Below are 53,313 nucleotides of genomic sequence, written 5' to 3' on the forward strand. Positions count from 1 at the left end.
GCCAAAAGACGACAGACCTGTTTATTGCAGAGAATGTTTCCAAAATCACAAACAAAGTTAAAAATCGTTTTGAGTAATTTTCAAAACTCCTTTATTTTCTAATACAAAGATTTAGAGTCTTCATATTTTGTTATTTTTTAATGGTTGACATTCCTCCTCGAGATAAAATATCGATTGGTACTCCGGTTCAGATAATTCTCAAAAAAGATCAGAGAACAGGAAGTTTAACTAATGGAACAGTAAAGCGAATTCTGACTTCGAGCAATTATCATCCGCATGGGATCAAGGTTGAATTAAGTGATGGGAAGATAGGCCGAGTTCAGAAAATTATATAATTAAAAAATGACGAGAGCGAAACGAATTCTAGGTGCTAATCAAGGCAGAAAAGCAGTCTCTCGTCTTGTATGGCTACGGCATCATTTGATATACGCATTTTATGAACATGTGAGAAAATTATCTTTTTTTAAAATATTATAATTTAGTTTGTTCTATTCTATTTATGGATAAAAAAAAGACATTTGATCCTGATAAACTTGTTTTAACAAAACCTGAGATTTTAGAATTTTGTGATAGGGTGTTAAAAAAGTGGGAGGAGAATCCCGTAAAGAATGGAAATACTATTCTTGCAATGAATGCTGTGAAAACTAGTGTTATTTGGACAGATGATGAATCTCTTAAAGCAATATGGGGTGAAATTTTGGCATGGACATTTGAACTTCTTTATGAGAATGCAATGTCTCAGGATGATTTAGAATGGACAAATGTGATGAAAAAATTAAAGAATAAAAAATGATGATATCTTATGAAATATTATGAGTGCAAATACTATCAAAAAAGCAAAAAAACTAGTTGAAAATGGAGGTGTTGTAAAAATTGAGGATGATTTGTTTCAGATAAAATCCTCCTCAGATCCTGACAAATCCTATTTTGTTACATCTGATACATGTGAGTGTCCTGGATTCAAAAATTTCTATAAATTTCATCATGGAAAGGGACTAAAGGCTAACTGCTCTCATTTGGAAGCCTTAAGAATTTTCAAAAAGGAATCCTGAATTATTTTAGATTTTTTGAATCAATCTTTCCTACAAATGCCTTATTCCCTGAAATAATTATGGGGCGCATAATCAATCCTGGGTATTTCACCATTACTTTAATTAATTGAGAATCTGTTTTTTGACTATTCTCCAAATCTAATTCTTTGAACATTTTGTCTCGCTTTCTAAGAAATTCCGATGGTGTTTTTCCTGACATCTTGATGATTTTTTTTAATTCTGCTTCTGATAGTGGATCTTTGAAAAAGTCTCTTTTCTCAATATCTATCTTCATTCTTTGAATCTCAGATATTGCTTTTTTACAGGTAATGCATGTGGGCTTGTGAAATACTTTCAAATCATTCTTTGTATTTGCTTTGGATTAAAAATTGTTTATGGAAATTAATAATATGAGTCGTGGATGTAACACCAACTCCATCTTTTTTCTGGTAATTCTACTATGATGGGATGTTTAGTTTTTTTGAAATGTTCTTCTGCATGTTTTCCAGTTGATGACCTGTCACATCCAACATAGCCACAGTTAAGGCACATTCTCAACGATTTCCACCGGTTTCCTTTTTTTTCACATTCCTCACAACCTTGAGTTTTTGGAGATGCAGTCTTTGTTATTTGCTCAAAATGTTTGCATTGTTGTTTTTTATGAAACACCTTCAATAATTCTTCAGTAAATTTCAGGTTTGGTACAAATATTCTTGTGCCATCATCTGCCATTATAGTTGTCTTTGACAAACCTAGGTGAACAATAACTCCTTTTTGATCCTTGATTTCAATCATGTCTCCAATATCCATTTCACGATTCAGATAATTACTAAGGCCTGCTGAAATATTTTTGAGATGGTTTTGTAAGGCTATTAACAAAAGCCAGAATGTTCCTCCTACAGCTATGATTGTTTCTATTGCTAATGAAAATACATTAAATGATGTTCCAAGGTATAAGATTTCTATTGCAACTATGCCTATTGAAAGAAGTCCTGTTAGTTTATGAATCCCTTTTAATCCCGAAAAGAATTTTTTTAAAATATATGTGACTCCAAAAAAAATACCTGTAGAAATTACTATGGATATTATGGCGTAGAATACTTTCTCATCAAATTCAATCATATAATATCATCATCTCTTTACTAGATTTTTGCTACACTTAGGTATTTTCTCCATTTTCTGTAATTATGGTGACTTCTTGGATCAAAACGTGAAATGTTAAGTTGGGAATTACTTATGGATTTCATGAAAATTAACTCAAAGATAATTGATTGTTTAGAAAAAGAATAGTGCTGTCATGCACAGCAAATAGATTTTTTGAACTCTTCGGAATTTCTCTCAAAGTTACACTCTTTGCATACTTGCCAACTTCTTTTCTTGAGAATGGTAAATGATGATTCATAACTAACTGAATACATTTTTCCGCCACATGTTGGACAAGATAATGGAATATCTATTTTCATTAAATTTTATTGTGTAATTTTGAATATAAGGTCCGCGTAGAAATTATCAATCGTTCATTGATTTTCTGAATTCTCTTCTGTAGTTTGATCCTCTTCTGAATTCTCTTCTAATTTTTCTTCAATTTTTTCTTGATTAAACTCTTCTAGAATTTCTTTTGGTATGGATATTTTGTCAAGATATGCTTGTCTTGCATCCTCGTATGTTCCTCCATTTGCAAGAATTTCATCTCTTATTTTCTGAGCTTCCTCAAAATTATTCTTTGTAAAGTTGAGTTGGCTAATTACTAAATCTTGGATCTCTGGATCTAAACTATTGATGTAATCATGATATTGAATTCCTCCATATATGCCTGCACCTGGTTTAAACTCATCAATTGCTTGATTTCTTAGATTATTTGCAATCAATCTTTGCTGCTCTATGAAAATTTTATCTTCTGAAGGTTTTTGGGCAATTTTCTGCTCAAAGATTAACTCATCTAACAGTTTGTGATAATACTTGAACAGTGTCTGGCCAATTGGGTTTTTGACAAAGTCACTTTCATTGGAACTTAGGTACTTTCTTGCTTCATCTGTGGATAATTTTTCTTGTAATGCTGATACCTGAGATACTTCTCCTTTGACTTGAAATTCTGTAGTTGAAAATCCTGTCATTCCGTACCATGAACCGATGACATCGACAATGTATGTGCCTGGGATTCTTTCAAAGTCTTTAATTTCTCCTTTAAAGACTCCCCATGGATCAGTGAATGCTTTTGTAGTGTAAGATCCTGCCTTGATGAAAACCTCTGCGCCTCTAATTGGTTTGTATGCCTGGTCAACAACTTTGCCTGTAATAATTACAGAATCTCCTGAATAAATCGCTCCTTTTTCTACGCTTACATCAATTACTAATTCCCATAACTCTGCATGAGATGTAGAAATAATTGAAAATAACATTAAAAATGAAAATAACCCAATTGCTCCAAGGCTAGTTTTATACACGTTACATTATTTGGATTTTCCTTGTTAAGACAAAGTATGAATAAAAATTAGCCATTTTTTAATTTTATTTGAGTAATTTTGCCTCTTTTTTGGACTAAATTTTTGATTTCCAGCTACCTCTTAAACTACTAGATTCATCATTCTACAATCATGGACTTGGTAAAATTCAGAAATGATGTAAATCAAATGACTGAAAAATTATCAATGGGTCTCAAAGAAAAGGATGTCTACAAACTAAACAATGTTTGCAAACAATTAATTGAAATGTATAAAAAAAATTTGGTAAAAATCAATCATTCTATTTTGGAATTAATCTGTGCGAATAATCTTATTTCTAGAGGGTACTTAGTTAAAGTTGAAAAAGATGTTTCAGATATTTTGGTGTGTGATATTTATGCTAAAAAAGGAGATGGTGATACAATCATTGAAATTGAAACTGGATTTACCCCTCCTGATCATGCAATGGATACCGTAGATTATTTTGCTGCAAGAATAATTAGTAAAATTGCGCGGTATAGTCAACATTGCTCAAAATTTTCATTGGCCACTCCAGCAGTTGGTATATTGCCTATTTCAAAGATATTCATGTTGCCTCCAAATGCACGAAATGAACAAGACGTAAAAAAAGTGCAAGAATTATGTGATCGGTATTACAAAAATCCCCCAATAACATATGCTGAGATTCTAAATGCTCATCTTCATTCCATTTATCTGATAAATATAGACAAAGGTTTTGCAAAAGAAATTGATCCACAGGCATATGTGGAGTTGACTGAAAATCTTCTTAGGCGAAGCGAAGTAGAGTATTAGCCTATAGAAAAAATTCAAATTCATCTATATTTTATGATTTATAGGATGATTTGTGCTGCATGCGAGACAAGAAAGCATTTTGAATGTATTGATTGTATGAATAATCATAAAACACATCTGTGCAGTTGTGATTGCCATGATGAAAATACTGAACCCCATCCGGTGGGAAGTTCACACTAATCTTAATTTTTAAATTTTCTTTCAATCTCTTGAGCCATTATTTCTAATTGACTGGTATCTCCCAATTTTCTATATGTTAATTTTTCAATAGTTTTGATAATGCTTATTGCAGCTCTGTATTGTGGAATTTCAGGCTCATTTAGTTCCCCATACATGCCAATTCCGTGAATTTGATTTTTTTTTGCAAATCCTAAAATCAATCCATTAAAGCCTGTGATTATTGATTTTTGAGGAGTTGTGCTAACATCTAGAGTTTCCATCTGTTTTGTTAACTCCATTGATGTTGTAGTGATGTATGTTTTTGGAATGTTGTTTAGTGGTCTGTTTGTATGGAATCCTCCTAACGTGTAAATGAATTTTGCAGAATATTTTTTTGCAATATCCATTACATCTTGACATAGTGCATTTAATTCACTATTACTTTGTGGTTGTCCTTTTCCTCCCCCAAATACGATTAAATCCTCTGTGTATTTGTATTCCCAACTTTCATCAGGAAGATCAATGTATCCTCCATTGTCAACTACATAAGTTGGATATGGTGTTTTTGCAGTTCTGAATGTTTTTGTTCGTAATGAATCATTGATGAAATTCACTACTATGCTTCCAACATTACCCATGTCTTGCATTGCAGCTATTATAATTGGTTTCTCAATATTTGGTTCCTCGTTTTGAATAAAATCCACATTGTCATTGAAATTTAATGAATTTTAAAGATATATTATAATTTAATTTCAACAAATATGGTGTTTTGTGACTTTATCTAAAATAGAATAAACTGTTCCAAAAATCTGTGAGTTATTTTTAATTTTGTTTGTAATGCAATGATAAAATCCTAAAAATTATGAAATTTCTAAATTTAATGTTTCATCTGATTTGTGTTGTCTAATTTGTCTTTTTGATAACGATGCTCTATTTATTGAGCCTGGCCATTCAATGATTTTTTCCATATAGGTAAACATGTATCATATTTTAACTCTTTTAGATCATGACCTCTTTTTTCAATGATCGAGAAAAATATCAAGATTCATAAGGCAAAAAAACTTTCTATCGACAAATTATGGAAACATCCATGGAAAACATTGGAACCTTAGAGTATGTTCTTGACAAATATTCTAAAATCTGGTGTTGGAAAATTACTGGTGATCGTGCTGTAAACATGATTTCGAGGCTAGTTCCTGAAGCATGGTATGGTGAAAATGTTAATGAGGTAATCATTACTGATAACACCGAAAACGTAAAACAACTAAAACTCATTATGGATAGATATCCCCTAGAAATTCTGTCAAAAACAATTTGGCAACGAAAAATTGTAAAAACTTATGCTCCAAAACCTGCTTTACCTCCAATTAAACATAAACTCAAGAAAGCAAAAGCTGGAGAGCAATTTCGTGGAAAACTTTTAAATTTTCAAAAAGAAGGTTTAGATTTCTTACTGAAATCATCTGGCAATGCATTATTAGCTGATGAGATGGGATTGGGTAAAACCGTTCAAACTTTATCGTATGTCTCCACTGAAAAACAAACTTTTCCTGTACTCGTTGTTGCTCCTTTGGTAACATTGAACAATTGGGAAAGGGAAATTGAAAAATTTTTAAAGAGAAAAAGTAGAAATGGTAGGATTTTAGAATCTGAATCACCTAGTGTTACAATTATTCGAACTGGTAAATCTCAAGAATTACCTGTCACTGATATTTACATCATTAACTATGAATTACTTTTAAAAAGATCAGAGGATTTGATGAAGGTTGGTCTGCGTACGATAGTTTGTGATGAAGTCCATAATCTAAGGTCAAAAACTACTCAAAAATATAAAGCAGTAAAAAAACTTGCTGCACTACCGTCAATATTGTATAGGATTGGTTTGTCTGGTACCCCAATTTACAATAGAGGTTCTGAAATATGGCCGATCATTGATATAATCAAACCTGGGCTTCTTGGAAGCTTTAAAGAATTTTGTGAATACTTTTGCTATGTAAATGAAAAAGGAAAAGCAATTGTTTTGGAAAATAAACGTGCATCACTTAGAAATGAATTACAAAAACATGTGATGCTAAGACGGAAAAAATCTGATGTGCTAAAAGAGCTAAAAGATAAAGTTCGTTACAAGGAAGTAATTGCAGCTGATACCGATTACTATCTTGAGGAACTTGATAAAATCTGGAAAAAACTTGAGGAAGAACAAAAAGTTGCAGAAAATGAATTTTCTAAATCTGCTTCATATCATAGGGCAATTCAAAGTGAAAGACAGATTGCAGGTCTTGCAAAACTACCACATGTGATTAATTTCGTTAAAAATATCATGGAGATTGAAGAGAGTGTCGTTGTATTTTGTCATCACAAAGTAATTCATAAACTTCTAAATGAGAGTCTCGAGGAATTTTCCCCTGTCACAATAATTGGTGGACAATCCGATTCTTTTAGACAGGATCAAATTGATAAATTCCAAAAAGGCGAATCTAAACTCATGATTGCAGGTATACGTGCTGGAAATGTGGGAATTAATTTGACTAGAGCAAAATATGTAATTTTTGCAGAGCTCGATTGGAGCCCTGCAATTCATAGACAAGCAGAAGATAGACTTCATAGAATTGGTCAAAAAAATACTGTCTTTGCATATTATTTGATAGGTGCAGGGACTCTTGATGATCATGTGGCAAATATCTTGGTAGATAAGAGCTATGAGATTGATGAAATTATGGATGAGTCATCTGACAATTATGAAAATAAAGATAAAGCAGAATTAATCTTGGCGCAAATTCAAGATAAAATCAATTCAAAATAGTCATACTTTTAATTTACTTTTTAATTTTGATAGTTTTTCATCGATTCTATTTTTTTCAGATTGCTCTAATTTAGAATTCTGTGTAATGACTAAAATCTCATCTATTAAGCTAGTTATCTCTAACTCTGGAGTAAGACCTGAAAATTTTGTCTTTTCAAATCCCTTTTTTTCTGTTTCATCAATCTCTTCAATTCCTTCAGGTAGTATTTCGTAAATTTTTACTATTTTTTCTTCTTGTCTTTGAGGGGACATCAAAACAAATTGATTTTTCCTTAATTTTTCTAAATTCTCTAATATCTCCTCTTCTGATATTCTGAGAATATCTACAATTTGTTTTTGGGTACATGATTTAATCTGAAGTAGACGCAAAATTTTTGCCCATGTTGGAATTTCACTCCAAAGAATTTCTTTTGCCAAGTTCGTAATTGAAAATGATCCATCATTATTTAGAGAAATAAATTTTCTATCTTTGAGTGATGCCAACGAATCTAAAATTTTTCCAACTCCTAATCTCTTTAATTCTGAATTCTCAAGGTTGTTCTCATTAAATGTTCCATTAACAGTCATAGCTAAATCTAAAATTTCCAAATCAATGGTACCAAGTTTTCTCATGATATTTCATCTCCATCTGAATTAATCATCATTACCTATTTTTGTCTTGAAGAATATATGTGGATGACAGAAATTTGTTTTGTGGTTAGATACGAACTTCCAAGATTGCCTTATGAATATGATGAACTAGAGCCATTTATTGATGAAGAAACAATGAAAATACATCATCAAAAACATCATCAAGCATACGTTGATGGTTTAAACAAATCCCTTGCAGAAATTGGGGGTTCATCACACCCAAAGTATATTTCATCAATTCTGTCTGAGATTACATCCATTCCTGAATCTGGTAGAAGATCAATTAATTTTTTTGGTGGTGGATTTGAAAATCATAGACTTTTTTGGGAAACAATGACTCCTAATGCTGAAGAAAAACCTAGTGGAAAAATAGAGGGGGCAATTGATGTGTATTTTGATAGTTTTGAGAACTTTAAAAAAATATTTTCAGAAAAGGCTCTTTCAATTCAGGGAAGTGGTTGGTGTTGGTTAGTCTTTAATCAGACTTATAATAAAATTGAAATCATAACAACTCAAAATCAAGATAGTCCTTGGGTTGTTCAAAAAACACCTTTGTTGGGATTGGATGTTTGGGAGCATGCATATTATTTGAAATATCAAAATAAAAGAGCTGATTATGTAAATGCATGGTGGAATGTGGTTAATTGGGATTATGTTGGAAATAGATTTTCTGAACTTCCTGTGTGATTTGGACAAATTCTTTTAAAGCAAAAATCTATTTCTTATTCATGAACAAGAGTCTAAGATACATTGCACTTCTAGCAATTTTACCCTTGTTTACAGCAGGTTTGGCAACAGATAGTCTATCAGATGCCTTTGCTTTGAAAAGTAAAGGAACTGGAACCTCTCAATATGGTTCCAGTACTGGCATCTGTGGATTAGACCTATGCTCTAAATATCCAGGTGGCAAAGCTGCTTGGGAAGCAGATCAAGGTAGTAAAACCACTCCTGTAACTCCAGTTGAAAAACCAAAAATGGAAAAACCAGTGATGGAAAAAGATCTTTCTATGATGAAAGACAACATGATGGAAAAGAAAACTGAAGATAACTTGGGTTCTGAACTTAGATTATCGAGAACAAATGTTCCAGCAACAATTCCTTTGCATCAAGGATACTATGACGGTGGAGATGTTTACTATATCATCACTGATTCAAGTGATCCAACACATGCCGAGATAATTACTGAAAAACAAGGTTGGCAAGTTGAACTTGCTCCTTTGTTAAAGAATGCTCCAAAAGATGCCCTTTCTAAAGTATACTTGTTTACCAACGGCATTGAAGGTGATGGTGTACACGGATACCAAGGTCAAGTGTTTACTAGTACTCCTGCGCAAGCAGATGTGTACAGTGCATTAACTTCTCATGTCCATGTAATGTGGAACGAAGGTGCATCCCCAAGAGTATTGGATTCAGAAACAATGATTATGAAAGCAGCTGAGAACGATGAAATCACATTAACTCCAATTAATGTGGTTTTGAATATGCCTCAAATTGTTTGGCCTGAAGGTCAGATGCTGGTTAAGGAAGACAAAACTTTGACTGATGATACTCCTTATGGTGGCGGACAAGTTCTTGATATCAATACAGAAGAGATGAATGTGACTTTCATAGCTCATCGTGGATGGGGCCCAGATGGTAGAACTATCTATTATATTGTAACAGATGCTACTCCAAGTGATCCCGCCGGAATGATGGGTGTTGTAAGTTCACCAACATCAGCTAGTTTGATTGCAAATTCAGCAGCAGTAGATTTGTATCAATTCAAAAATGGTTTGACAGGTACTGGTCCATTAGGATTTCAGCCTGGAATTGCAGCAGGAGCCCCTGGTGATGCAAATTATTCTCCAATGTGGAGAATCTTTATGATTGGATGGGAGGATGATGCAAATGCACAACTATTGGAAACCATTGATGATATGAACGCATACAAAGAAGCTGGTTTGATCCATATTGGTATTGCACGTCCAATGGATAGTGATCACATAGTTAACTGTCCATTTATTGACCCATTCCAATAAGATCTTTTTTTATTTTTTAAATTCTTTACATTTGTTAATTATTGATGATATTTTTTAACAACATTACAGAGAATCAACTACTGGATTTATCTTTTATTATGACAATAATGAATTATGAGTATTTCTGGAATGTATATGCTAAACACCTCCCAATTTGAAGAAAAAAAAATTCAAGCCGCACTTGAAATGCTATATGTTGATAGAAAAAATGAATTCCGTGAATTATCTCATGTCCTATTAAATGAAAAAGCTCTCAAATCTATGCCCAATTGGAAAGAGTTTGTTTTGAATTTTTCTTTGGATGTGGAAAGTGCTTTTGAATCATGGTCTGGCAAAAGCTCCTTGTCTGTTAGTTCTCCACAAAAAGCTCTAACTTTGTTAAGACAATTGGGTCATGATAAAACATCCATGAATCAACTTACACATTTGCTAAATATCTCATACAATCTATCACTTGAATTCAAAGAAATCTACCGTCGTTTGAAATAATTTTATTTCTTAAACGAAGTTAGGTTTTACGTTTTTTCAAAAATTATTTTTTTGTGAGTGCAGTTTGAACAAACTAGTTCTGATATATGTTTCAGTATGATTTCTTTTATGGTATTCACTGTGCTAATTGCCAGCAAAATAAGAGAGGAGATAAATTCTGATTTAGATAATTTGACAAATAATGTCAAAGACTAAAAACGGTTTAACATTATATGGAAAGAACTACAATTATCGGTACTGTGTCTGAAAAAGAATTAGATATTTCTGAATATGAACAAAAATGTAGGGATATTTTAGACGATGATGAAATTCGTTATGCTGCACTTTTAGATGAATTTGGCACATTGTTGGCAGGTGGTCATAAACCTGGTATGACTATAAAACTTAATGAAGAACAATTGCAATCTGTTTCAAAAGAACTTGCTTCTAGAGTGGCAAAAAGAAAAAAATTTAATGATGAATTAGGATATGTAAAATATTCTGCATCTCGTAGAGAACATGTTGTAATAATGAGTTTCCCAGTTTATGATAAAGTAATAATGTTAGTTGCAGAATCTAATGTCAATATTGACCGATTGGCTTTTCGAGTTATTTCTAAACTCGGAAGACAATGGGGAGAATTTGTCGGAGAATAATCTCTCATTTTATTAAGACATTATCTTATATAGTGTGATGTTATGAATATACAAAATGGTTAGTTGTGTTGTGGTGGATGACGATCCTGAAACAGTAAGCAGTTTTTGTGAGTTGTTGGATATGATTGGTCTTGATGTTTTGATTACTGGTAGTAATGGTCAGGATGCTGTTGATATGTATGAAAAACATCGCCCTGATTTGATTTTCATTAATTTGATAATGCCTAAATTTGATGGTTTTTATGGGATCAAAAATATTTTGAAAAATAACCCTGATGCAAAAATTGTTGTTGTTACAGGTGATCTGCTTGCAGGCGAATCCTATCTTATGAATACGTTAAAGGTCACTGCAGTTATCTACAAGCCATTTGATATAACAATCATTAAACGAATGTTAACAAGTTTATTTTTTACTTATTGAATATTTCAGACCTCTGTTTTTAGTCTCAAAAAATAGTTTTACTTTGGATTGTTATGAATAATCATTTTATCCCTTGCTTGCCTTCCAAGGTGTTTCATAGGTTCTTCCTCCTACATTATCAATTGTTTTCTCCCAGACTTGAGGTTCTGGATTTGTTTCATAGAAATAGATTTTTCTCATATTCTGTATTTCTAATAAAATCATAAAACAAATTGTTTGTAATGCCCTACAAACAAACAAGATATAGAAAAATTCTGAAAAACTATGCTCATATTAAGCAGATCATATCTTTAATGTAGTTTAACATGAAAATTAATTGTGGTGACGATAAGATGGTAGATGGAGAAGCAAAGCATACTTGTATTATTATTGATGATATGAAAAGTCATCAATTTTTATTAACTCAAATGCTTGAAATATGTGGTCTTGAAGTGATTGGGGTTGGAGAAAATGGTAAAGTTGCCATTGAAATTTTTCAAGATAAAAAACCTGATATTGTTTTTTTAGATATGAGAATGCCAAAATATGATGGATTTTTTGCAATCGATGGAATAAATAAAATAAATGATTCTGCAAAAATTATTGCGGTAACTGCTGATACCACTTCTGACACTTTTGGGAAATTAAATAATTTGCATATTCCTGTTCTTTCAAAACCTTACACCATTGAAACACTTCAGAAAATTGTGGATAAAGAATTACTACATTAAAAATCCAAAACCCTTTCTTATCTTTAGTTTGGTTTCTTTACTTATCTAATACACAAGAATTTGAATTTGAATCAAAAATAGTTCCTGCACCACATTTTGAATTTACGTTGTTAGGATCTATTCCTGTATCTAATACACAAGAATTTGAATTTGAATCAAAAACTGTACCTAGTCCACATTTTGAGTCACTTTCAGTGGATGGTTGAATTATTTCTTTAGATTGTGCCTCTTTTGAAGGAATTACCTCTGAATCATATCTGTCAAATGTCTTATCAAAATATCCTGAACTATACGCTCCTCCAATGATTATCAAAATTAATACTGGAATGCCTATAATAATTGGCATTTTCATACTTTTTCCTTTTAATTGGCTCCTTGAACTAGCTATTTTTTGTTGCTGAATGTTATTCACTCCAACTTCAAACAATGATGAACCGCAAAGCATGCAAAAGTTTGCTCCTAGTGGAGTTTTTTTCCCACATTTCCAGCAATGTATTGTTTCTTTATTTTCAAATCCCTCTTCATCCTTTTCTTTATCTTCTATAGGATCCCCTGATTGTTGCTTATTGAGATATTTTTCTTTCATACGTTGTAAATAATTCTGATCTGTGACCCAGATGGTTTTATTTTCGATATATGCTTGTTTAATGTGTTCTAGTCTGTAAGCATCGCCTACTCCAAGTTTTAGTAGGGAATTTACCTCATCGACTATATCTATTGGATCCATAAAGTATCTGTTTTGAGGCTATTCAAAATTGTTTCTTTCTATACTGTCAAATCATTACATTACACATAAAATGTAAATTGAACTGAAAAATCTCTCTTAATTATGGATTTCATGCTGGAAGAAGAATTAATCGATTTGATGACTTTTTGTCTTCAAAACCCTAACTCTTCTGAAATTCCTGAAAAACATAAAAGAATCACAGAAATTGGTAATGAACTTTTTGCTGATGGTGGTATTGATGCATTGGAGAATTTCTTTTTTGTATTGAAAAATAGGATTACAGAAGAAATAGAAAAAGATCCATCCCCAATGCGTTCCTTATGGAATGGCCTTACTGATGAATGGCAGTATTGAATTTCTTTATTGAGAAATTTATCCTCTGCCGATTCTGAAAATGGTTGTACTGCATGCTGGGCATGTACCCTTTATTGCAGGTTTTCCATTTTTCATGGTGTATGGTTTAGCGCCACCGATTTCACGTTTATCTCGGCACTTTACACAATATCCTATTGTCATAATTGCATTAGGCTCAAGGTTATATTAGCAAGAACTAGTTGAACTTTTTTTACTAAGAGGCAAACCTCAGATCTTAATTTTTCTGTTGCAAAACAATATTTTTCGTATCGGGGAATTTTTGATCAAATTAGGAATAAATCATTCGAATTTTTTATATACTAAGAATTTTGGCAGGATTATTTTTCTTAAAATTCTAACTTACATTGATATTTAATTTTGAATATTCTGTTAATGCGCTATGATTAACTAATCCCTCCCAAACAAAAATCTCTGCAATGAATTCGCCTGAATCTTTAGGTGTCCATGATAGTGATGGATTGAGTTTTTGATCTGGAGTTAATTGTCCACTGATCCAACCTACAGATACTACCAATCCTTTTTCATTTATTATTTGAACAAGATACACAAAATTTTGAGATTTTGATTGATTATTTGTAATGTCTGCTGAGATCTGAATTTGTTGATTTACATTTACATTATCCATAATAGGTTGACCAAATGCATTTTCTAATCTTGGTTCATCCATTGTTGCTCTTTCTAATTCACTTAACGCAAATGCCGAAGTGAAACTGACAATAATGGATGCAATGACAAATATGCTAACTATTCTTATTATCACGCGTTTTTGCTCAATTTTTAGTTAATAAAGCGTTTCTACATCGATTTGATCGATTAGTGTGAAATTCTTTAGAACTTTTCTAGATTCTTGATGATCGTACTTTTACTTGTAATGATTTTTCCTGGATTCAGAATTTTTTCTGGATCAAAATAATGTTTGATCTCTTTGAATATTTTGTAATTTTCTTCTCCATATTGCTTTTTTACATATTCTGAGCGTGCAAGACCATCTCCGTGCTCGGCAGTTATTGTTCCTCCTAGTTGGATAATTTTATCAAAATACTCCTTTGCTATTTTTTTAATAATGGTGATTTCTCTATTATTTGAAATTAGTCTAATGTGGATATTTCCATTACCTGCATGTCCATAAGCTATAGTTTTTGTATTGTATTTTTTATTTATCTTATTTAGAATTTTAAAAATTTCTGATAGGCTCTCTAAAGGAACTGCTGCATCTTCAATAATGTGTGGAATTCTTTGCTCTTTTTTGATCGATTTTAAACTATAATGTAACGATGAATCTCTATATCTCCACCATCTATTAATTTCCAAATCTTTCTTTAATTTTTTAACAATTTTACCTGAAACAATGGATTTTAGTTTTATTTCATTTAAATTGATATTCTCATCATATTCTACAAAAAGTAGACATTTAGATTTTGGAGAAAATTTAAAATTAATTTGCTTCAAAGTTGTTTTATCAACAAATTCTATTGCTGATGGTCTGGTTTTGTTTATTTTTATACAATTCATAGATGCGTCCATGATTGAATTGTATTCGATTATGAGTAGAACTCTTTTTTTTGGATTATTTTTTAATCGTAATTTGATTGATAGAACAATTCCTAATGTACCTTCAGAACCAATAATTATTTTATGAGCATCAATAATTGATTTTATTTTATCAATTCTATAACCTGATGAATTTTTTGACACATTTGGAAATTTCTTAACATTAATTTTTTTTGAAAATTCTAGGATTTTTTTTGAAACTTTTTTATTATTTGGAAGTGTTATTTTATTCCCATTTCCATCAATGAAAGTTATCTCTATCACATTATCAATCACACTCCCATATTTTAAACTCCTGCTTCCACTGGAATTATTTCCAATCATTCCTCCAACTAAACAAAAAGATCCAATTGATGGATTTGGTGGAAAGAATTTACCGTGTTCTTCTAATTTCTTATCTAGATATCCTTTAGTTACTCCTGGACCTACTATGGCGCTATTTTTTGTAATTTTCAATGAATTGAAATTTTTCAAATCAAGTATAATTCCTGTATTTAATGCACTTCCAACAAGCCCAGTGCCTGCCCCCCTTACAGTAACCGATGATTTGTATTTTTTTGCAATAAGGACTGTTTTGATAATGTCTTTTTCATTTTTTGGAACTACTATTACCTTTGGGCTGATTTGATACGAGCTAGAATCTACAGAATAAAAATTTCTAAATTCTTTTTGGGAATATATGTCTCCCAATATTGTTGATTCTAATGATTTTATTATTGATTTTTTCATAGATTGAATCTAAATTATGATTCTATAGTAATCCCATCTTTCAGGATCAAATAATGTTACAAATTCTGCTTGTTCTTTGTCTACTCTTGCTCTTATTACATCTCTTAATGCAAAACTTGATAGAAATTTGTATTTCATAGAATGTGCTTGCATTATGAACATGTGCCTCATCTCACTTCCTCCTTTAAGCCCCCAATACCCCATCTTTAACGCAAGAGGTTCTAAAAATATTGTATTTCTTAAACCATAGTTCTCATCTCTTATTTCCTCACGTAATTGATATTTTTCAAGTGGTCCTCCTTTTGAAAAACCTATGATCTCACCTTTTTTGTCATTTAATCTAAGAGTGTTGATAATTATTTCAGGATCTTTGACAGAATTTTCAAAATTATCTTTTTGAAATTGTAGTGGCTTTGGCAATTGTAAAAATATGTCATATAATGTTTCAATAAATTTTGGATCATTTCTTGTAGACATTGCTTCTATAGTTGGAACTAGTTTGACATTTTCATATGAGCAATCTGCTTGAATTCTAATTTCTTGTTGTCTTAATTTCATGAATGCCAGTACTGTGTCAAAAAAATTTTTTCTCATTTCTTTAGGAATGATTTTCAGGATTGCCTTTGCCATCTCTGTTTCTTTATTTAGTAATTCTTCAAAATATGCTACTGCACTTCTCACTATTAATGATGGCCTCCAAGCAAGTGCATGTGCATTCATTTTTGCCATTTCCATTGCTTTTGAAAAGTTCCCTAATGCATACCCGCTTATTCTATCAACTACTGAGAGATACCATCCAATTTTCATTACATGTTCTTGATATGGGAGATTGTTTCGAGTCAACTCTGAATTTTCAAAGCATAATTTAATCTGCTCTTCGGCATTCTTTTTTAATTTCCCGCTCCAAGGATATGTTGTCCTTAAAATCAAGACTTTGATTATTTCTAAATCAATTTTTGCAGTTTCAATTAATTGTTGGAGTTTTTTATCCATTGAAATAAATTTTAAAACACTTTCTTCGTGAGGCTTATCTACGCTTTTTTGCGGATCGAAATCATGAAACAATGCTGCAACATATAGATATTTTATATCTTCGTCTGAGAATTTTACTTTTTCTTGTATGGATGCTAAAAGTGAAAAATAGGTTACCTCTAATTCGTGGTTAATATTGTGATATCCATAATAATCTGTTCCAAGCCCTTGGCTTTCAAAGAGGTCAATTGTATAATCTAGCATCTCAACATAACAGTCGCCTTCTATTCCTTTTTGGACCATCAGATTGAGAATTTCATTTCTCATCGAATGTGGGTTTGCAAATTGTTGCAATACTCAAAGAAACCGATTCCTGTTTTTAAATATGATCTATGATTCAAAAAATAATGTCTAATTTTTCAACTTTTTGTGTTTTCTGATTGTATGGATTTTTACATATTCAATAATTTCCTGAAATTTCACGAAACACTCAATAGAATTATGAGTCAATTAATTTCAAATGTCTGTAAATCCTGAATTGCTTGAAACTCTCATGTCTCAAAATGAAAAAAACCTTCTAAACTTTAGTCTAAAATTAAATGATCTTACATTTCCAATAATTGATGTCTCTATAATCAATTCGCCCATCCCAGTAAATGAACCAACTACGCGTGGTGGAGTATATTTTTCTGATACATTTGCGTACAAAATGAAAGGTGTTGTGGAGGATCTATCTATTATTCCTTTACTGACAAAAAAGATGCTTGGACCAAACACTGAATTTGGGGAATTACAAATAACTACAAAAATAGATGATGGGGGAAACTCTGTAATTCTTGAAATCTTCACAAATCTTACAAACAGTGTTCAAACTCCAAATTCAATTGAACTTAGCATGATAATTGTTAAACTAAATTCTGTTTAATCTACTTTAAGATATTTATCATATTTTTCTCTACTATCTTTATCTGAAAGCACTTCGTATGCTTTGTTTAATTTGACCATCTCATCTTCTGAATCTTCTTTTGTTTTATCTGGATGAATTTTCTTAGCAAGCTCTCTGAATTTTTCTTTAATTTCTTCTTTTGTTGCGTCATTTGAAATCCCTAATATTTCATAATAGTTTGGAAGTTCATTATTTAATGCAGCATCTCGAAATTCTCTATCTTCTTTGGTGTTCTTCCTTGTTCCCAATTCTTCGTAATCCTCTCCCCAATCTGAATGATATTTTTCATATGTTTTTTCATTTTTTGATTCATGTTCTTCTTTATCATAAGATGTTTTTCTACGAAGTATGATGTCTCTTGCTAAAAACAGAAAGATTCCAATTACCACAATAGAAAAACCTGAAAAAAGAATAATTTTTTCATCATCAGTTACCACAAGTTCCATGTCTAGATTTTTTGATTGAGCATACACTGTCTGTGATGCACCTAGAATGATTAATGAAATAAGAAAAATACTGAATCGCTTCATTATCCTAAGCCAATCTAAAATCTTCTTTTGTAGTATTTAGAACTACATGTGTGATTGTATTTTCCACGTTTGTAATGGATGCAAGACCCTTTACAAACTTGCTTAATTCATTTCTCTCCTTGAATTTTGCTACTACTATGGTATCAGTTGAGCCTGTGATATCGTAAACCCCACACACATTTTCAAATTTTGATATCTCTTCTTCAACCCCAACAATTTTATCATTTTTTGCAATTATCTCTATAATCGCAGTTAATGAATATCCAATTTTCTCATGATCAATAATTGCGGTATAGCCTTTGATAATCTTCTCTTTTTCTAATTTTTTTATCCTTGATAATACCGTTACCGTTGACATTCCAAGTTTGAGTGCTAATTGTCTAGCTGATTGTCTTGCGTCCATCATTAAATTTTTGAGAATTCTTTCATCCGTATCATCTAGATTCATAATATACTATGGTGAAAAATTTATTTAAATTTTGATTCAATATTTGAAAATTTGTTCAGTTTTGTTCGTCTAGTTTAGCTAAAGTCCCTCTCAAATTTAATAGAATTAACGTTTAATGTAATTTGTGAGCCAAATACAGGATCTTGTAAAAAAAGGTCAAACATTACTAGATGATGGAAAATTCGATGAAGCATTAAGTTGTTTTGAGCAAGCCCTTCTTTTGAATCAAAATGATCCTGATCTTTGGAATTACAAAGGAGTAGTCCTTCGTAGCTTAGGAAGATACGAGGAATCTATGGAATGTTTTAACAAATCTCTTCAAATTGATCCTCGAGATAAGCATGCATCATAATATAGTGCAGACGAATTATTCATCTACTTTATATTTATGAATTTTAACCGAATTTTGCCGTTACAAGGTTTGTAGGCATAACCGAGTTGTTCAATCACATACGGAAAGAAAAACCTTCATCCAAAATATGTTAACTAAAATAAAATTTGCCCTTTGATGTAGTTTGAGGAAATTCTATTCACTTTTACTTAATCTATATTATAAACAAAATATTATCAGGCATTATGAGTAATGAAATAGATATGTTGTTGCAACAAGCATTTGATTTTGCATATGAAGAAAATTTTGATGATGCTCTAAAACTATATGATTTAGCTCTAAAAAAAGACCCTGATAACATAAAGGCTCTGGTAGACAAAGGTGTGACCTTACAAAATATGGGGAGAATTAAACAAGCTATTAGAACATATGACAAGGCACTTTTAATTTCGCCCGATTTCCTTGACGCCTTATTAAACAAAGGTACAGCATTGCATACGGATCAAAAATATGTGGATGCAATAAAGTGCTATGATGCAGCACTAAGGATTGATAAAAAATGTGCAATGGCACTTGCTTACAAAGGACTATCATTAGGTGAAGTGGGTAAATTACAGGATGCCCTAAAACTTTTCAAAAAAGCGTTATCTATTGACAAACATTTTGACTTGGCATATATCTCAAAACAGATTGCCCAAGATCTACTAAAATCCATTAAAGAGAAGAAATCTAAAACACAGTAACATCGCCAGGAGCTGGTTGCCTTTTGATATTTTCTTCATGCGATTCTAAGCCTTCTTTATGTTCCAATTTTTGATGATCCCTCAATTTCTCAATGTTTTCAAAACCTTCGTGACACAAGTAACATTTTGGTTTATGTTCATCGACTAATGGTAGAACCATGATGATGGTGGTATTCTGGATTACTTATCTCTTGAGACTATAAGGAATATATCATGACGAACTCATGATATATCATGTTGGAGCAGCTAGTTGGAGATTCACAAGCATTAGATCGTGCAATTGCAGGAGAAGAACTCTCATACAAAGATGGCCTTGAATTGATGGACTATGAAAATCAACACATTCTTGGAGCAGTAGCAGATAATGCCCGAAAAAAACTAGTTGGCGATACAGTCACTTTTGCAGCATCTTACTACATGAATTACACAAATGTTTGTGCTGCAAGTTGTCAAATGTGTGCTTTTTATCGAAAAGATGGTGCTGATGATGCATATACTCTGACTCCTCAAGAAATTGAACAAAGAGTAGGGATAGCTAAACAGATGGGTGCCACCGAAGTCCACATAGTTGGAGGATTTCATCCGACACTACCTTTAGAATATTATGAAGATATGATGAAAGTAATCAAACAGAAACATCCTCAACTAAACATTAAAGCACTCACAGCAGCTGAAATTTACTTTTTATCAAAACTAACAAAAAATTCTACGAAAGAAATTCTTTCTCGTCTTAAAACTGCTGGACTTGATTCAATGCCTGGTGGCGGAGCTGAATTATTTCATCCAGGTATTCGAGATAAAATTGTAAGGGGTAAATGTACCGGTCAACAATGGCTTGATGTAATTGAAGAGGCACATAATATGGGAATTCAAAGTAACGTTACAATGTTATATGGACATATAGAAAAACCTGAACACATTATTGATCATCTGATTAAAATTCGAGAATTACAAAAAAAGACTAATGGATTCCTCACTTTAATTCCATTAAAGTTTAGTCTGGACAATACTGAATTAGAGCAACAACATCTTGTTAATAATGAATGTTCATCACTATATGATTTGAGAATTATTGCCTTATCTAGGTTAATGCTTGCAAATGTTGTAAATAATATCTCTGTTTATTGGGTTGCATATGGTAAGAAGCTAGCACAAGTTGCATTATCTAATGGTGGGAGTGATTTAGTTGGAACTGCATTTTCTGAGGAAATCTATCGTGCCGCAGGAAAACCTACTGCATCTTCTGTGGAGGAATTAGCTACGATGGTTAAAGAAATTAGTCGTTCACCAGCTCAGAGAAACACTCACTTTGGAATTCTAAAACAATTCTAGTATTTCTATTATAAGAAATTCAACATGTTTTTAGACTATGTTGTCGTGTGGTATCTGTGGAAAAATTTGAAAAATTACTGAATATGTTGATGGATTTTAATTCTGATATTCGATTTACAGCAATTTGTGATAAAAATGGAGAAATTCTCTGGAACAGTAAACGTAACAATGTAAAAACCATGATTCCGCTGGCTGATACAAAAAAGACTCTTCAGCGAGCGGTAAGTGCTTGGGAAGAACGTGCAAAAATTGAAAAAATTGTTGGAAGAGGAATGTATGTAATTGCAGCTTATGAGAAAATAAAGAGAATTACTATTCCATTGGATAATAAACATATTTTATTTATCAGCATAGATAATCCTTCTTCCAATGCATCCAATAAGAAAAGTTATGGGCATTTAGTTGAAATGGGTAAAATAATGTCTATTGTAGATTTTGTAAATTCTGCAAACTAAAAAAGCGCAAATCATTTTTCCAGATGTTTTTCAATTGAATCTAGTTTTTCTTCCATTTTTACGTGTTTGTCTCTTCTTGAATCAATCTTGATTACTACTTCCACTCTTGCAATTCCAAGATTATGAACTACTTCTATCATAGTTTTTACAGCATCATTAATCACATCGATGTTATCTGATTCTAAAATTGTCCCCATTGGATTTATTTGATATCTCAAATTCTCCATTTTTTGAATTGATTCAATTGCTTTTGCAATGTAAAAACTAGCACTAGTAGTCTTTGTAGCCATTGGATATATGGAAATTTCAGCCTGGATCATTTTTAATTTTCTACAGTTATTTTCGTAATTATATCTTCATTACGATTTTCTGAAGCAATTGATTATGGTGTTGGTTTGATAACTTTAGCTTCTCTATCGCGTTTACAAAAACTACAATATTCTTCTGGGGAATTTCTACTAATAGGGGTTAGACAGTCATGGCAATATTTCATACTTCTTGTAGGTCAATCCCGTATATTAGGAAACTATTTTCGAATTCTAGTGCTATTATCTCATTTTAAACTGTTAATATTGATACATGCCATCAAAGATTAATGATTCATAAAATTCGTTACTTTGAATCCAAACAGCTATCTGAAGGTGTTTATCTTCAAGATGTTGTCAACGATTTTCTATCAAAAAAAGGTGACTCTATAATTGCAGTTTTACCTGTTATGGAAAATGCCTTACTGGTCCATTATATGGAATAATTATTCCTTTTTTTATTTCGTTTTAGTATCTTTTTTGTTGCTGATTTTATTGACAGTTATTTGAAAATGATTAGTTACTTATACTCCTGCCATCATTAAATGAAAAGATGAGTAAATCCTACTGGGAATTAAAAACTGAAAATGATTAAAGAAAAATGTGATCGATGTGGTTCTCCATTAGGAACTGAAAGTAGAAAAACCAAACAACGATTTTGTGGAAATTGTAAAAAGAAATTTGAATTATACCGAAAATAATTTTTTCATTATATGTTATTCGGCCGGTTTTTTTTCTTTTCTTTTAACACTGTCTTTTTTCCTTCTTGTACCAAAACTAATCAAAACCAACAAAAATCCTACTCCGATTAAAATTCCTGATAATGTGTTATAGTCTTGATTTTCTTGCTGTGCAATTAACAAATCAACCACTTCTTCATCAGTCATTCCTGATTGGCCTGCAGGCATTGTTGCACTGATGTTGAATACTAGTATAGTTCCTACTATGATCATAGCAAGACCTACAAAAAATATTCTTTTGTCAAGTAACACCATTGTTCACAACAGATGTGATTTTACCATATATTAGGCATTTTCTAATTTTAGAATACTTTTTGTGGCTCAGTTAAATTTTGTTTATACATTTGTTCTACCCTGGGCTTTAGATTCAAAAGATTACTATCACGTATAATTCATGAGTGGAGGTTAAATACAAATTTTGTAATATTAAATTATGTTTCAGTTAAAAAATAAAAGGATATTCAAAACAATTCAAAATAAATGGAATCAATTAGAAGATCCTGAACAAGAATGGGTAGAATTTAAGGAATAACTAAAATCCTTCGGGTGGTCTTTGAACAAAAACATTGCACACCAGTACATCTGTCTTTGAATCTCTATACTGCACATTACATGATACGAATTTCCCTTTCAATGCCCGTTCAAGATCCTCTTTTGTTGTTTCTCCATATTGAGGTTGGTCTGGATCATCGACTTTACCAATCATTATTTTTTCAATCTTACCATAATCTTCCTGATTATCTTTTCGTGTATGGCTAACAAGTAATTCAAATACATTGTTGGTTAGGATGCTGATAACTGCCCCACCAATTCCGTCTCCCATGTTTTCAAAATTTTTTTGTTCTATAATTACTTGGTGGCTATACTGAGTTCAAAGTCTGGAATTAATTTCTTCTCTTTTGCCATCTCAAAGAGTTTTCTGATTGACTCTTCTCCCGGATCTCCCATGTTGACTGTTACATGATTGACATACATTTTAACAAATTTTTCAATCAAATCTAGCGGTTTTCCTCTAGAGTATTGCATCGCATAATCTATTGCGTCTTTAAAATTTTCTAAACCAAATTCTATTGATGACTGAAGATATTTGTCAAATTTTACAATCGTTTCCATTCCTAGGTCTGTTTTCATAACATTGATTCCAAGTGGAACTGGCAATCCATTTGTTATTTTATCCCACCACTCACCAACATCTAAAATTTTTACATTTCCTTCTTGTGCATAAGATAACTGTGTCTCATGAATCACTAAACCTGCATCAACCTTACCTGATTTCACAGCTTCTGGAATGTCACTAAAATTCATCTCAACATAATCAAATTTACCAATCATTAATTGAAGTAGTAAAAACGCAGATGTCATTTTTCCTGGAATTGCAATTTTACATTTTTTTAATTCATCAATTGATTTTTGTTCTCTTGCTGTAACAATTGGACCGTATCCAATTCCAAAACTTCCGCCACTTCTCAAAATGGTATAGCCTGGAATGTATGCACATGCATGGACTGAAACTGCGGTTACATCAAGTTCTGGATCTGTTGCTTTGCGATTTAATTTTTCAATATCTTCAATTACATGGTTTACCTTAAAATCAGGTGAAGGAACTTTTCCTGTGAACATTCCATAAAACATGAATGCATCGTCTGAATCTGGAGTGTGGCCTACAGAAATTTCCATGTTTATTTCCTAAATTCTCGTAATAAATACCAAAACCTACACTAAATCGTTTTTCTAATATATGCAGAAAACTATGTACTATTATGAATTCTATTGAAGCATATGAGAAAGACATTGAATTACAATTGGATTTTTTGAAATCATTTAAAAAACAAAAAACAATTTCTCAAAATCTTCAAAAAAATATTTTGTTTACAGGCAGTGGTGATTCCCTAGTGTCCTCAATGTTGGCAGAATCATTTTCTAATGGTGTTGTAAAATCAATGGATCCGTTAGATTTGCACTCAAATAAGGAACTTGTAAAATCAAAACATCTGTATTTTGTATCTATATCTGGAAATACTATTTCTAACATCAAGGTTGCAAAAACTGTTAAAAAAACAACTGCCATAACATCTCACCCCAAGAGTAAATTGGCAAATGCATCTGATGAAACAATACTTCTTACATCTTCTAATGGTGATGTGTTTACTGCTGGTAGTATCTCCTTTTTAGAAAGTTCATTAACTTGTATTTCTCTAGTCAAAAAAATAACTATTCCAAAAAATAACCAATTATTTTTTAAAGCAAAGTCTGATGCAAAAAAAGCAAAAATTTCAAAACGATTGTTCATTTTGGGCAATCTCTATACTTACCCATTGGCAATGTACTGTGCTGCAAAATTCTATGAACTTTTAGGTTATGATGCCCATTATTGCAGAATTGAGCAATTTTCACACATGGAATTATTTTCTTCAAAAAAAGGTGACACTGTGATTATTTTTGAGGAAAAAACCTCTCACAATAAACAACTAGCAAAAAACCTTACAAAAATTGGCATAAATGTAGTTCATCCAGATGTGCCATCTGAAAAGTTACCTCAAATGATTTACTGTACATTTTTCTCACAAATGCTTTCTCTAAACGAGGCAAAAAAGCAAAAGAAGAAAGATTGTCATTTTATTACGGCAGAAAAAATTCGAAATGTTTCAAACCAAATGATCTATTGATCTTTTACAAGGCTAAGGTTTAATACCTGAATCTAAAGTTTTGCGAATATGGCAAAATTCAAGTCTACATCAGAGGTAATGAAAATTATTAAGAACAAAGCCAATATTCGTAACTTTGGTGTTATTGCTCATGTAGACCATGGAAAGACAACAATGAGTGACAGCCTTTTGGCAAACTCTGGAATTATTGCCCCCTCTGCTGCTGGGAAAGCACTTGCAATGGATTTTGATAAAGAAGAACAAGAAAGAGGAATTACAATTTACCAAGCAAACGTTACATTACTTTTTGCCCAAAAAGATCAAGAATATGTAATTAACATGATTGATACTCCAGGCCACGTAGACTTCAGTGGAAGGGTAATTCGAAGTCTTAGAGCCATTGATGGTGCAGTAGTTGTTTGTGATGCAGTAGAAGGTATCATGACCCAAACTGAAACTGTAACTAGAATGGCACTTGAGGAAAGAGTAAAACCAGTTTTATTCATCAACAAAGTAGATAGACTCATCAAAGAACTTAGATTGACTCCAGAAAAAATGCAAGCCCAATTGGCAGAAGTTGTTTCAAATTTTAATACTCTGGTTGACACATATGCAGAACCTGAATACAAAGAAAAATGGAAAGTATCTATTCAAGATGCAAGTGTGACATTTGGCTCTGCTAAAGATAGATGGGCAATAAACACTGATTTAATGAAAGAAAGAGGAATCACATTCAAAGATGTAATTGATGCTTATAATGATGAAAAACTTGAAGGACTTGTAGAAAAAGCACCATTGGCTGATGCAGTACTTGGCATGGTAGTAAAACATCATCCAGCACCTAATGATGCAATCAAGTATAGAATTCCACAAATTTGGAAAGGTGATTTGGAATCCGATGTTGGCAAAGCATTACTTGCAGGTTCTGATGACGGTCCAACAATTATGATGGTTGTAAACATGGTTTTAGATCCTGCAGCAGGTCCTGTGGCAATTGGAAGACTATTTTCTGGTACCATCAAAGATGGTCAAACATTAAACATTATAGATGAGAAAAGAGAAGGCAGAGTTCAATCCGTCAATTTCTTTATGGGTAATCAAAGAGAACAAGTTGGTGAATTGGGAGCTGGTAACATTCCAGCACTATTGGGATTAACTGAATGTAGAGCAGGAAATACACTATCCTCAATTAAAGGTATTCCGATGTTTGAAGGCGTCAAATATGTTTCAGAACCAGTTGTTCAAATTGCAATTGAACCAAAACATCCTAAAGATTTGCCTAAACTTGTAGAAATTTTAAGACAACTCACAATTGAAGATCCTAATCTTATCGTAAAAATTGATGAAGAAAGTGGTGAGACCATTATTGCAGGTATGGGAGTTTTACACCTTGATGTTGCAACACACAGAATACAAGATGCAAAATGTGAAATTATAACATCTGAACCTTTGATTAACTACCGAGAAACTGTAAAGGGTGCATGTGAACCAATTATGGCAAAATCGCCAAATAGACACAACAAGATTTTCATGAAAGTGGAACCACTAGAACCTCAAATTGCACACATGTTGAGAACTGGTGAAATTAGTGATCTTAAAGATAAAAAAGCTGTTGCCGAATTACTCAAAGGAGCTGGCTGGGATACTGATACAATCAAGCGAGTAATGAAATTTGATTCTCGTGGTAATGTTTTGATTAACGGAACTAAAGGTGTACAATTCGTTCAAGAATCTACAGATTCTATTAATTCTGGATTTGAAGAAGTAATGAAAGAAGGACCTCTCTGTAAAGAACAGATGAGGAATTGCAAGTTTATCTTTACTCACTTTGTTCCTCACGAGGATACAGCACACCGAGGTTTATCTCAATTAGGACCTGCATCAAGACGTGCATGTATGGGTGCGTTATTAACTGCAGGTACTGCTGTATTGGAGCCAACTTTAGCTATTGAAGTTCGTGTTCCAACTGATTTAGTTGGAAATGTTGCAACAATTCTTTCAGGTAAGCGTGGTAAAGTACTTGACATGTCTCAAAAAGGTGCATCAAGTATTGTTATAGGAGAGATTCCTGCTTCTGAAACATTTACATTATCTGAAGCTATGAGAGGTCAAACTGCAGGACGTGCAACATGGAACACCTCTTTTAAAGAATGGACAGAAGTCCCTAAATCAATGTTAGGTCCAGCAGTTGCTGATATTAGAAAGAGAAAAGGACTTGCACCAGACCCACCAGGTGTTAACGAATTTATCGACAAAGAGTAAAAACAGTATCCCCCCGTTTTGTGAGTGATTTTATGACGGTTTGTCGTAATTCTTTTAATTCTAAGATCAAAACATAATTGTTTCATAAGATTTTGAAGAGCGTATTTTTAAATCAGCAATGCTATTGTGGTAATTAATGGAACAACCATTGCCAATACAGGAATCCAATCTTTGAGTCGATTAGAAAGAGGTTCATGTACAAGAATGATTTGTAATTTTTTGTTATAGATAAGATTGGGTAATGTTTCTAATAAAGTAAATTTGTCTTTATGTTTTAACGAAAGTAGCAAGTATTTAGAAAAATTATTCAAAGATCGAGGAGATTTCATAATTGCAATAGATGTCATCTCATCTAATTGTTGAATACTTTTTGTAAAATTCTTTTTTAAATATTGTTCATAAAATTCTAAACACATCTGCACATGTTTTCTTTTTTGTTCCAGATCAAAATTAGGTGATTGTTCATACGTGAGAATACATCCTATTGATAATTGGAAATAATAATCTGATTTTCTACTGGGGATCCAATGAATTAAAAATAAACTTGCAAAGTATAACCCCGGAGTTATTGCAATGTTGTATAAGAAATTTTCATTAATGAATGAAAATAATTGTGAACGAAATGAGAAGTATGGTTTATTATTATTATTAAGTTCTTCTAAAAATTCAGTTAATTCTAAATCTGTTTTATTATCAAATGAGTTTATTACATTTTGTTTACTTTGTAATTCTGTTTGAGCATAAACTATATCCGCAGCATCACGCTCAATTTTTATACGTTCGGAGTATACTAATTCATCGTAATTTACATTTAATTCCTTAGCGATTCTGTTTATTTCTAATTGATGATTCATATTTTGGATGTAATAGAAATCCAATAAGTTAATTTGCTTTAAAACTTCTTCTTTTAATGATGGACCTTTTAACGATGCAATTTGCTCACGTCTATCAGTATATTCTGAAAATTTAGCATTATAATCATCTCTAAGTTTTTTATTTTCTTCAATTGATAAAGTGAACATTAAAACCAAAATGGCAATTAAGATTACCAGAGTTATTGCGTATGCTCTAAGATATTGTTTAAAATAATTATGACGTATTACAGCTCGCGGATGTCCTAGACGATCAAAATAAGATGGAAATCCTTCTTCATCGATGTTTTCCTTTTTATCGGATTTTTTGATTTTTGGATTTAATAAAAAATATACAAACAATGGACTTAGTATTGCAATTACAAATATCGCTAACCTTATTTCAAATAATGCACTAGTGAACCATTGAAATAAAAATAAAATCGGAAGTAAAACTAACGAAACAAACACTAGACGTCTTTCTTTGAAACGAATAGTTTCAAATGTTAACGGAGAGGTTGGCGAGGTTTTAGAATCCTCCTCTTCAGATTCCTTCTTAACTCGATTTCTTAATTTAAACAAGTAATTTGTCATAGGATCGCCCCTATTTGAAAATTATATTGATATAGTAATAATTTATGAAGAGATTGTGACTTCTGGAGAAACAATTCTCAAATTAACTGACTATCCATTTTCTTATTCTATCATGGGAATAATTTCAGGAATTCTAGGATTTGGCATTTCCGATAATCAATTAGTTTTTCTAGGAATGGCAGGGGCTTTCGGCACATTTTTGGCAGTTGTAGATCCGATGGGGTGGGGATTACGAAAAAATGCAGAAGATCGGATTAAAAAAGACCTTGATCATCCTAAAAATGAACCTCAAGAATTAGAAAAAGAATACAAAATTAGTGCATTAAAATCCAAATCCATTAATTTTGAGATTGAAAAAATTATTGGTTTGTTTTATTTCATAGTAATTTTAACTGTTTTTCTTATTGCGGTTGGGTTTTCTACAGTTTTTTTGGATAAAATTACAATCAATGATACAAATGGTAATTCCATATTTCCTGCAACATATTTTCAAGGTATCTACGGTAGTATTGCATTATTATCTCTAATTGTTCTAATTGTAAAAGCAAATCGTTTTTGGAAAGATTTAGATGGAAAAATTATCATTGCAGGATTTCATCAAATTGCCATAAATGATGACAATGCAACCCAAACATCAGTTGAAAGTATGACTAGAGCAGTTGAACAAAATGATTGGACATTAGCAAAAATTTGGCAAGATAAAATCAAAGAAGAAATAAAATACAAAAAAGGCAAACGAGAATTAATCATCAAATCTGCAGATACTGTGTATAGTCCACTGCATCTTGAAAGTTCAAAATTTAAATTGTATTTAGAAGATATTATGGCAAACCAATTTACTGATTTTAAAACAGAACAATGGAATAAAATTAAACAAAGTTCATTACAAAGCATAATTGAAGATACTGATTTTAGGCATAGAATTGAAGAATTCTATAAGAAATTAGATGATTATAATTTTGTCGTACATCGTATTTTTGGAGAACTAAGTAAAATAATTAATAATAATTTTTCAAATGCATTTAGTAAAAATGTACAAGGTGTAGAGTTTCATCTAGATTCACCAAATAGTGGCAACACAGTACACCTCCACACATATGCGATGTCTGAACTTCACCCTATGGAATTACAATCAACAACACGCAAGTTTGGTAGTTTTAAACTAAGAACAATTACAGGTAGGCAATCAGAAGATATGGAATATACTGAATTGAATCTTTTTGACAATGTATGGAAACTTGTTCTTGAGGATGTAAAGAAAAACGAGTTATTAATTAAAACAAAACAATATTTGAAAGATCTGAAAATTGAGAATGAGAAATTAATGAAAACATATTCAGATAAAATTGAAATGCAGTGGAAAGTATAATTTACTCATTTTTGATATTTTTTATTAAATTCTTCTAATTCATCTTCAATAATTTCAGTAAATTTGGTTAATGCCACATTCAATGATTTTGCATCTACTTGAGGTAATTTTTGAACTTCATGATTTTCATCAAAATCTGAATAAAATATGCCCAAACGTGATTCAAAATCTGCAATTTCATCAGTATCAAAATTATTCCCATAATTTGCACCAAATCCACCTTTGTGAATTAATTTACATTCCTCAGGGATTTTTAATAATGCTGCAGGGAATTTTTTCCAATGTTTCCTAAATTCATCTCTATATTTTATTTGAAATATGCCCTTTTGTTCTTCAATGGAATGAAGTAATAGAAATTTCCCATATTCTTCAACAGCAAACGTATACAGACCTGCAGCAACAAATGGGTGATCAGATAAAACATCTTTATTTTCTTCAATATTTTTTTCAAGTAGATCTTTAACTGATTCTAATATGGAATGAATGTTGAAAAGTGTGGCTTGGCACATATCTTTCCAAATTTTGTAATTTACATCTAAGAATTCCTTTTTTTCTTTCATTTTTGTTCAGGATATAGCGTACGTTCTAATTTTTTCACTTCATCAAGAATTAATATAAGATCATCTTTTGATATTGAATATTTGTAGCCTGCATGGGTAAGTTTGTCACGTAATTGTTTAAGACCTTGAGACATCTCTATCTTTAGTTTAATATTACGTCCCTCTTTTTCTTCAATTACTTTTACTAATTCCTGAATTAAGAATGGCATTTTATGTTCTTTATTTATTTTGAATTTTAACTCTGAAAGTTTTTTCTTGATTAAATTTTCATACAGCTGTAAAAGAGACATCCCAATTAACCAACGATGATCATAACCTAATCTTTTTTGTATGACTTCAATACCTGAATAAAGTTCAAACAATTCCAATTCTGCTGCTTGTTTTTGTATTTCTTGCTCTCCTGCACTGATCAAAATTATTGACAAGTATCGTTCCAAATCACGTTTATTCATATTAGCTTGATCAAGTACATCTATGATATCATATCCCAACTGTTCTTTGATATCTTGAATGTCTCTAAACGTATCAAATTTTTCAGGTGTATCAAATTTTTTGTATGCTATCTTTTCTAATTTGCTTGAAAATTCATCCAGAGTTTGATTAGCAGGTTTGGACATGTCTTCAATTAGTTGTTGGAAATCTTTTTCAGATAATTCATGAATTTTTTTCATAAGTACTTTTTGTTGAATGATAAGAATTTTTCGGAATATGTCTGCCTGTTTTACTTCATCTTTTTCGGTTTCTAATTGTTTTGTATATCGTTTAGTTTTTTTTATTATTTCTTTACTGATTTCATCACTAATTGGGGATTTTTCAGACATACGTAACTAAAACAATCAAGATTAATAATCTCTTTTCAATTGAAAATTTTTCTAAACATCTAGAAAAATTTATTTTTGATACATCAATTTTTTATGCATAAAATTGATATTTTACAAGTAATCCCCATACGTAAAACAGTAAAATTTACTCTATTTTCATGAATTTATTCATAATTTTACTGGAATTTTAGAAACTTGTTTTCATAAACTTTACTGGGTTAAAATGAAAAATTTTCTAAATCAAAACTTCATTGGCATTAACTGTAATTCGAAAAAGGTTTACTGTTAGTCGAATTCGTTCCTCCATGATTCGAATAGTTCAATTCCTTTGCTTTTACCATTTGGCTAGGCATGAAAAGTGCAAATTCGAAGATATAATTCGAACAGACTTTATCCGAATTAATATCATAATTAGAATTTTATAATTCGAATTAGAATTAAAAAGATAATACAAATCCAATTTGAAACTGTAACAGTTTCATTAGGAATTATTCCACATATGGAATTTTTTCTACGAATAAATAATTGGAATTCAAAACGGAATTTTATGCCTGATTCTGTAATGATTCCAAGTTTTTTGGCTAGTTATTCATAAAATCAGTAAAATCATTATGTAACTGTCATAATGGAACTGTAAATGGAACTTACATTATATTGGAATTATTTCAATGAATATCAATTAACAAATACACAGTTCTTGAATGAAATCATCTCAAACGGAGAACTTTCTAAGTTTTTCAGATGTTTCTATTCCTATTTGAAATCCGTCACGTTGATCCCACAAGTTTCCTAGTTTTTCTACTGTCTCTATGGTAGATTTGTCTAAAATTTTACTTGTTAAAATGAGTGATTTCATTAACGAGTTAACACCATCCAATGCACTCATTTTTTGTTTTTTAATTGATTTTGAACCTTTGAATGACTTTTTCATGTCTTCGTTCACATTTGAGATTTCGTCATCCAATTCCTCAGAGATTTTTGAGATGGATTTTCTTTTAGCCTCATCTGAAATAATTACGCTGTTTTTATTTTTTAACATCTTATAAAATGTGCACATCATTCCTATGTGATTTGAAATGACATCTAGTGCATCAATATGGTGAATTCTCAAAGGTTGAATCAACATACGATATAACACATCCTTACCCAAAAATAGGAAAATGAAATTTTGCTTTACCATCTCTTTTAGAATCTTTGATTCATGTTCGTATAATTCAACTCTTTTTGAAGATAGGTATCCAAACAAGTCTTCAGATAATTTTTCAAAGTTTGGATGATATTTTTTGTTTTTAATGTGCAGATAATTTGCAGTGACAAGTCGGTCTAACGCATTTCCAATTTTACTGGTGTCTGGTCTTTTTGTGGTATCTTGATGTCGTTGTGCAATTCCGTAACCTGATTCAGGTTTGTCATATGCTAACAAGAATAATTCTGAATGGATTCCTCGTCTAAGCAAAGTGCTATCTTTTGTAGTCATTCCTATTACCATTCAAAATAACTGCCTAAATGTGATTTTGGTCAGTTCCTATGTGATTAGGCATGTTTTTGTGCCTAAATCATATGCGAAAAATCGACCGATTACGCTCAGAAATTGAGGTTATCAAGAAGGAAATTGAGCAATTACAGGTATTTCGACAGACTGCTCAAACCAAGAAATTTCTCAGACAGTTAATGGGCGAACGCATGAACATTCAGAACCAGATTCAAAAACTGCTAAAATCTAAAAACCAAAAAGAAGAGGAAAAGCAAAAGAAAAGATCAGATGCAAACAAGAATCGCAGTCAGAAGATGCGACGAAGCTGGAATTACTTTAGATCCATACAAAAGAATTTTGATACTGGAAAATCACTTCGAGAAATAAGAAGTGAGTTCTCAAAATTAAGACGAGGGCTTGAATCGGACATCTCAGATGTCATATGGAGGAATCCAAGCCCATGACATTACAGGTTTACACTCCGAAATCAAATGCCAAAGACCTGACATTTATCAAAACTAGAAAACAAAACAGAAACCCAAACATCTCACAACGAAGAAAAACTTTGGGAGCGGACACTGAAACTGTTAAAGGAAACATTTTTCTTTTCATGCTATCAAACGGTGTCAAATTAGAATATCCAAACATTACATTTGATAACATTGCAAAACTTCTTCTAAAGCATGAAGGGTATTGGATATTTTTCTACAACTTGTCATATGATGCTGAATGCATTTTAAAATTATTGCCTAGAGACATTCTTAAAACATACAAGACTAGTAAAAGATTAGATTTTCCATACAAGGGATATCAAATAAGATACATTCCAAAAAAGCAACTAACAATCAGAAAAGGAAAGCATTCCATTTCATGCTATGACATTGCACAGTACTATGACAATAAAAAATTAGAAAAAGCATATTCTGAACATATCAAAAATACTCTTGATCAAGAGTATCTTGAAACAAAAGAAAAGAGAAAAAAGTTTTCACTGCGATACTTTATGAGAAACAAGCAAAAGATCCGAGACTATTGTCTTTCGGATTGTGTTTTAACTCAAGAACTGGCAGATTACTGGCTAGATACTTTTTTTAACGCATACCAGTTTTACACGGCAAACTGGATTAGTTCGGGATATCTGGCAGAAAAGGTACTTGTATTCAATGACGTAGAAATCGCATTATTTACTGATATTCCCTATGAAATACAGGATTTGGCGTGGAAATCGTTCTACGGAGGGCGATTTGAGTTAATTCAACGCGGATTCATCGGAGAGTGCTACATCTATGACATCAATTCAGCGTATCCCTATGCGTTAACATTTCTTCCAGACATTACTGATGGCAAATGGATTCATTCTACTAGAATTAATCCCAAAGCATCATTGGGATTCTTTCACATCAGAGCACATGTTTCTGATTCTGTTAAAATCTCGCCATTTCCATTTAGAACAAAAAATAATAGAATTGTGTATCCCATAGGAGAGTTTGAAACTTTTGTTACCCTAGAAGAACTAATTGCAGTACATGATGATTCTAAGATAAAATACAAGATTTTAGATTCTCATCAGTTTATTCCAAATAGTAATTGCAGTTATCCCTTTAGAGATTTTGTTGAAGAGCATTATTACAAAAGACTCAAACTCAAGCGTGAGAACAACCCACTTGAGCGTGCAATCAAGATAATCTTAAACTCCATTTATGGCAAGACTGCTCAAAGAGTAAATGGTAAAATGGGCAATCTCTTTGTGCCTGTAATTGCATCTTTTATCACAGGATTTGCCCGTGCTCAAATGTATCAATTTATGCGTCAATATGGGCTGGAAAACGAAACAATAGCCTTTGCAACTGATTCTGTGGCATGCACAAAAAAGATTCCAAATCTTGATAGTTTAGAGTTGGGGCAGATGAAATTAGATAAGGAAGGTGATGATGTGTATTATCTTTCAAATGGATTTTACAGATTTAATGAAAAATGGAAGAATCGCGGTATTGGATATGACACTGAAAAAGGAATTGAAATTGAGCATCTAGATACAAAAATTGGAAAAGATGGACAGTTATACATTATAGTCCAAACATTACGTAATACTCATATCAAAAGCGGAATAATGTACAACAAACTAGATCAGATTGGAAGACTGGAAAAATATGAAAAGAAAATTGGTCTTAATTCTGATAGAAAGAGATTCTGGTTGTCTGAATTGACATCAATTGATGATACAAGTTATTGTGATTCTATGCCAATACCAATTGATTTGGTGGGGGATATTGTGTCAAAAAAGGAGTTTGATTGGAGATATGAGGAAAAATATGAACCTGAGAGTGAGTTGTAAACAAATTGGTTTTAGAATTCTCTTTCTTCGCTTAATTTTTCACGTTTAATATCTTCATCTAGTGCTTCAATGTAAAAATCAATCCAGTGTTTTACATTTTCATTATCTTCTGTTTTTTTGTATTCTAAAATTTCATTTTTTTTATTTTGGAAATGTTTTGATCCTGGTCCTGAAAACCCTCCTGTAAGAAAATTACTAAGTAATCCTCGACGAACGGAATCATCTTTTCCATATTTTACTAAAATTTCTCTTGCAAGGGATTTTTCTTTTTTCAATTGTGGTGGAACATATGTGACAATGAATGAAGCTCTACGATGAGGATCATGATCAATCCAATCAAAAATTTTCTCAAAATCCACATTTTGAATAAAAGTGGTTTTTGAGTCAAATATTCCCCCCCGCATCCAATTAATTATGTGAAATGCACGTTCATCAAATGGTAAATCCACGAATTTTGTTATTATTTCCCAAGTTTCATTGGGAAATTTATTTGCAATAATATCTAAAACTTCCATTGTTTGAGAATGAGTTCTAACAATAATCCCATCAGTACCCATATTTTCAAGCATTTTTTCTAAAATCACAAGGGATTTTTGCGGATACTGTTCTATGAATTCAATGGCAATTTCTTTCCAATAGAAATCGATCATTGTATTATGCACAGCAGGGTATTTTTTATCAAAAAAGACCTCATGAGTTAAAAGATTCAAGGTTAATTCCTCATCCAATATTTTTTTCTGCCTAAATACAAAAAATGCATTAAAAAGTCCAATTGCGTTTAACACAGCTTTCTGTTGACCTGTTTTTAACATCAACCTAATCCATTTCTCCACAATTGATTGAGATAATTTGTTAATTACTCCTCCAAGTTGAAATTGAGCTAATTCGTTTACATCAATAGAATTTTTTTCTATCAGTTCTAATAACAACATTGCAATTTCATCAGTAATTCCAGATCTCCATGCAACTTCAGAGAAAAATCTTAAAAATGTTTTATCTGTCGATAAATCTTTCATTAATTTATTCCATAGTTTTTGATCATCTTCAAATATTTTTTGCATGTATCCTCCTAAAAAAAATGCAGTGCCGTTTTCTTTAGATTTTTTTTGAGATTCTAAAATAATTTCTAACAACTTATAGTCTGAATCGGCAGATGCTAATTCATATCCAAATTGAAATCCAGCCTTTGCATCAAATGTAACAAGCCAAGATAATTGCGACTGTAATTTGACTACATCTAATGACTCTTTGGCCAATTGTTGAATCATATCTTTACGTTTTTCTCCTCTTTTGTCTCTTACACGATCAACAAGGATATCCATACCCACATAACGCTTCATAAGATCAGGATAGTCTTTTCCTGTAATTTTATCTAACAGATCTTCAAGTTGTTTTTTTATTGTTGGTTGTAATGTATCTGCATCATATTCTAAAATGTCTATGATATCTTTTATCGCAGTTTCTTTATTGATGTATTTTACTATCTCAAATAATTTTCCTACAAGATACTCTCCAATATTTGGAACATATCCTAAAATCCCCCGTGAGTTATTGAAAATAATTTCTGCACACTTTTGTTTGTCTTTTTCTGGTAAGTGAGGAATTTTTTCAATCATCATGTTAATAATTTCTTGATATGCTTTTGTCCATTCTTCATATGTTTTTGGCTCCCACCCTTTTTGGTCTACGATTAATTCATTTCCAGATAACCCAGATATTCGACTAAAATGAACTGCCTCTAAAGCAGAATCGCATGCCATAAACCCCAATTTGCGCAGTTGTTCATTTTCTTCACATAATGTGTCTTTGAGTAATGGAATTCTTTGTTTTGGAGGGGTTTTTGTAATTGAGACGTATCCAGGTCCTAATGAGAATAGATTCACAAATAACCCTGTTGCATTATTTGACCATTCTTCATTTTCACATTCGGCTAAAGTTCTTAGGATTTTTCCTCCGCGTTCAAACAAGTCGGGTTCAAAAACAATTCTTTCCAAACCATACAACACACTTCTGCGCCCAATACTAAAATCAGATATGTCTTTCTTAGACCATCCCCCAATAGATTTTTCAAGGAAATTGGTTGCAGCTGTTGGATCTACAAATGATAATGATTTGAAAAACTGAGAACCAAGATCTGTTTTTATTGAATTAGAATCGTGAAGCGGTCCATCTTTTTCAAAAAGACCTTTTACAATCGATTTTGTTACGTCTGAATTTGCGGCATATTCAAACATTGCAAAAAACCACCCTCTTAACTGAGATGGTAAATTTTTTATTAAGTCTTCAAAATTAAATGATGAGCTATAATCTTCCCACCATTTCATCCACAACCACAAATGTAATGCTTTTGGACTTATGTAGAGTGTATCTTCACCTTGTAAAATTTTTCTAGATTGTAATTCTTTGATATGTTCTTGAAAAATTGCAAATGAGATGTTTGGATCAATTTTAATAATTAATTGATGTATTGCATTAATTTCATCTGGAAAATATTTGACATTTCCAAATTTTTTAAATAACGCAATTGTTGATAAAATTCTTTTTCTTTGTTTTATGTGTCCTGAATCTGGGTCTTCTCCCTGATTGAGATATCTTTCAAAAATATCATATGTATCCGGAATTCCTTTCAAAAGTTGTGACGGATTATTTTTTAAATCCAAACCAATGACATGCGCAAATCTAGGAATTCCGCCACAAATCCGCGATAATTGACTTGCAATAATATTATCATCATAATACGTTTGAATAATTTTCTGAATATCTTTTTCATCTAGATTTGGTGCCTGAATTTGTCTAGTAGTTCCATCAGTCTTTCTAAATTCATTATATATTGTTACAAGTTTAATTCTTGACCCAAGATTTTTTAATCTATCCCAAATCGCCACTCGATCTCTAAGATCACATTCATCAATTACTAGAATACATTGTAAGGTGGTATCTCGTTCAATTATTGTCAATAGTGAACTTGAAAGAAAGCTTTTTGGAGATGAGCAATAAACAACTAGAGGTAATAAATATGGATTTCTAGTCGCTTCTAACACTAATCGTGTTTTTCCAACTCCTGTTTCTCCATGAACATTCACATGGATTGGTTCTGAATCGATAAACAGAGCTTCTTCCATGGCTTTAATGAATTCCTTTTGCCTATCTCCTAACACCAAAGGTTTTTGCATTTCTTCTCGATTACTCCATTCATTATGAGATGAAAAATTCATATCTCCTCTACTAGTCAAAGATAACACTAGTGAAGGATATTGTCTAATTATTCCAAGAATTTGTTCTTGATCAAAGACTTTTACTTTTGGATTTGTTATTCCACATAAAGCAAAAATATTTTTCAAATTGTTTTCAGCATCATTTTTTTGTTCTGTAGTTAACGACACTTTCATACAAACTAAAATATACATTCCATTTCGGTCTAAACATCTTAAAACTTCTTCTCCTAAATTTTCTTTTTTTGTTTCTTTATTATTTAATAATTCAATTTTTATGGTGGATTCTTGCCAAGGAGTAAATGTAGTCCCAGATTTTATTTGATAAAAAGATTCAGAATCGATAATTAAGTTCCCAGAGTTTGAAATTCCATCTTCTACAGATGCATCTATTCCACCGTCAGGTATTGTTTTAGGGGTAAAATGTACTTTAGATATAGAAATCTGGAGTTGTCTAGCATCTAAATGTAATAAATGTCCAAATAATCGTACACAGTCTTCTGGAGACAACCTGTTAATTGCATCTCCAGTAATTGAAAAAATTCCACTCACAGCATATCTTAATGTATTAATCTAATATTTCAATATGGTTTTTGTGTAATTTTAACTATGTTTGATATCAATATTTTCACAATAGTAATCTCTTGACACATTGACATCCCATTTTCCATCTTTCTACCATGTTTGAACTGATATTCACGCTCCATTTGAAACGTCTTTTCTAATCTCTCCAAGAACCGCTTTATCAAAGAATCATCTAATACTATACTGCCATTTTTTGTAAATACAAATTCTTTGAGTTTGATTCGCCTCCTTTTGTCTTGATTATTAGAAATCTTCCAAACAGAATATTCCACTAACCATCGAAATGGTTCTATTATGTCGTACACCAGAGGCTGAAAACCCGTGTGAGATTTGTGCATAAATCCATAGTATGGATCCAATCCAAAGCCGCAAACAAATTTACTAATTTCCCCTGCCAAAACAGAATAACCATAGTTTAGTAACGCATTGATGATGTCAGTTGCATTGTTCTTGCTACTGCGTATATGAGATTGATTTCTTGAATTAAACCCATATTTCTCAGGAATGAATTTGGCATATTCTAGCCAGTATTTCCTAGCAGAAACATTCTCTTTTTCTGGTAGTTCAGTGATATCACTACCAATCATTTTGAGAAGTTTTAGTTGAGATTCTTTCTTGGCTGAAATAATTTGCTTTGTCAGACATTCACATTTTTCTTTATTTCGAAATGTATCATATTGTGCCATTCGATATTTAGTAGCAGTAAGAGAATCCATCACACCATTCATGAAAGTAACAGGTTTTCCATGGTTATCTAATAAAATCACATTTCGATTATTCTGAGAAAGTAGAGACAATGCTTCAGTTGAGACATAACCTTTTCCAGAAAGAACTATTTTCTCATAAGGCATGTTTTTGACAAACCATTCTTCTTGTTCTGGCTGAGAGAATGGATCGTGATTTGATTTAAGAATTATTTTGGAATTTTTTACTGAAATAGAGTGACCGTAACCTTTGAGAAATTTTACGTTATAGTGATTTTTTTTATTTTTGAGAGTCATTAGTTTTACTAACTACTGCTTCTGAATCCTTCAAATTACAATATTGTTGAATATAATGAGGTAGTGGTTCATTGTCAGGTTCAATGTTATGTTTTTGACACCATTTTGTTATGTGTTCCCATGTTTCAGTAGGTTTTTTTTCAGTCCATGTTAAATTCTTGGTTTCCAACCACACCATTGCATGATATCCTCTCTTAATCCAAGATTGAAAAAATTCTGGAATGTCATCAGGAATATTTTTTTTTAAATTCAAATGAGGAATTTCTTCTAGTTTGTTTAGATATCGGTGAATCCAAGCTACAAGTTCATTTGAACTAGTGATTGTTTTTCTTTCTAATTCAAGGCAATTCAATTCTTTGTTAAATTCTATTATCAATTCAGCAAATCTAACTTTATTTTTCCTTCTTAATTCCAACCAATTAAGGAAAAAAGCTGTTGCAACACCAATCCCAGTTATAGTGGCAGCAATTGTTGCAACCAAAACTGATGTAAGTGTAACTCCTAAAATTTCAACCAATATTATTAAACTATGATGTTACGTTATAATTATTTTCCAACAAACAAACTTTCGTTATGATTTAGGTTATATCGCACTTTTACTGCCTAGCAGGGGGGCTTTCCCTTTTTATCGACAAAGAGTAAAAAGGGAACGCCCCCTCTTTGTGAGTAAAATTGTGTTAGTGTCTAGAAAGATTTTGAGAGTTTGATTTGTTGAAATTCTTTTAGATCAATCTTAAGTAATTTAAACACCATATGAAGTGGTATGCAAAACAAAAACTTGAGTTTGGTGGATATTTCAGAATAATGGCAACTGATGAAGAAAAATGTGAATTTTGTGGTTGTAGCAAAGGAAATACTATGTGTTACTATGATTGTGGATGTCATAAACTAAAAGATGATTCGACACCTAGTTCTGAGTTAAAAATAACAGCACCTAAAGAAGAAAAATGTGAATTTTGTGGTTGTAGGGGTGGTGGTACAATTTGTTACTATGACTGTGGATGCCATAAACCAAAAGACAACAATGTGTTACCAAAAAAATGATCACACCTTATGTGATAAGACTAGCGTTATAGATTTATTTTTTAGTTATTGGATTAAGAAAAATCATGGGTTTATTTGGTAAGAAAAAAGAAACTGAAAAGAAACGAGTAATGACTGTTCCTTATGTTTTAGATGATGGTATGAAATGGATTTACTGTACTGGGTGTAGGCAATACGTAGTAGGCAAACACATCAAACATTACAAAAAAAGGATTCGTGTTATTAGGGGAAATGATGATTATGAAACAACTGGCATTTACCGAAAAGGAAGACACAAGACCAAACTTCATCTATTACAAAGTGGTTTTAGTTAGAATTTTGTTTATGTTCTTTACGTCTTTTCTGTTTAATGCTGCCACCAATATTGTGTCCATGGGGTAATTTCTTAGTCATTTCTATTCATTTTTCCCTATCGTTCACTTAAGCGTGTTTGGATTTAGACTCTATTTCTAATAATTGATCTCGCAGTCACGAATTATGCGACAGGACTAGTCATTATACTTTGAAAATATCCATTGCTCTAGTTTGATTATGTCATTATTAATTACAAATGATAAGAAATTCACAAATTCCAAGTCAGAAATTTGTCCCTTATTCCACATCTCCATTACATTTTCAATCCACGATGACATCTTATTTCCAAACTGCTCAAATTTTATCTCAAACATTTGATTTAATGCATCTACTCTTGATTCGTATTCAATCTTGATGTTCTCTTGCCTTTCTACAAAGTCTGAGAACACATTTTGAAGCATTTGGTTGATTTGTTGCGTAGTTAATGTGGGATCCGACTCTTGTTTGTCATAGACTGTTTGTTTTTCTTTTTGAAATTTTGAACTAGATTCTTTGAACTTTTCTTTGAATTCATTTTCAAGATTCCATCTTTGTTCATTATAGATTCCTTTGAGTTGTAAATATTCTTCCTCAGAATCAGCCATCCCATATGAAATCATCCCAATAAAGAAAATTATGATAAATCCAAATATCGAAAATATCTTTTGCAATAATATTAAATGGTCTTTTTGGCATTAAAAGAAACCTTTCTTTTAGGAATAAAGGATAAAAATAGACTAAATTGAATACTATTCGTTGAATTTCAACTGTATCTTCTCATCTTGTAATTACAAACGTAATGATATTGAAGAGGAGGAATTCTTAAAACATTTGAAAGACAAACATCATGACGAAATACTTGATATTTCAAATAAAGAAAATATGTCAGTTAAAATGGCCGAAATGATAACAGTTTCAAATTCTAAAGTATTCATAAATTCTTAGATTCTAAACTAAATATTTGCTAAATAAATCCTAAAAATTATTTCAGTATAAAACATGCCAAATTATTGTGACTTGTTATTCTATAGGTTTCTTTTTCTGCCTCTTTACCCTCTCCGGTAAAAACATCTATGTGCTTGTTCTTTACTGATTCGCCCACATCATTAGCAGTAAAAATTATTTTATCCCATGGTTCAATTAGAGATGAAATGAATATTTCAGAGCCTAATTCATATGATGATGGATCAATGGCAATTGTTCCAACTTTTAATGTATTTCCAAAATTATCTAAAGGGGTTTCATTTAGATGAAATTTATTTGAATACCATCCCAAATAATTACCATTATTTGTTTTCCCCCAACCTTCACTTTTCACAGAAGTTACAAAATTTTTATCAAATAAAAACAACTGATCATCAATTTTTATTTTAATTTTGTAGCTAGGGAAATCTGACTCAACAGGTATGAAGTAACCTGTTACATACCATTCATCATCACAGGAATTTTCTCTGTATGTAAAATCATTATGTAATATAGTTAATAAAAAATTTGATTTATAGTCATATTCTTTCTGTAGTGATAATGGTAAGATGTTCTTTTCATTTAGAAATTTGACTGCGTAAATTAATTCTACATCTGAAATTTTATCTTCCATCCAAAAATCATAAACCTGTAATATCCAATTAGGAATTTTTGATTCTTTTGCAATTACTTCTCCAATTCCAATCATTCCAATCAAAATTAATGCAATAATAATTTCAATCTTCATTTTTTGTTTTTCTTTGATTGAGCAGTGAGGTTATTTTTTTTAATTCTGAAAGAATCAAAATTTGTATTTCTTTTTCATTTAACTTCAAAAGTTCCTGTGTTTGCTCATCAGTGAATTCTAATTCTTCGTCGATTTCTGAGTATACGTCAGTGGCATTTTCAGTCATTTCTTTTCCTTTATTTTCTTCTTATTGTCTTTTTCATTAAAGAGTAGATCTGAATCTCCCTCTTTTTTCTTGTATTTATCGTATTCTTCTTTTTGTTTAATCATCTTTTCTCTCATTTTATCTTCAAATGATGCCATTTTCTCTCTCCAACTCTTTGATTTTCTCTTCTAATTTTTTTACTTTGTTTCTTAATTCTATATTCTCATCTCTAAGGGAATCTATCTCTCTTTGATGTAATTCATTTAGATCCATGGATTTTTTACAATAATTATGGACTTAAGCTTATTGGATATGGGCATAAACTATGACAAAAAATAACATCAGCTAATTTGAATTAGAAATTGTATCCATGATTTCTTGATTAGTGATTGACTCATCTACATTCTCTGATTCTAATGGTTCCTTCATCCACATGAATGTTGGACTATCTATCCATTTCCCATCAAAGAATGTAAATTTATTTCCACATTTTATGCAGTTTAGATCTATGTCTGGATTTGGGAATCTTTCTTCACAATCTTTACAGATAAACAAATTTGACATTATTCTATAATCTACCCCCAATGCCTTGATTTCTTTTTGACATTGTGGGCAAATATCATCTTTAAACATCTTATCTGGATGAACTGAACCACAATCATAGTGTTCAATCAATCTTGTTTCAGAAAAATTTGAGCTTGTACATTTTGGGCAAGAAAATATTGTTGATGTATTAACTGAATTGCAATTAGAGCATAGAATTTCTCTTATTGAATTCATTTGCGTTACATCGCCTTTTGATTTTAATTTTTGTAAATATGTCAAAACTTGTTTTGGTGCTAGCCCACAATTTTGTGAAATTCTAGTTATGCTTGTTCGATGAACTGCTTTCAAATGCTCCTTAATTCTATCAAATTCTGTTTCTACTCCTATAGTATCATCTAGTTCAAATTCTTCTTTTATTGTACTAATTACCTCTTTCATATTTTCAAACCGTAATGGTTTTGGCATATAATGTGAAATCCCTAATGAAAATAAACTTCTAACCGATTCTTCATGTCTGTCTTTTGATGTCTCGAGAATAATTTTTGTAATTGGCATTTTTGATAATATGTTTGGAATTATTTCAGCTGCACTTATGTCTGGTAAATGATATCCTACAAATACAATGGGTGTTATTTCCATCTCTACTAATTCATTAAATTTTTGTATTCCCTCTTCACCAGTTTCAGATTCAATTATTTTTGTAAACCCAATTTTTTTAATATATTGAGATAACATAATTCGAACTGCTTTGCTGTCCTCAATAACCAAAATAGTTGAATTGTAAAATCCCATAATCTCCATGAGTTTTTAAGATAATATTCCGATGTTTGAATGGCCTGAACGTACAAAAATTTTACAAATTATTGTGGAATATTGATGATTTCTCACCAAATTCCACATGTGTTAGGTGATTGGTTTCTCTAAATTTGTATTTAATATCGATGGCCGATTTCTCTGTAAAGTCTTGACCGATATTGATTAATAGATGACCTGTATAATATAGGTCGACCTAGATAAAATGAGTCATTATCAGCCCAATCTGAAAACCTACGAGCGTGAAAGGATAGTTTTTGAAACTATCCGAAAAAACCCGGAATTACATCATAATGCTTTGATAAAATTAGTTGTTCCCGAATTTATGGCAAAAACAACCTTTGAAAAAACCCGTGATTTGTTGATTGATAAACAAATCATCGTTGTTACGACAAAAGCGAATATGAAATTTTACTCTCCTTCAAATAACTATGAGGCAAAATCTCAGTATCAAGTGGAACGAAACACCACAAATTATTTTCATGATATAAAGTCTCAGATTAAGAGACTAGATACTGACTATCCGCATAAAGATATTGATGAGAAAATAAACTTCGCCAATTTGCTCCTGAGAAATCTACTTCAAACTGATAATGGATTTACAATTTTGGACGCTGTTAAAAATCCAAATAAAACATTATACAAGGATGAACATCTAGAAATACAGCAACTTATTCACAAGGTTTTTGAAATAATACGAAATGATTCTCATTCTGAGATTATATTTCCAGCTATAGTTAGTTATTTGGGATTTATGTTGCCTCAAAATTCATTGAATAAATAGAATCCTATCTAGTTATTTATTCGGGATGATCTTCTGATAATTATGGGATTACTATATACTAAATTCTATCTTGATTTTGATGAAAATGACTGGAAACAAATTTCTAACAACCCGATTGTTTTTCAAACTCTAAATGATAATGTGAGTCTTGATATTGAAGATTCTTCACATAAATCCTACAAATTAAATTTTAAGAAAGGTGGAAAACTCCAGATGTTTAGAGTAACTGGGAAATTTCGTCTTACTTGGGATAATGAAGACGTTCTATAGTTGAATCAAATAATAAAGGGATTTTTAAAATGATCTTATGACGCTAGAGGAACAAATCATTAAGACACTTGATGACTTTGAACATGCATCTTCTACCCAAATTCTTGAAATTCTAGATAAAATAATGCCTGATTTCAAAAGCAATTTGACATCTGATTATCTTAAGGGTAAAATCCAAAAGATTTTGGAATTGGATGATGAATTAGAAAAAAAGAAACAATGCAAGGCATTACGACCCTACTTAGATTGGTATTTGCAGGGATTGTAAAATTATTCTGAAAATTGTTTTATTTTACGTAATGCTATTTTGATGATACTTAGATCGTCTCTTGCTTCGACCATATTTCCTATGAGTTTAACAAAATATTCATGACCTGTATCTTGTGCTTTTTTTATATCTGCATCGTAACAAGATAATGCTTTTTCAATAAATGGAATGTCTTCTTCTAATTTTTTTATGCTATGGATATCTGATAGATTGTTTTGAATTTTTAGTATGGTCTTATCAATTAAGGGAATTGTTTTGATAGCTTGTTGATTTAAAACTGATGAAAACATTGCAGCGGCATCTTTTAGCTCTGGACTATTCCCAATGGTTTGTAATCTATTTTTATAATGTTTCAATGACTTTATGATTATTTCATAACCTCCCTCATCTTTCAAATATATTGATCCAACCCAAAACTTTTCTGACATTCCTAATAATCTGAATTTGGAATATAATTTAGTTTAGAAATTTTTAATATGTTTTATTCCTTTCATGATTTTCACCAGTGTTTAAACATCAAAATTTTCTTGTATTGGCTGTTGATTTTTACTAATCAGGTTTAGTAAAATCCCTGCCAAAGTAACACCCATTCCTGCAAGACCAATAAATGTTCCAATATTTTTAATTAATCTCAAAATGGAATCTGTCTGACCTAGTTCTATTGAGTAAAACATTACAAGGCCGGCAACAAACATGATTGATCCAATAATTATGACTGGAAATCCTGTTTTCATATCCAAGGTATTTCATTCTAATTAATAAACGACAATAGTCAGGGTGTTGATATTTGTAATGTTTTGATATGGTTGAAATTAATCGGTGCCCGTCTGTCCTAAATCACCTAAAATTCATGTATGTGTAAATTTTTTTTAAACAGTAATCTTTACCAAATTACATAAAAAATAATAAAAAAGGACAAAGAAATTGAACCAACTAAGCCTAACTGAAACAATTGAAAAAATAGAATCTCTAATTGATTCTGGTAATGGTGATGCCGGTAGATTATACCACATACTAGAATATGTGAAAAATAGAGAACCATTATATCATTCAGATCAAGTTTATCTGGAAAGTAAACTCAATTCATCATTTTCACTTGAAGATGATTCTCAAAATGAAGACAATGAATTACTGTATAGAATCAAAGATCTTATAGATTCTGGTAATGGTGATCCTGGAAGATTACAACACATTCATGACATGATTGTAAATAACAAATCCTTGTATCAATCTGATATCCGATATTTAGAATCAAAACTCAATTCATCTATTCATTCACAAGAAATACGCCCCAAATTAATTAAAACAACTAACTTGTCTCTTAACTCCCAAGAATTTCCTGATGATCAAAAATCAACAATTCATCCACGTGGAAGTTTACCTAAAGGTTGGAATGCAAATAATTCATCAAAAGAACTTTCTGAAATTAGTTCTGATATTCAACATGAAGAGGATAAAATAAAAAAGCAAGAAAAAATCTCAGATGAACTTAGTAATCAGCGTTCGAAATTAACGCAACTGATTAGTCATAGAAAAGAATATGAGCAAAAAATAACTCAAGAAAAATCTTCTCTGGAATCACAAATTAAAGAAGAGAGAGAAAGGATTGAATCTCAAACAAAACTATCTCAAGAAATTATTTTCCAAAAAGAAGAATTAATCAATGTAAAAAAAGAAAGAGAGAAAATACTAAAACAAATTGATTCTGAAAAAAATAAAATCACAAATGAACTTACAGAACAAAAAAAACAATTGGTTCAAGCTCAAATTGAACAGGAAGAAATTGAAAAACAAGTTAAAACTGAGCAAAAATTATTGGCTAAAATGACAGAAGAGCAAAAATCACGCCTATCTGAACAGGCCATAATTGCTCATGAGATCAAATCAAAACAAGAAGAATTAGAAAAAACAAAGAATGACTATGCTGAAATTGTTTTGCAAGTAAATGAAGAAAAAGCAAAATTTGATGAATCTGAGAAATTAAAAAAATTGATTCAAAAACAAGAAGAGGAATTAATCAAAGCAAAAGAAAGTAGGCTTGATTTAATAAACCACATTTCAAAAGAAAAAGAAATTATAGCCAAAAAGACTCAACAAGAGAAAGAAAAATTAAAATCGCAAATCAAATTAGCTTCACAAATTAAAAAAGAAGAAAAGATTTATGATTCTCTAAAGAAGAAGCATGAAAAAATTGAACACGAAATAAAAAATAAAAACAAAAAATTAAAAAAACAGCAAGAAAAAATCAATAAACAAATTGATGCTAAAACTAAAAAATTAAAATCTATTGAAAAACAGCCTAAATCTTCCGCAAAAAAATCTTTAACAAAAAATTAAAAAAACAGCAAAAATAATTATTTTAGTTTAATTGTAATTTCTTCCCCATTCCCAATTCCTGCTGTTATGGTTATGAGATCCGGATTTGTTCTCAAATAATCTGAAAATTTCTTCATGTCGTCTCTATATTTTTCTGGATAAAGCATATTGTCCGTAATTATTATTCCTTGTAATGAAACCATGGGGAGAATCAAATCAAAATATTCGATGATGTTTTCTTTATCTGCATCAATCAAAACACAATCAAAAAATTCTTTGTATTTTTCTTGTTGACTAAACTTTTTTAGAATATCCATTGCATTTCCCTCTTTGATGATCACTGTATCTTGAATCTCTGCGTTTAGGAAATTTGTTTTGGCTCTTTTAATTTTTGATGGATTGTGCTCAATTGATGTGATATTTCCTGATTGTTCGATAATTGCTTCTGCACACCAAATTGTCGAATATCCTGCTGACATGCCTATTTCAAGCATATTTTTTGCCTTTTTTAGGCGTAAAATCATGTTTAGTAATTCTCCTGTTTCTTTGGTAATTGCAAGCATTCTATCTTCTGGTAATACATTGACTTTTCGAGATTTTTCAAGTGACGATTGAATTTCTAATTCTTCGAGAACCTTTTGAATTGATTCTTTCATGATTTAATATATTCTTAAATGAATTTAACTATAATTCTGCGTGAATTGTTTCTAAAACATTTGATAGCTTATATTTAGTAAAAATATTTTTTAATTTACATGGTATCTGCAAAAAAAACTGATCTTTTAGACATTGTTCAGAAAATATTGAACTTGGACCCAAAAATGAGGTTTGCAGCTATAATTGATCCAAAGGGTAACATCAGAGAAGCAATCATGAAGACTGGTAAAACTAATTTAAAAAATCAAAAAGAAGAAGAGCACTTTTGTCAGCAAGTAGCCCAAAGAAGATCTATGCGAAAAGAATTTGATCGTTCACTAGGCAAAGTTCGTTATGTTCATGTAGAACGAGAAAGAGTCTCTCAAATGGTTATCTATACAAAAAGAAATATTGTATATTTTACAATGGAGCCGGAAATGCCAATTGATACAAAAATTAGATTAATCACACGAATAAAGAAAATTACTTCTGCTCTGTAGATTTTATTCCTTCTCTTATTATCAAACTTATGGCTTTTCACAAATATCTTGGTGATTCTAAAATGTTTGAATATGACAAACATTACAGAGAGTGCCAACAACTAAACAAACCTTTCATAAAGGCAAGAATAAATCCTAATGATGAAAACTATCATGTTCAAATTGATTTGATTACTTGTAATTATGAACTGACAAAAAAAGAACAAGAAGAAATTATCAAACTATTCCGTAATGAGTTGGCGTTTACTAAATCCTCATTTGACTCAACAAAATTTAGTATAGATAAGGAATTGGCATGGTTTGATGGCATCTCTTTAGAACATGTTGATACTTTTTGCAATAATCTATATGATTTGACACAAAAATATCATGATTAAAATCTGATTAAATTTTTAATAATTTTATCTATAACTTGAACTTCGTATCTTCTTTCTTTAATTACGGTTTCATTCCATTTTTTTGCAAATTCTGATTCCTTGTCTAATTTCTCTAGTTCTTCAATGTATTTTATGAGGTGAATTTTGTAGTCTTGGAGTAAGTCCAGGTGCTTATTGTGATTTTTTTCAGTTGGCGTAGCCATTCCATTCACTCTCTTCGATCTCAGGAAACATCTCTTTTATTCGCTTTCTGTCTTTTTCCATTGCGTCAATTCTGTTATCTAGATGATCTTTAATGGCTTGTTCGCTTTCCTGTTCTTTTTCTTTTTGGATATTTGAAATGATTTGTGATAATGACTTGTAATATGCTATATGATCAATTCTGGATCTTTCTGATTTATCTTCTTTTTTTACATCCATGAGAGATTGATATTTTAATTGAAAATAAGTATTTGATGATCTACTTTATGTTTACACTAATATTGAATTTGAATAATCAAACATTATGAAAATTCTAGTTGATGAAAATTTGGATGGTATGGATGAGAGATTAAAAAATTTAGGTTATGATGCCCAAAGTGTAAGAAAACTTCAGTTGGAAGGAAAAAAACTAGGCTCTGACTATTCCATAATTAATTATGCTCGTGAGAATGACATGATAATAGTGACCAAAGATACAGAATTTCGTAAGGCAAGTGAGGAAAATAATTTTCCGTTGATCTTACTTGATGATGAAGAAATTCTTAAAGTCATTGTTGAAAAACTAAAAAATCTCAATTAACATTTTTTGAATCCATTTGTGATATTCTCAAATTTGCAAGTATTTCATTTAAGAAATCCTCTTCTGGTTGATGTGCAATGTCTTCCATAATTAATTTCCAACAATCCCCAATCTTTCTATTAATTTGTGAAAACATCTTATCCTTTTTAAATGCAGGATAGTATGATAACAACTTCAATATCCCATCTGTTGATTGGACAATGTGTATCAAGTGGATGATGGCTCTTAATCTTTCATGAAATGAAAATTTCTCTTCATCTCTTAATTTGCTATAATTTTTAATTTCTTCATATACTGTTTCAATTTCTTGATGTAAATTTTTGAGTTGATTATTTACTGATTCGTATAAATTTATCAATTCATATTCTATATGGGATCTGCTTACAACTTTTTTTTCTATTTCACCTGCTTCTACTAGGGCGCTGATTTCTCTGTAAACTGTTTTTTCATTCCCCATTTTTTTAATCACTCTTTTGGCAAGTTCGGTACCTCGAATTTTTCCATTTTCATTTAGAATTCGAATGATTTCTGTTCTAATGATCTGCGAATTTTTGTCCATAATTTCTCCAAGGATTATTGCTGATATTTTTCTAGTACTGCTTTTTCCCCATTCTCGTTAATCTCTTTTACTAGTAGTTCTAAAATTTCTATTCCTTTTTTAATTGGTTCTTTGCTGATGTTTTTCAAATCTAAATTTTTTTTGAGCACGTTTTTCTCATTGTTGATAAAACTCAGTAAACTAACATTTTCACCCATGTTGAGATTTATGAAAAAATCCACATATTCTGAGGGTGATGTTATTCCCATACCCACAAATTTTCTGTCTTCTATTTGTTTGAACCCAAGCAAACTAGGTTTATTTAGAATTTTTACATTATTCATGTATGGATAGTTGTGATAGACGCGTTCGTGCTTATAAAAATGGAAAAACATTTGATGAATGTAGAGAGATAGCTGAGTCAATGAATCCTGACTTTAAAAAATCCATTGAAGAAAATGGAAGAGTTTTGTGGACTGAAATTTTAGAAAAAGTAGATAATGATGAATTATTATACAAACTCACACTAAAGTATCTGCGACGTGACGGATATGATATTGGTAATCATAAAATTCCTGAAGTCAAGAAATTTACATAGGGTCTATTTTACAACTACCATCAGAATTCTTTAATTTTTTTGCCATTACATATGGTGTTATTATTAAAACTGGAATTGAGATTGCAATGAAAAATGTTTGCATTTGGGCTAATGCTATTGATAGTGCAATCCCACTTGCAGTTCCAATAAATATTGATAAAAATGTCCCTGCACATGTTGGACATGCAATGAATAATCCTGTAGCTGCACCTATGGTGCTCATTCCTCTCCCCTTTTTTGAAATACTATATGCGCTAACAGCAATTGCTGCATTTAACCCTACTAGATATGAAACCATAATTTGTAAGACTAAATTTATTGGAATAATTTGTAATCCTATATGTTCTGTCAAATATATTATAATTTTTGGCATATAGCCTGGACCATCACAGCATGGGGCAATGAATCCTGATGGAATTGTTGCACCATAATGAATCACAAAATTCACTTCTGGTTGATACACTAGAGTGCCTGATATTAGTGAGAAAAATATTCCATATCCAATAAACGTTGCACTGAAAATTTTACGTGATTTTGAATTCCATACCGTTAATGCAATTATTGTTGATAGATCCTTTTGTTTTCCTAAAACCTTACCTTTACAATATCGATACAACCCAATAGCAATTGCACCAAATGATGCAACTAAAGTAATGTAAAATCCATAAGCTATTCTCTGTATTGAATCAATTGCGGCTGGGGTTAGTAATTCTGGATCTTGATATCTTGAATAGAGCAAAAAAAGTATTGCTATCGTAATGAATCCTAATATGATTAGTTTCTTGCCTTTACTTACACTCTTTTCAAACTGATTCTTCATTATCATTAACTCTGATTAATGAGATTAAATTCTATCCAATTTATTCACTAATTCTTAATTGATGTAAAGTCCGGATTGATTGAATTTGGATATGGGTAACCAAAAATGATCTATTAGCTAAGTTTAGGCACAAAAATGTAAATTATTGCAATAATTTCTAATCTGCCAAATATCATTAAAAATCCTAAAACAATTTTTGTTGCAGGATCCGTTTCTAAATCAATTACTCCAGCTGATAATCCGCCTGTAGTGATGACTCCTACAGCTTCAAAGAATGCATCCTGATATGACACTTGTTCACTTTCAGCAAGATGCAGTCCTGCAATTGCTGAAATTATTGGGAATAATGCTAATATGATCAAAGTTGATATGATTTCTTTTTTTGTTTCTACAGGTAATCCTGCTCTTTTTACTTTACTTAGAAAAGATCTAATGTGTCTCAAGTGCATTAGTCTAAAAATCTTTAGACCCCCTGCTGTTGAAAAACCACATCCGCCGATGAACATCAAAATTATTAGTATTGTGTGTGCTCCGCCATTCAATCCTGCAAGACTTTCTTGTTGTAATCCTGCAGTAGTGCTAGCTGAAACTGAATAAAATGCACTTTGTAATGGATCCAATCCACTAATTGATATGAATAAGACAGTTGCACTACCTAAAATTGCAAAATATGTTAATACTTCTTTTCCTAATTTTGGAGACAAGAATTTCTTTCTAACAAATGCATAGTGAAATGTAAATGGCAATGCTCCTAAAATCATTCCACCCATCAGAATAAGATGTTCTTGCC

Annotated in this window: 74 protein-coding genes and 1 pseudogene (1 of these 75 only partly in view); 35 read left to right on the forward strand and 40 right to left on the reverse strand. The window is 31.3% G+C overall.

Annotated elements, in window-relative coordinates; genetic code table 11:
* The 4 genes and pseudogenes from ACW9W3_RS03085 to ACW9W3_RS03100 all read left to right on the forward strand — a co-directional run.
* A pseudogene (locus tag ACW9W3_RS03085) lies at positions 1-61 on the forward strand (CxxC-x17-CxxC domain-containing protein); the annotation flags it as partial.
* A gap of 79 nt (positions 62-140) precedes the next feature.
* Positions 141-335 (forward strand): YwbE family protein, encoded by a 195-nt coding sequence (locus tag ACW9W3_RS03090; RefSeq protein ID WP_457764697.1) that lies wholly within the window; start codon positions 141-143, stop codon positions 333-335.
* Between the two features lie 164 nt (positions 336-499).
* The gene (locus tag ACW9W3_RS03095; protein ID WP_457764698.1) at positions 500-793 is read left to right on the forward strand and encodes a hypothetical protein; all 294 of its coding nucleotides are present in this window, start codon (positions 500-502) and stop codon (positions 791-793) included.
* A gap of 19 nt (positions 794-812) precedes the next feature.
* On the forward strand, positions 813-1,052 hold the full coding sequence (locus ACW9W3_RS03100) for a hypothetical protein (RefSeq protein ID WP_457764699.1): 240 nt from the start codon (positions 813-815) through the stop codon (positions 1,050-1,052).
* A 1-nt stretch (position 1,053) separates the two neighbouring features.
* On the opposite strand, the gene ACW9W3_RS03105 is transcribed toward ACW9W3_RS03100, so the two are convergent.
* The 4 genes from ACW9W3_RS03105 to ACW9W3_RS03120 form a co-directional block, all read right to left on the reverse strand.
* Entirely contained in the window at positions 1,054-1,389 is a 336-nt protein-coding gene (locus ACW9W3_RS03105; RefSeq protein ID WP_457764700.1) for an arsenate reductase family protein, read from the reverse strand.
* 44 nt (positions 1,390-1,433) lie between these two features.
* Positions 1,434-2,153: a UBP-type zinc finger domain-containing protein gene (locus tag ACW9W3_RS03110; protein ID WP_457764701.1), complete on the reverse strand. Its 720-nt coding sequence runs from the start codon at positions 2,151-2,153 to the stop codon at positions 1,434-1,436.
* A 173-nt stretch (positions 2,154-2,326) separates the two neighbouring features.
* Positions 2,327-2,494, reverse strand: a complete 168-nt coding sequence (locus ACW9W3_RS03115) for a hypothetical protein (protein WP_182128804.1) — start codon at positions 2,492-2,494, stop codon at positions 2,327-2,329.
* A gap of 54 nt (positions 2,495-2,548) precedes the next feature.
* On the reverse strand, positions 2,549-3,475 hold the full coding sequence (locus tag ACW9W3_RS03120) for a carboxypeptidase regulatory-like domain-containing protein (RefSeq protein ID WP_457764702.1): 927 nt from the start codon (positions 3,473-3,475) through the stop codon (positions 2,549-2,551).
* A 150-nt stretch (positions 3,476-3,625) separates the two neighbouring features.
* Between ACW9W3_RS03120 and ACW9W3_RS03125 the strand changes: the two genes are divergently transcribed.
* Positions 3,626-4,285: a hypothetical protein gene (locus ACW9W3_RS03125; protein ID WP_457764703.1), complete on the forward strand. Its 660-nt coding sequence runs from the start codon at positions 3,626-3,628 to the stop codon at positions 4,283-4,285.
* A 182-nt stretch (positions 4,286-4,467) separates the two neighbouring features.
* Here ACW9W3_RS03125 and ACW9W3_RS03130 read toward each other — a convergent pair whose 3' ends face one another.
* Positions 4,468-5,148: a PAC2 family protein gene (locus tag ACW9W3_RS03130; protein ID WP_457764704.1), complete on the reverse strand. Its 681-nt coding sequence runs from the start codon at positions 5,146-5,148 to the stop codon at positions 4,468-4,470.
* A gap of 374 nt (positions 5,149-5,522) precedes the next feature.
* On the opposite strand from ACW9W3_RS03130, the gene ACW9W3_RS03135 reads away from it, so the two are divergent.
* Entirely contained in the window at positions 5,523-7,247 is a 1,725-nt protein-coding gene (locus tag ACW9W3_RS03135) for a DEAD/DEAH box helicase (protein WP_457764705.1), read from the forward strand.
* Here ACW9W3_RS03135 and ACW9W3_RS03140 read toward each other — a convergent pair whose 3' ends face one another.
* A complete protein-coding gene (locus tag ACW9W3_RS03140) occupies positions 7,248-7,859 on the reverse strand; it encodes a hypothetical protein (protein WP_457764706.1) in 612 nt (203 codons plus the stop codon).
* An 81-nt stretch (positions 7,860-7,940) separates the two neighbouring features.
* On the opposite strand from ACW9W3_RS03140, the gene ACW9W3_RS03145 reads away from it, so the two are divergent.
* From ACW9W3_RS03145 to ACW9W3_RS03170, 6 genes are all read left to right on the forward strand, one after another.
* The gene (locus ACW9W3_RS03145) at positions 7,941-8,564 is read left to right on the forward strand and encodes a superoxide dismutase (RefSeq protein WP_457764707.1); all 624 of its coding nucleotides are present in this window, start codon (positions 7,941-7,943) and stop codon (positions 8,562-8,564) included.
* 41 nt (positions 8,565-8,605) lie between these two features.
* A complete protein-coding gene (locus ACW9W3_RS03150) occupies positions 8,606-9,895 on the forward strand; it encodes a DUF7482 domain-containing protein (protein ID WP_457764708.1) in 1,290 nt (429 codons plus the stop codon).
* A 114-nt stretch (positions 9,896-10,009) separates the two neighbouring features.
* The gene (locus ACW9W3_RS03155) at positions 10,010-10,384 is read left to right on the forward strand and encodes a hypothetical protein (RefSeq protein WP_457764709.1); all 375 of its coding nucleotides are present in this window, start codon (positions 10,010-10,012) and stop codon (positions 10,382-10,384) included.
* 212 nt (positions 10,385-10,596) lie between these two features.
* Positions 10,597-11,019 carry a DUF6659 family protein gene (locus ACW9W3_RS03160; RefSeq protein WP_457764710.1) on the forward strand — a complete coding sequence of 141 codons (423 nt, stop codon included), beginning with the start codon at positions 10,597-10,599 and terminating at the stop codon, positions 11,017-11,019.
* A 55-nt stretch (positions 11,020-11,074) separates the two neighbouring features.
* Complete coding sequence (locus ACW9W3_RS03165; protein WP_457764711.1) at positions 11,075-11,440, forward strand: response regulator transcription factor; 366 nt, start codon at positions 11,075-11,077, stop codon at positions 11,438-11,440.
* 305 nt (positions 11,441-11,745) lie between these two features.
* A complete protein-coding gene (locus tag ACW9W3_RS03170; protein WP_457764712.1) occupies positions 11,746-12,150 on the forward strand; it encodes a response regulator in 405 nt (134 codons plus the stop codon).
* Positions 12,151-12,187: 37 nt separating this feature from the next.
* On the opposite strand, the gene ACW9W3_RS03175 is transcribed toward ACW9W3_RS03170, so the two are convergent.
* Positions 12,188-12,877: a zinc-ribbon domain-containing protein gene (locus tag ACW9W3_RS03175; protein ID WP_457764713.1), complete on the reverse strand. Its 690-nt coding sequence runs from the start codon at positions 12,875-12,877 to the stop codon at positions 12,188-12,190.
* Positions 12,878-12,979: 102 nt separating this feature from the next.
* Between ACW9W3_RS03175 and ACW9W3_RS03180 the strand changes: the two genes are divergently transcribed.
* Positions 12,980-13,231 (forward strand): hypothetical protein, encoded by a 252-nt coding sequence (locus ACW9W3_RS03180; RefSeq protein ID WP_457764714.1) that lies wholly within the window; start codon positions 12,980-12,982, stop codon positions 13,229-13,231.
* A gap of 18 nt (positions 13,232-13,249) precedes the next feature.
* Here the strand turns inward: ACW9W3_RS03180 and ACW9W3_RS03185 are convergent, their stop codons facing one another.
* The 4 genes from ACW9W3_RS03185 to ACW9W3_RS03200 all read right to left on the reverse strand — a co-directional run bounded on the left by ACW9W3_RS03185 (position 13,250) and on the right by ACW9W3_RS03200 (position 16,858).
* Positions 13,250-13,393 carry a DUF5679 domain-containing protein gene (locus ACW9W3_RS03185; protein ID WP_457764715.1) on the reverse strand — a complete coding sequence of 48 codons (144 nt, stop codon included), beginning with the start codon at positions 13,391-13,393 and terminating at the stop codon, positions 13,250-13,252.
* 193 nt (positions 13,394-13,586) lie between these two features.
* On the reverse strand, positions 13,587-14,012 hold the full coding sequence (locus tag ACW9W3_RS03190; protein ID WP_457764716.1) for a hypothetical protein: 426 nt from the start codon (positions 14,010-14,012) through the stop codon (positions 13,587-13,589).
* A 68-nt stretch (positions 14,013-14,080) separates the two neighbouring features.
* The gene (locus ACW9W3_RS03195; RefSeq protein WP_457764717.1) at positions 14,081-15,532 is read right to left on the reverse strand and encodes an FAD-binding oxidoreductase; all 1,452 of its coding nucleotides are present in this window, start codon (positions 15,530-15,532) and stop codon (positions 14,081-14,083) included.
* Between the two features lie 9 nt (positions 15,533-15,541).
* Positions 15,542-16,858 (reverse strand): HD domain-containing protein, encoded by a 1,317-nt coding sequence (locus ACW9W3_RS03200; RefSeq protein WP_457764718.1) that lies wholly within the window; start codon positions 16,856-16,858, stop codon positions 15,542-15,544.
* Between the two features lie 166 nt (positions 16,859-17,024).
* Here ACW9W3_RS03200 and ACW9W3_RS03205 point away from each other — a divergent pair, with 166 nt between their 5' ends.
* On the forward strand, positions 17,025-17,429 hold the full coding sequence (locus ACW9W3_RS03205; RefSeq protein ID WP_457764719.1) for a hypothetical protein: 405 nt from the start codon (positions 17,025-17,027) through the stop codon (positions 17,427-17,429).
* Here the strand turns inward: ACW9W3_RS03205 and ACW9W3_RS03210 are convergent.
* Both ACW9W3_RS03210 and ACW9W3_RS03215 read right to left on the reverse strand, forming a co-directional pair.
* Positions 17,426-17,980 (reverse strand): DnaJ domain-containing protein, encoded by a 555-nt coding sequence (locus ACW9W3_RS03210; RefSeq protein ID WP_457764720.1) that lies wholly within the window; start codon positions 17,978-17,980, stop codon positions 17,426-17,428. The genes ACW9W3_RS03205 and ACW9W3_RS03210 overlap by 4 nt on opposite strands.
* Positions 17,981-17,984: 4 nt before the next feature.
* Positions 17,985-18,428: an Lrp/AsnC family transcriptional regulator gene (locus ACW9W3_RS03215; RefSeq protein WP_457764721.1), complete on the reverse strand. Its 444-nt coding sequence runs from the start codon at positions 18,426-18,428 to the stop codon at positions 17,985-17,987.
* Positions 18,429-18,552: 124 nt separating this feature from the next.
* Between ACW9W3_RS03215 and ACW9W3_RS03220 the strand changes: the two genes are divergently transcribed.
* The gene (locus ACW9W3_RS03220; protein ID WP_457764722.1) at positions 18,553-18,780 is read left to right on the forward strand and encodes a tetratricopeptide repeat protein; all 228 of its coding nucleotides are present in this window, start codon (positions 18,553-18,555) and stop codon (positions 18,778-18,780) included.
* A 224-nt stretch (positions 18,781-19,004) separates the two neighbouring features.
* The gene (locus tag ACW9W3_RS03225) at positions 19,005-19,502 is read left to right on the forward strand and encodes a tetratricopeptide repeat protein (RefSeq protein ID WP_457764723.1); all 498 of its coding nucleotides are present in this window, start codon (positions 19,005-19,007) and stop codon (positions 19,500-19,502) included.
* Here ACW9W3_RS03225 and ACW9W3_RS03230 read toward each other — a convergent pair.
* Positions 19,489-19,662: a hypothetical protein gene (locus ACW9W3_RS03230; protein WP_457764724.1), complete on the reverse strand. Its 174-nt coding sequence runs from the start codon at positions 19,660-19,662 to the stop codon at positions 19,489-19,491. The genes ACW9W3_RS03225 and ACW9W3_RS03230 overlap by 14 nt on opposite strands.
* Before the next feature lie 74 nt (positions 19,663-19,736).
* On the opposite strand from ACW9W3_RS03230, the gene ACW9W3_RS03235 reads away from it, so the two are divergent.
* Together ACW9W3_RS03235 and ACW9W3_RS03240 are read left to right on the forward strand one after the other, a co-directional pair.
* Entirely contained in the window at positions 19,737-20,834 is a 1,098-nt protein-coding gene (locus ACW9W3_RS03235) for a CofH family radical SAM protein (protein ID WP_457764725.1), read from the forward strand.
* 56 nt (positions 20,835-20,890) lie between these two features.
* On the forward strand, positions 20,891-21,289 hold the full coding sequence (locus ACW9W3_RS03240) for a hypothetical protein (protein ID WP_457764726.1): 399 nt from the start codon (positions 20,891-20,893) through the stop codon (positions 21,287-21,289).
* Between the two features lie 11 nt (positions 21,290-21,300).
* On the opposite strand, the gene ACW9W3_RS03245 is transcribed toward ACW9W3_RS03240, so the two are convergent.
* Entirely contained in the window at positions 21,301-21,609 is a 309-nt protein-coding gene (locus ACW9W3_RS03245) for an MTH1187 family thiamine-binding protein (protein WP_457764727.1), read from the reverse strand.
* 275 nt (positions 21,610-21,884) lie between these two features.
* Here ACW9W3_RS03245 and ACW9W3_RS03250 point away from each other — a divergent pair, with 275 nt between their 5' ends.
* Positions 21,885-22,040: a hypothetical protein gene (locus tag ACW9W3_RS03250; protein WP_457764728.1), complete on the forward strand. Its 156-nt coding sequence runs from the start codon at positions 21,885-21,887 to the stop codon at positions 22,038-22,040.
* A gap of 270 nt (positions 22,041-22,310) precedes the next feature.
* Here the strand turns inward: ACW9W3_RS03250 and ACW9W3_RS03255 are convergent, their stop codons facing one another.
* The 3 genes from ACW9W3_RS03255 to ACW9W3_RS03265 all read right to left on the reverse strand — a co-directional run bounded on the left by ACW9W3_RS03255 (position 22,311) and on the right by ACW9W3_RS03265 (position 24,011).
* On the reverse strand, positions 22,311-22,589 hold the full coding sequence (locus ACW9W3_RS03255; RefSeq protein ID WP_457764729.1) for a hypothetical protein: 279 nt from the start codon (positions 22,587-22,589) through the stop codon (positions 22,311-22,313).
* Between the two features lie 277 nt (positions 22,590-22,866).
* Entirely contained in the window at positions 22,867-23,157 is a 291-nt protein-coding gene (locus ACW9W3_RS03260) for a hypothetical protein (RefSeq protein ID WP_457764730.1), read from the reverse strand.
* A gap of 26 nt (positions 23,158-23,183) precedes the next feature.
* Positions 23,184-24,011 (reverse strand): MqnA/MqnD/SBP family protein, encoded by an 828-nt coding sequence (locus tag ACW9W3_RS03265; protein WP_457764731.1) that lies wholly within the window; start codon positions 24,009-24,011, stop codon positions 23,184-23,186.
* Positions 24,012-24,094: 83 nt separating this feature from the next.
* Here ACW9W3_RS03265 and ACW9W3_RS03270 point away from each other — a divergent pair, with 83 nt between their 5' ends.
* Together ACW9W3_RS03270 and ACW9W3_RS03275 are read left to right on the forward strand one after the other, a co-directional pair.
* The gene (locus ACW9W3_RS03270; RefSeq protein WP_457764732.1) at positions 24,095-25,000 is read left to right on the forward strand and encodes a sugar isomerase; all 906 of its coding nucleotides are present in this window, start codon (positions 24,095-24,097) and stop codon (positions 24,998-25,000) included.
* Positions 25,001-25,048: 48 nt separating this feature from the next.
* On the forward strand, positions 25,049-27,241 hold the full coding sequence (locus tag ACW9W3_RS03275) for an elongation factor EF-2 (protein ID WP_457764733.1): 2,193 nt from the start codon (positions 25,049-25,051) through the stop codon (positions 27,239-27,241).
* 107 nt (positions 27,242-27,348) lie between these two features.
* Here the strand turns inward: ACW9W3_RS03275 and ACW9W3_RS03280 are convergent, their stop codons facing one another.
* Positions 27,349-28,674 (reverse strand): hypothetical protein, encoded by a 1,326-nt coding sequence (locus ACW9W3_RS03280; protein ID WP_457764734.1) that lies wholly within the window; start codon positions 28,672-28,674, stop codon positions 27,349-27,351.
* A gap of 67 nt (positions 28,675-28,741) precedes the next feature.
* On the opposite strand from ACW9W3_RS03280, the gene ACW9W3_RS03285 reads away from it, so the two are divergent.
* A complete protein-coding gene (locus ACW9W3_RS03285) occupies positions 28,742-30,055 on the forward strand; it encodes a hypothetical protein (protein WP_457764735.1) in 1,314 nt (437 codons plus the stop codon).
* A gap of 5 nt (positions 30,056-30,060) precedes the next feature.
* Here ACW9W3_RS03285 and ACW9W3_RS03290 read toward each other — a convergent pair whose 3' ends face one another.
* The 3 genes from ACW9W3_RS03290 to ACW9W3_RS03300 form a co-directional block, all read right to left on the reverse strand.
* Positions 30,061-30,615, reverse strand: coding sequence for a hypothetical protein (locus ACW9W3_RS03290; protein WP_457764736.1), 555 nt, complete (start codon positions 30,613-30,615; stop codon positions 30,061-30,063).
* Positions 30,612-31,436 (reverse strand): hypothetical protein, encoded by an 825-nt coding sequence (locus ACW9W3_RS03295; RefSeq protein ID WP_457764737.1) that lies wholly within the window; start codon positions 31,434-31,436, stop codon positions 30,612-30,614. Before ACW9W3_RS03295 ends, ACW9W3_RS03290 begins: the two co-directional genes overlap by 4 nt.
* A gap of 712 nt (positions 31,437-32,148) precedes the next feature.
* A complete protein-coding gene (locus ACW9W3_RS03300; RefSeq protein ID WP_457764738.1) occupies positions 32,149-32,913 on the reverse strand; it encodes a hypothetical protein in 765 nt (254 codons plus the stop codon).
* An 83-nt stretch (positions 32,914-32,996) separates the two neighbouring features.
* On the opposite strand from ACW9W3_RS03300, the gene ACW9W3_RS03305 reads away from it, so the two are divergent.
* On the forward strand, positions 32,997-33,374 hold the full coding sequence (locus ACW9W3_RS03305; RefSeq protein ID WP_457764739.1) for a hypothetical protein: 378 nt from the start codon (positions 32,997-32,999) through the stop codon (positions 33,372-33,374).
* Positions 33,353-35,245, forward strand: a complete 1,893-nt coding sequence (locus ACW9W3_RS03310; RefSeq protein ID WP_457764740.1) for a DNA polymerase — start codon at positions 33,353-33,355, stop codon at positions 35,243-35,245. The genes ACW9W3_RS03305 and ACW9W3_RS03310 overlap by 22 nt, the downstream gene beginning before the upstream one ends.
* Positions 35,246-35,256: 11 nt before the next feature.
* Here ACW9W3_RS03310 and ACW9W3_RS03315 read toward each other — a convergent pair whose 3' ends face one another.
* Genes ACW9W3_RS03315 through ACW9W3_RS03325 form a run of 3 tightly spaced genes read right to left on the reverse strand, consistent with a single transcriptional unit; the run spans position 35,257 to position 40,560 of the window.
* Complete coding sequence (locus tag ACW9W3_RS03315; RefSeq protein WP_457764741.1) at positions 35,257-39,009, reverse strand: hypothetical protein; 3,753 nt, start codon at positions 39,007-39,009, stop codon at positions 35,257-35,259.
* Between the two features lie 29 nt (positions 39,010-39,038).
* Positions 39,039-40,043 (reverse strand): CRISPR-associated endonuclease Cas1, encoded by a 1,005-nt coding sequence (gene cas1, locus ACW9W3_RS03320; RefSeq protein ID WP_457764742.1) that lies wholly within the window; start codon positions 40,041-40,043, stop codon positions 39,039-39,041.
* Positions 40,027-40,560 (reverse strand): hypothetical protein, encoded by a 534-nt coding sequence (locus ACW9W3_RS03325; RefSeq protein WP_457764743.1) that lies wholly within the window; start codon positions 40,558-40,560, stop codon positions 40,027-40,029. Before ACW9W3_RS03325 ends, cas1 begins: the two co-directional genes overlap by 17 nt.
* Positions 40,561-40,796: 236 nt before the next feature.
* Here ACW9W3_RS03325 and ACW9W3_RS03330 point away from each other — a divergent pair, with 236 nt between their 5' ends.
* Positions 40,797-41,087 (forward strand): hypothetical protein, encoded by a 291-nt coding sequence (locus ACW9W3_RS03330; RefSeq protein ID WP_457764744.1) that lies wholly within the window; start codon positions 40,797-40,799, stop codon positions 41,085-41,087.
* Between the two features lie 65 nt (positions 41,088-41,152).
* Entirely contained in the window at positions 41,153-41,401 is a 249-nt protein-coding gene (locus tag ACW9W3_RS03335; protein WP_457764745.1) for a hypothetical protein, read from the forward strand.
* Between the two features lie 174 nt (positions 41,402-41,575).
* Here ACW9W3_RS03335 and ACW9W3_RS03340 read toward each other — a convergent pair whose 3' ends face one another.
* On the reverse strand, positions 41,576-42,091 hold the full coding sequence (locus ACW9W3_RS03340) for a hypothetical protein (RefSeq protein WP_457764746.1): 516 nt from the start codon (positions 42,089-42,091) through the stop codon (positions 41,576-41,578).
* 85 nt (positions 42,092-42,176) lie between these two features.
* Here ACW9W3_RS03340 and ACW9W3_RS03345 point away from each other — a divergent pair, with 85 nt between their 5' ends.
* Positions 42,177-42,365 (forward strand): hypothetical protein, encoded by a 189-nt coding sequence (locus ACW9W3_RS03345; RefSeq protein ID WP_457764747.1) that lies wholly within the window; start codon positions 42,177-42,179, stop codon positions 42,363-42,365.
* A 37-nt stretch (positions 42,366-42,402) separates the two neighbouring features.
* Here the strand turns inward: ACW9W3_RS03345 and ACW9W3_RS03350 are convergent, their stop codons facing one another.
* The 5 genes from ACW9W3_RS03350 to ACW9W3_RS03370 all read right to left on the reverse strand — a co-directional run bounded on the left by ACW9W3_RS03350 (position 42,403) and on the right by ACW9W3_RS03370 (position 44,614).
* The gene (locus ACW9W3_RS03350) at positions 42,403-43,131 is read right to left on the reverse strand and encodes a 3D domain-containing protein (protein ID WP_457764748.1); all 729 of its coding nucleotides are present in this window, start codon (positions 43,129-43,131) and stop codon (positions 42,403-42,405) included.
* Positions 43,121-43,297, reverse strand: a complete 177-nt coding sequence (locus tag ACW9W3_RS03355; protein WP_457764749.1) for a hypothetical protein — start codon at positions 43,295-43,297, stop codon at positions 43,121-43,123. The genes ACW9W3_RS03350 and ACW9W3_RS03355 overlap by 11 nt, the downstream gene beginning before the upstream one ends.
* Positions 43,294-43,434 carry a hypothetical protein gene (locus ACW9W3_RS03360; RefSeq protein WP_457764750.1) on the reverse strand — a complete coding sequence of 47 codons (141 nt, stop codon included), beginning with the start codon at positions 43,432-43,434 and terminating at the stop codon, positions 43,294-43,296. Before ACW9W3_RS03360 ends, ACW9W3_RS03355 begins: the two co-directional genes overlap by 4 nt.
* Complete coding sequence (locus ACW9W3_RS03365; protein WP_457764751.1) at positions 43,421-43,549, reverse strand: hypothetical protein; 129 nt, start codon at positions 43,547-43,549, stop codon at positions 43,421-43,423. The genes ACW9W3_RS03360 and ACW9W3_RS03365 overlap by 14 nt, the downstream gene beginning before the upstream one ends.
* A gap of 72 nt (positions 43,550-43,621) precedes the next feature.
* Positions 43,622-44,614 carry a TackOD1 domain-containing metal-binding protein gene (locus ACW9W3_RS03370; protein ID WP_457764752.1) on the reverse strand — a complete coding sequence of 331 codons (993 nt, stop codon included), beginning with the start codon at positions 44,612-44,614 and terminating at the stop codon, positions 43,622-43,624.
* A 226-nt stretch (positions 44,615-44,840) separates the two neighbouring features.
* On the opposite strand from ACW9W3_RS03370, the gene ACW9W3_RS03375 reads away from it, so the two are divergent.
* From ACW9W3_RS03375 to ACW9W3_RS03385, 3 genes are read left to right on the forward strand one after another with little or no spacing between them, the layout of a single operon-like run.
* The gene (locus ACW9W3_RS03375) at positions 44,841-45,419 is read left to right on the forward strand and encodes a hypothetical protein (protein WP_457764753.1); all 579 of its coding nucleotides are present in this window, start codon (positions 44,841-44,843) and stop codon (positions 45,417-45,419) included.
* 42 nt (positions 45,420-45,461) lie between these two features.
* Positions 45,462-45,689 (forward strand): hypothetical protein, encoded by a 228-nt coding sequence (locus ACW9W3_RS03380; protein ID WP_457764754.1) that lies wholly within the window; start codon positions 45,462-45,464, stop codon positions 45,687-45,689.
* Between the two features lie 37 nt (positions 45,690-45,726).
* Positions 45,727-45,957: a hypothetical protein gene (locus ACW9W3_RS03385; RefSeq protein WP_457764755.1), complete on the forward strand. Its 231-nt coding sequence runs from the start codon at positions 45,727-45,729 to the stop codon at positions 45,955-45,957.
* Positions 45,958-45,959: 2 nt separating this feature from the next.
* Here the strand turns inward: ACW9W3_RS03385 and ACW9W3_RS03390 are convergent, their stop codons facing one another.
* Entirely contained in the window at positions 45,960-46,385 is a 426-nt protein-coding gene (locus ACW9W3_RS03390) for a hypothetical protein (protein WP_457764756.1), read from the reverse strand.
* Positions 46,386-46,466: 81 nt separating this feature from the next.
* Positions 46,467-46,691, reverse strand: a complete 225-nt coding sequence (locus ACW9W3_RS03395) for a hypothetical protein (protein ID WP_457764757.1) — start codon at positions 46,689-46,691, stop codon at positions 46,467-46,469.
* Between the two features lie 190 nt (positions 46,692-46,881).
* On the opposite strand from ACW9W3_RS03395, the gene ACW9W3_RS03400 reads away from it, so the two are divergent.
* The gene (locus ACW9W3_RS03400; protein ID WP_457764758.1) at positions 46,882-48,294 is read left to right on the forward strand and encodes a hypothetical protein; all 1,413 of its coding nucleotides are present in this window, start codon (positions 46,882-46,884) and stop codon (positions 48,292-48,294) included.
* 17 nt (positions 48,295-48,311) lie between these two features.
* Here ACW9W3_RS03400 and ACW9W3_RS03405 read toward each other — a convergent pair whose 3' ends face one another.
* The gene (locus tag ACW9W3_RS03405; RefSeq protein ID WP_457764759.1) at positions 48,312-48,929 is read right to left on the reverse strand and encodes an O-methyltransferase; all 618 of its coding nucleotides are present in this window, start codon (positions 48,927-48,929) and stop codon (positions 48,312-48,314) included.
* A 99-nt stretch (positions 48,930-49,028) separates the two neighbouring features.
* On the opposite strand from ACW9W3_RS03405, the gene ACW9W3_RS03410 reads away from it, so the two are divergent.
* Positions 49,029-49,409 carry a DUF6659 family protein gene (locus ACW9W3_RS03410; protein ID WP_457764760.1) on the forward strand — a complete coding sequence of 127 codons (381 nt, stop codon included), beginning with the start codon at positions 49,029-49,031 and terminating at the stop codon, positions 49,407-49,409.
* Positions 49,410-49,438: 29 nt separating this feature from the next.
* Positions 49,439-49,786, forward strand: a complete 348-nt coding sequence (locus ACW9W3_RS03415; RefSeq protein ID WP_457764761.1) for a hypothetical protein — start codon at positions 49,439-49,441, stop codon at positions 49,784-49,786.
* Here ACW9W3_RS03415 and ACW9W3_RS03420 read toward each other — a convergent pair.
* Entirely contained in the window at positions 49,783-49,989 is a 207-nt protein-coding gene (locus ACW9W3_RS03420) for a hypothetical protein (RefSeq protein WP_457764762.1), read from the reverse strand. The two genes, ACW9W3_RS03415 and ACW9W3_RS03420, sit on opposite strands and share 4 nt — an antisense overlap.
* Positions 49,973-50,206, reverse strand: a complete 234-nt coding sequence (locus ACW9W3_RS03425; protein ID WP_457764763.1) for a hypothetical protein — start codon at positions 50,204-50,206, stop codon at positions 49,973-49,975. Before ACW9W3_RS03425 ends, ACW9W3_RS03420 begins: the two co-directional genes overlap by 17 nt.
* 85 nt (positions 50,207-50,291) lie before the next feature.
* On the opposite strand from ACW9W3_RS03425, the gene ACW9W3_RS03430 reads away from it, so the two are divergent.
* Positions 50,292-50,567, forward strand: coding sequence for a DUF5615 family PIN-like protein (locus ACW9W3_RS03430; RefSeq protein ID WP_457764764.1), 276 nt, complete (start codon positions 50,292-50,294; stop codon positions 50,565-50,567).
* Here the strand turns inward: ACW9W3_RS03430 and ACW9W3_RS03435 are convergent.
* Together ACW9W3_RS03435 and ACW9W3_RS03440 are read right to left on the reverse strand one after the other, a co-directional pair.
* Entirely contained in the window at positions 50,560-51,126 is a 567-nt protein-coding gene (locus tag ACW9W3_RS03435) for a hypothetical protein (RefSeq protein WP_457764765.1), read from the reverse strand. The two genes, ACW9W3_RS03430 and ACW9W3_RS03435, sit on opposite strands and share 8 nt — an antisense overlap.
* A gap of 14 nt (positions 51,127-51,140) precedes the next feature.
* Positions 51,141-51,449 carry a hypothetical protein gene (locus ACW9W3_RS03440; RefSeq protein ID WP_457764766.1) on the reverse strand — a complete coding sequence of 103 codons (309 nt, stop codon included), beginning with the start codon at positions 51,447-51,449 and terminating at the stop codon, positions 51,141-51,143.
* 2 nt (positions 51,450-51,451) lie between these two features.
* Here ACW9W3_RS03440 and ACW9W3_RS03445 point away from each other — a divergent pair, with 2 nt between their 5' ends.
* On the forward strand, positions 51,452-51,703 hold the full coding sequence (locus ACW9W3_RS03445) for a hypothetical protein (protein ID WP_457764767.1): 252 nt from the start codon (positions 51,452-51,454) through the stop codon (positions 51,701-51,703).
* On the opposite strand, the gene ACW9W3_RS03450 is transcribed toward ACW9W3_RS03445, so the two are convergent.
* Positions 51,696-52,523, reverse strand: a complete 828-nt coding sequence (locus tag ACW9W3_RS03450; protein ID WP_457764768.1) for a hypothetical protein — start codon at positions 52,521-52,523, stop codon at positions 51,696-51,698. The genes ACW9W3_RS03445 and ACW9W3_RS03450 overlap by 8 nt on opposite strands.
* A gap of 113 nt (positions 52,524-52,636) precedes the next feature.
* A protein-coding gene (locus ACW9W3_RS03455; RefSeq protein WP_457764769.1) for a potassium transporter TrkG crosses the window boundary here: on the reverse strand, positions 52,637-53,313 show its end. The gene runs 1,138 nt beyond the window's last position; 677 of the gene's 1,815 nt are visible here — the last part of the coding sequence; the start codon falls outside the window, past its right edge; its stop codon occupies positions 52,637-52,639.

It is taken from the genome of Candidatus Nitrosopumilus sp. bin_68KS (assembly GCF_054095825.1).

What these genes read in the sequence shown, in the direction of transcription:
- ACW9W3_RS03420 (WP_457764762.1), bottom strand. Translation starts at nt 49,989, where the DNA reads ATGGCTACGCCAACTGAAAAAAATCACAATAAGCACCTGGACTTACTC.
- ACW9W3_RS03355 (WP_457764749.1), bottom strand. Translation starts at nt 43,297, where the DNA reads ATGACTGAAAATGCCACTGACGTATACTCAGAAATCGACGAAGAATTA.
- ACW9W3_RS03135 (WP_457764705.1), top strand. Translation starts at nt 5,523, where the DNA reads ATGGAAACATCCATGGAAAACATTGGAACCTTAGAGTATGTTCTTGAC.
- ACW9W3_RS03095 (WP_457764698.1), top strand. Translation starts at nt 500, where the DNA reads ATGGATAAAAAAAAGACATTTGATCCTGATAAACTTGTTTTAACAAAA.
- ACW9W3_RS03185 (WP_457764715.1), bottom strand. Translation starts at nt 13,393, where the DNA reads ATGACAATAGGATATTGTGTAAAGTGCCGAGATAAACGTGAAATCGGT.
- ACW9W3_RS03260 (WP_457764730.1), bottom strand. Translation starts at nt 23,157, where the DNA reads ATGGGAGACGGAATTGGTGGGGCAGTTATCAGCATCCTAACCAACAAT.
- ACW9W3_RS03385 (WP_457764755.1), top strand. Translation starts at nt 45,727, where the DNA reads ATGACGCTAGAGGAACAAATCATTAAGACACTTGATGACTTTGAACAT.
- ACW9W3_RS03160 (WP_457764710.1), top strand. Translation starts at nt 10,597, where the DNA reads ATGGAAAGAACTACAATTATCGGTACTGTGTCTGAAAAAGAATTAGAT.
- ACW9W3_RS03435 (WP_457764765.1), bottom strand. Translation starts at nt 51,126, where the DNA reads ATGGACAAAAATTCGCAGATCATTAGAACAGAAATCATTCGAATTCTA.
- ACW9W3_RS03225 (WP_457764723.1), top strand. Translation starts at nt 19,005, where the DNA reads ATGAGTAATGAAATAGATATGTTGTTGCAACAAGCATTTGATTTTGCA.
- ACW9W3_RS03250 (WP_457764728.1), top strand. Translation starts at nt 21,885, where the DNA reads ATGATTCATAAAATTCGTTACTTTGAATCCAAACAGCTATCTGAAGGT.
- ACW9W3_RS03440 (WP_457764766.1), bottom strand. Translation starts at nt 51,449, where the DNA reads ATGAATAATGTAAAAATTCTAAATAAACCTAGTTTGCTTGGGTTCAAA.
- ACW9W3_RS03205 (WP_457764719.1), top strand. Translation starts at nt 17,025, where the DNA reads ATGTCTGTAAATCCTGAATTGCTTGAAACTCTCATGTCTCAAAATGAA.
- ACW9W3_RS03235 (WP_457764725.1), top strand. Translation starts at nt 19,737, where the DNA reads ATGTTGGAGCAGCTAGTTGGAGATTCACAAGCATTAGATCGTGCAATT.
- ACW9W3_RS03415 (WP_457764761.1), top strand. Translation starts at nt 49,439, where the DNA reads ATGGCTTTTCACAAATATCTTGGTGATTCTAAAATGTTTGAATATGAC.
- ACW9W3_RS03110 (WP_457764701.1), bottom strand. Translation starts at nt 2,153, where the DNA reads ATGATTGAATTTGATGAGAAAGTATTCTACGCCATAATATCCATAGTA.
- ACW9W3_RS03295 (WP_457764737.1), bottom strand. Translation starts at nt 31,436, where the DNA reads ATGTCTGAAAAATCCCCAATTAGTGATGAAATCAGTAAAGAAATAATA.
- ACW9W3_RS03265 (WP_457764731.1), bottom strand. Translation starts at nt 24,011, where the DNA reads ATGGAAATTTCTGTAGGCCACACTCCAGATTCAGACGATGCATTCATG.
- ACW9W3_RS03450 (WP_457764768.1), bottom strand. Translation starts at nt 52,523, where the DNA reads ATGAAGAATCAGTTTGAAAAGAGTGTAAGTAAAGGCAAGAAACTAATC.
- ACW9W3_RS03360 (WP_457764750.1), bottom strand. Translation starts at nt 43,434, where the DNA reads ATGGCATCATTTGAAGATAAAATGAGAGAAAAGATGATTAAACAAAAA.
- ACW9W3_RS03245 (WP_457764727.1), bottom strand. Translation starts at nt 21,609, where the DNA reads ATGATCCAGGCTGAAATTTCCATATATCCAATGGCTACAAAGACTACT.
- ACW9W3_RS03255 (WP_457764729.1), bottom strand. Translation starts at nt 22,589, where the DNA reads ATGGTGTTACTTGACAAAAGAATATTTTTTGTAGGTCTTGCTATGATC.
- cas1 (WP_457764742.1), bottom strand. Translation starts at nt 40,043, where the DNA reads ATGACTCTCAAAAATAAAAAAAATCACTATAACGTAAAATTTCTCAAA.
- ACW9W3_RS03330 (WP_457764744.1), top strand. Translation starts at nt 40,797, where the DNA reads ATGAAGTGGTATGCAAAACAAAAACTTGAGTTTGGTGGATATTTCAGA.
- ACW9W3_RS03170 (WP_457764712.1), top strand. Translation starts at nt 11,746, where the DNA reads ATGAAAATTAATTGTGGTGACGATAAGATGGTAGATGGAGAAGCAAAG.
- ACW9W3_RS03335 (WP_457764745.1), top strand. Translation starts at nt 41,153, where the DNA reads ATGGGTTTATTTGGTAAGAAAAAAGAAACTGAAAAGAAACGAGTAATG.
- ACW9W3_RS03390 (WP_457764756.1), bottom strand. Translation starts at nt 46,385, where the DNA reads ATGTCAGAAAAGTTTTGGGTTGGATCAATATATTTGAAAGATGAGGGA.
- ACW9W3_RS03425 (WP_457764763.1), bottom strand. Translation starts at nt 50,206, where the DNA reads ATGGATGTAAAAAAAGAAGATAAATCAGAAAGATCCAGAATTGATCAT.
- ACW9W3_RS03310 (WP_457764740.1), top strand. Translation starts at nt 33,353, where the DNA reads ATGGAGGAATCCAAGCCCATGACATTACAGGTTTACACTCCGAAATCA.
- ACW9W3_RS03290 (WP_457764736.1), bottom strand. Translation starts at nt 30,615, where the DNA reads ATGAAAGAAAAAAAGGAATTCTTAGATGTAAATTACAAAATTTGGAAA.
- ACW9W3_RS03155 (WP_457764709.1), top strand. Translation starts at nt 10,010, where the DNA reads ATGAGTATTTCTGGAATGTATATGCTAAACACCTCCCAATTTGAAGAA.
- ACW9W3_RS03300 (WP_457764738.1), bottom strand. Translation starts at nt 32,913, where the DNA reads ATGACTACAAAAGATAGCACTTTGCTTAGACGAGGAATCCATTCAGAA.
- ACW9W3_RS03150 (WP_457764708.1), top strand. Translation starts at nt 8,606, where the DNA reads ATGAACAAGAGTCTAAGATACATTGCACTTCTAGCAATTTTACCCTTG.
- ACW9W3_RS03125 (WP_457764703.1), top strand. Translation starts at nt 3,626, where the DNA reads ATGGACTTGGTAAAATTCAGAAATGATGTAAATCAAATGACTGAAAAA.
- ACW9W3_RS03305 (WP_457764739.1), top strand. Translation starts at nt 32,997, where the DNA reads ATGCGAAAAATCGACCGATTACGCTCAGAAATTGAGGTTATCAAGAAG.
- ACW9W3_RS03405 (WP_457764759.1), bottom strand. Translation starts at nt 48,929, where the DNA reads ATGAAAGAATCAATTCAAAAGGTTCTCGAAGAATTAGAAATTCAATCG.
- ACW9W3_RS03350 (WP_457764748.1), bottom strand. Translation starts at nt 43,131, where the DNA reads ATGAAGATTGAAATTATTATTGCATTAATTTTGATTGGAATGATTGGA.
- ACW9W3_RS03195 (WP_457764717.1), bottom strand. Translation starts at nt 15,532, where the DNA reads ATGAAAAAATCAATAATAAAATCATTAGAATCAACAATATTGGGAGAC.
- ACW9W3_RS03215 (WP_457764721.1), bottom strand. Translation starts at nt 18,428, where the DNA reads ATGAATCTAGATGATACGGATGAAAGAATTCTCAAAAATTTAATGATG.
- ACW9W3_RS03230 (WP_457764724.1), bottom strand. Translation starts at nt 19,662, where the DNA reads ATGGTTCTACCATTAGTCGATGAACATAAACCAAAATGTTACTTGTGT.
- ACW9W3_RS03210 (WP_457764720.1), bottom strand. Translation starts at nt 17,980, where the DNA reads ATGAAGCGATTCAGTATTTTTCTTATTTCATTAATCATTCTAGGTGCA.
- ACW9W3_RS03445 (WP_457764767.1), top strand. Translation starts at nt 51,452, where the DNA reads ATGGATAGTTGTGATAGACGCGTTCGTGCTTATAAAAATGGAAAAACA.
- ACW9W3_RS03410 (WP_457764760.1), top strand. Translation starts at nt 49,029, where the DNA reads ATGGTATCTGCAAAAAAAACTGATCTTTTAGACATTGTTCAGAAAATA.
- ACW9W3_RS03175 (WP_457764713.1), bottom strand. Translation starts at nt 12,877, where the DNA reads ATGGATCCAATAGATATAGTCGATGAGGTAAATTCCCTACTAAAACTT.
- ACW9W3_RS03275 (WP_457764733.1), top strand. Translation starts at nt 25,049, where the DNA reads ATGGCAAAATTCAAGTCTACATCAGAGGTAATGAAAATTATTAAGAAC.
- ACW9W3_RS03370 (WP_457764752.1), bottom strand. Translation starts at nt 44,614, where the DNA reads ATGGGATTTTACAATTCAACTATTTTGGTTATTGAGGACAGCAAAGCA.
- ACW9W3_RS03365 (WP_457764751.1), bottom strand. Translation starts at nt 43,549, where the DNA reads ATGGATCTAAATGAATTACATCAAAGAGAGATAGATTCCCTTAGAGAT.
- ACW9W3_RS03270 (WP_457764732.1), top strand. Translation starts at nt 24,095, where the DNA reads ATGAATTCTATTGAAGCATATGAGAAAGACATTGAATTACAATTGGAT.
- ACW9W3_RS03395 (WP_457764757.1), bottom strand. Translation starts at nt 46,691, where the DNA reads ATGAAAACAGGATTTCCAGTCATAATTATTGGATCAATCATGTTTGTT.
- ACW9W3_RS03380 (WP_457764754.1), top strand. Translation starts at nt 45,462, where the DNA reads ATGGGATTACTATATACTAAATTCTATCTTGATTTTGATGAAAATGAC.
- ACW9W3_RS03430 (WP_457764764.1), top strand. Translation starts at nt 50,292, where the DNA reads ATGAAAATTCTAGTTGATGAAAATTTGGATGGTATGGATGAGAGATTA.
- ACW9W3_RS03090 (WP_457764697.1), top strand. Translation starts at nt 141, where the DNA reads ATGGTTGACATTCCTCCTCGAGATAAAATATCGATTGGTACTCCGGTT.
- ACW9W3_RS03180 (WP_457764714.1), top strand. Translation starts at nt 12,980, where the DNA reads ATGGATTTCATGCTGGAAGAAGAATTAATCGATTTGATGACTTTTTGT.
- ACW9W3_RS03115 (WP_182128804.1), bottom strand. Translation starts at nt 2,494, where the DNA reads ATGAAAATAGATATTCCATTATCTTGTCCAACATGTGGCGGAAAAATG.
- ACW9W3_RS03375 (WP_457764753.1), top strand. Translation starts at nt 44,841, where the DNA reads ATGAGTCATTATCAGCCCAATCTGAAAACCTACGAGCGTGAAAGGATA.
- ACW9W3_RS03165 (WP_457764711.1), top strand. Translation starts at nt 11,075, where the DNA reads ATGGTTAGTTGTGTTGTGGTGGATGACGATCCTGAAACAGTAAGCAGT.
- ACW9W3_RS03140 (WP_457764706.1), bottom strand. Translation starts at nt 7,859, where the DNA reads ATGAGAAAACTTGGTACCATTGATTTGGAAATTTTAGATTTAGCTATG.
- ACW9W3_RS03100 (WP_457764699.1), top strand. Translation starts at nt 813, where the DNA reads ATGAGTGCAAATACTATCAAAAAAGCAAAAAAACTAGTTGAAAATGGA.